The following is a 40,414-nucleotide window of genomic DNA, read 5'->3' on the forward strand; positions in this document are numbered from 1 at the left end:
TAGACTGCACCCAAAAGTTTAGACAAATTAATAATTAAGTTTTATAATAATGAGCTCGATATTGTATCGGGCTCATTCCTTTTAGATTAAGTTTAATCCTGTCATTATTATAATAATTTATATACTCGATAATCTCTTGTTTCAATTGATTAATGGAAGTGTATTTTTTTAGATAAAACAACTCTGATTTTAATATTCCAAAGAAGTTTTCAATTATCGCATTATCAAGACAATTGCCTTTTCTGGACATGCTTTGCATAATTCCTTTTTTCTTTAATAAATGCTGATATTGTATCATTTGATACTGCCATCCTTGGTCAGAATGCAGAGTCAGATTAGTATTATCGGGTATTTTTTTAAATGCTTTTTCAAGCATATTTAAAACTTGATTAAACACTGGTCTTTGCGATAATTCATAGCTAATTATCTCTCCATTAAACAGATCGATTATCGGCGATAAGTACAATTTATTGCCAGAAACATTAAATTCAGTCACATCGGTTGCCCATTTTTGATTAGGTATATCAGCCTTAAAATTGCGCTGCAGTAGATTAGGGGCTATTTTTCCCTGCTCTCCTTTATACGATCTGTACTTCTTGATTCTGATTAGACTTTTTAATCCTAAAAATTTCATTAATCGAAGCACTGTTTTGTGATTAATTAAAATCCCCTCTTTTTTGAGTAATAGAGTAATACGTCTATATCCTAACCTGCCCTTATGATAATTGTAAATCTGTTTAATTAAATCTTTTATCTCTTGATATTTATCGATTACCTGACCTTTCTTTTCATAGTAATAATACGTACTTCTAACCATGTTCATACAATTTAGCAAAAGATCTAAATCATACTTATGCCTTAATTCCATTATGGTTTGAGCTTTTTGTTTTGATTGGCTTGCTCGGCTTGAACTAAGGCGTTGAACTTTTTTAGAATTTCGTTCTCAGCGCGCAGGTACTCTAACTCCTTTAAGAGTTCCTCTTCCCTGGTTAAAGGTTTGTCTGTTTTTCGTTGCTTTCTCTTAAAATTCATAACTGCTGGTCTGCCACGTGATTTAAGTTCTAAGCCTGCCAAATCATCTTTTGCATATTTTCTTTGCCAGCTAATTATGGTTGACTGCGCTGGAATTTTGAAAATCAAGCAGGCTTCATCCAAAGATAAAGACTTATTTTCAATGGTTTGTATTACTTTTAATTTAAAGTCTGCAGTATAAACTTTATTTTTCTGCCTTGGTAAAAGACCTTCAATTCCAAATTCATTATAGCGGCTAATCCAGCATGTAAGGTTGCTTTCAGCTATCTTGTTTGCTCTAGCTGTGCCTTTAACCGAGTTATGCCTTTTCATAACTTCTTCTACACAACGAAGTTTAAATTCACAATTGTACTTGACTTTTCTTTCCATAAAAATGCCCCCAAATAGTGTCTAACTTTTTGGGGGCAGTTCAAAATGTCTCTTTTTTAGAGGCTTATATTTTAAACATACTCACTTTAGATTTAAAAATTAGAAATGAATTATTTATTTCAAATTATTGAAAAAATAAGAATCAGGCCTTATATGTATTTAGGTTCTGAAAAAATTAGCGACCTGTTAGTATTCATAAGCGGATACATATTGGCTTTAGATGATTTGAAAATTACAGAAAAAAAAATATTGCCTTTGTCTATTAATTTTTTTCATGATTATGTAGCAATGAAGTTTGATTATTATGAATCAACTTCAGGATGGAGAAAAATGATTCTGGATCAGGTTAAACAAAATGAAGAAGAAGCATTAAAGTTGTTTTATTCTCTTTTTGATGAATTCAAGCAAATAAAAATTAGCAGCTATTTTGTTTCGGAAATTGGAAACACACAAAAAGAATTTCATCTTTCAAATAAGTATACACCACGACGTATAGTTGATTTTGAAAACAATATTACCGAACCGCTGTATAAAAATCCAAAAAAGATTTTTTATTGTGAATTATTTGATAATAAGAATTTTAAGGGTTTTGTAGGAATTGTTCAGACTGACTTAGAATATATTTTTGAAAGAAGTATTTACAAAAATGAAGAAGACATTTTGCATTATTTTAAAAGCTGTTTTGGAGATATTAATTGGAAAAAAGAGAATGCAGACAATATATTCTTCAATTGAAAATAAATATTTAAAATAAAAAAGAGACATTGAAAAATGAACTGCCCCCAAATAGTGTCTAACTTTTTGGGGCAGTTCAAAATGTCTCTTTTTTTATATCTGCAAAAAGCTAAATTACTTAACTGTAATTGGCAATTCAACAGTTGTTTTATCCCATCCAATAACCAGGTTTGCTATGTTACCTTGAGTTGTAAAAGCAATAGATAAAGCTTCGATAGTTTCGTTTACCGGTTTAACAGGAACAGAAACTCTTACAACATCTTTACTTTCATCATAAGCATAACCACCCCATAAATCCAGTTCTTTGTTGATAATGATAGTCCATTTGTCTTTTTCTGGAATAGCAAATAAACTGTAGTATCCAGCAGGTATTTTTTTACCGCCAATTGTTACGTCTTTGTAGAATTTAATTTCTGTATTTTCGTTAGCACCAACTCTCCAGATTTCTCCAAATTTTACAACATCACCAAAAATAGTTCTTCCTTTTGCCGAAGGTCTTGCATAAATAACTTTGACAACCGGATTTGGATTATCTGTTTTTTTAAACTTAACCGCTTTGTTTGGGAAATAAGAAATATCAACAGGGCTATTGTCTAATGGAGCAAATTTCACCACGTCTTGTGCCTGAACTGTAAAGGCAGCAAACAAAGTAACTGCCATTAAATAAAATTTTTTCATAGGATTACAATTTTTTAGAATAACTACAAAGTAAGTTAATAATGAAGAAAAATCATATAATTTACAGTCGGTTTTTTGTTAATGAATTGGTAATACTCTTTATTCTTTCTTCTACATTCTTTCCTCTTCACTCATTACTCTTCACTAATTACTAATTACTAATTACTAATTACTAATTACTCTTTACTAATTACTCTTTACTAATTACTCTTTACTCTTCTTCAAGTACCAATCCTGCATAATATAAAAAGCTTTTTTCTTTTCACCGTCATTTGAAATTAAACCTTTACGGTTGTAACCGTCCTGAATTCCCGGAAGTAATCTTTTAGGAGATCTAAAATCAACCAGAATCCAAGGACTTGTGCCGCTTAGATGAGGGATTTTTTCAATCATTTTTAAATTCTGAATATATAGGTATTCCTGATATTCTTCTGTCCAGCGCTCGTTTTTTTCTCCATGAAAACCAGCTTTTGCATCACCGCCAAATTCAGAAACAACAATAGGTTTATTGTATTTCGATTTCCATGTTATTTTCTCAGCATCTTCTAAATTACCGCCGTACCAGCCTAAATATTGATTGAAAGCCACAACATCTAAAACTTCGCCAATTGGATCATCAATAGTTTCTTTTTTTGTTAATAAAGCAGCGCTGATTAATCTCGTATTGTCTAATGATCTCGTGTGCGATGCTAAATTTTTGATGAAAATATTTCTGGCTTCAGAAATTGGTGTTTCATTTGCCATTGACCAAATAATAATACTGGCTCTGTTTTTATCTCTTGTAATAGAAGCCGTTAATTGATCTTCGGCATTTTGATACGTGTTTTTATTTGTAAATTCTACAGTCCAGTATACAGGAATTTCTTCCCAAACCATTATTCCCATTTTATCAGCTTCGCGAATGATGTTTTCGTTATGCGGATAATGCGCCAGACGAACATAATTACAACCCATTTCTTTTGCCCAGTTTAATAAACGCAAAGCATCTTCAACAGAATTCGCGCGGCCGCCTTTAGCATTTTCTTCGTGAATTGAAATTCCTCTTAAGAAAACCGGTTTTCCATTAAGCAGAATTTTATCTTCGTTTGTTTCGATAGTTCTAAAACCAATTTGATCTTTTAATTTTTGTCCGTTAAAGTCAATAGTTACATCATATAATTTCGGACTTTCAGGCGACCAGTACGAGATTTTTTTCGCAGGAATTTCGAAATTTAAAATTCCCTGAGCATCTGCTTTTCCTTTAAAATTGATTTTTAATTCAGGAATAGAAATCGAAATGTTATTTTGTGAAGCATCAAAATTATTGATTTTGATAAACCCGGAAATAACCGATTTATTACCTTTTTTCAGCTGAATAGTATAATCTTCTACAAAAGAAGCTTCTTCTTCAATTAAAGTCACATCGCGCGTAATGCCGCCGTAATTCCACCAGTCCGTATTAACAGTCGGCACATCTTCTTTATGGCGTGTATTATCGACTTTTATAACCAGATAATTGCCTTTTGGCTGTACAATCGAAGTTACTTCATAATTAAATGGTGTAAAACCGCCTTCATGTGTGCCGAGTTTTTTTCCGTTTAAATACACATCAGCTTTATAATTAATGGCTCCTAAGTATAAAAACAGACGTTTTTTATCTTTTAAATTATAATCAAATGATTTTTTAAACCAAACATTTCCTTCGTAATATTTCAGCTCCGCAACCTGTGAATTCCAATCGCCTGGGATATTGATTGCCGGCGATTTATCAAAATTATATTCTACCAGTTCCTGTTTATTTTGGGCATGATAATTACTGAAAAATGCTCCTTTTGCCGGTTTTTCATTTTTATCGTATTGATCTAAGTGAAAGCTGTAAAACCCCGTTTGATACGGATCGATAATATAATTCCAAACTCCGTTTAAAGAAGTTGTGTTTCGGTTTGGTACGTTAGAAATTAAACCTTGCGATTGTCCAATTGCGAACGATGTCAGGAATAATATTGTTAGAATTTTTTTCATTTTGCAAAATTATTTTTGTTTTTAATCTGAAATATATTTTAACCGCAAAGGGCGCTAAGTTTTACGCAAAGTTCGCAAAGCTTTGCGTGCCTTGCGAACTTTGCTTTGCGCTCTTTGCGGTTAAGTTAATTAACTGGAATCTTCAAATATTCTCCTTTAAAGCTTTGGTTCAAAGCCGTCATTTCGATTGGATTATTAGAACCATCAGGAATCACTTCAATAGAAGCTTTTCCGTTTGCCATTTTTATAGATTCGCTTCCGGTTGGTGTTCCTTGATTTTTTAGTGTTTTTCCTCCCTTTAAACATTGAAAATAAACACTCGCTTCATAATCCAGACAACGCAAATTATTATTGTCAACTGCAATTGCGGTTACCAGATAATTGCCGTTTTTCAGCTTTTCTGATGATAATTGCAATGAAACCGCCGTATCATTTTTATTAAAACGATAATTAACTTTCAGCGTATCAGAAACCGTTTTTCCTTCTTTCGTTTTCCCAACAGCAATTAGAATATTTTCACCTTTTGTAAAATTGACATCCCAAGTTAAGCCATTTGCCGGATAGAGAGAAAGATTTCGCTGTTTTTCTCCTAATGATTTTCCGTTATGAGATAAGGTTACCTTATCGCAGTTACTGAAAACGCTGATCGTTCTCGGTGTATTTTCAGGTCCCTGACGCTCTGTCCAGGTATGCGATTCAATATAAGTGAAAGGTTCTTTTGCCCAGTAGCTTTTAAAAACATAATACGCATCTTTCGGAATTCCGTTTCGATCAGTAAGCCCTTTTTGATTCATGTACGGAATATCATCTTCCGGACGTAACGGCGTTGCAAAATCCTTAAATGCCCATTGTACATTACCCACAAACGCCGGGTCATTTTCGGATATATGCAAATGCCAGTCAAATAAATCGACTATATAATTTTCGCTCCAATCGCCAATTTGGGCAATGTTTGCAACTTTCGTCTGAACTATCGCTTCTTCCCAGCCTTCGGCTTTTATCACATTTTCACCCGTAACCGGATTTTCACTGTGACGGCCTACATGGCTGTCTCCGCCGTATTCAGCATGAATAAAATGCTTGTATTCTTTTTTATAAACGTTAATTGCTTTTTGATAACTTTTGTAACTTCCAGAATACCATCCTGACCAGATTGACGGCGAGAAAATATCAACAATATGAGAACCTTCATAATATTTTCTAATAGCCGTTTTTCTTGTGGGATCGAGTTTGTGAGCGATGTCATTTAATTCAGTTAAAAACACATTTGTTTTTTCGGGATTATCACCATCTGGAAAATCAGGAAGCCAGTTCATTTCGTTTCCTAAAGACCAGATAATAATACTTGGATGATTGTAATTTTGGTCGATAATCTCGGCCAGCATATTTTTAGTGTTGGTTTTCCAAACCTCATTACCAATGCCGCCGCGACACCAGGGAAGTTCATCCCAAACCAATAAACCTAACTCGTCGCAGGCTTTATAAACTTCAGGATCTTGCGGATAATGGGCTAAACGGACAAAATTTGCACCCATTTCTTTTATTGATTTCATATCTGCCCAATGCTGTTCGTTGCTCATGGCAGCGCCAACTCCGGCTTGTTCTTCATGACGGTGTGTACCGCGAATAAGCAGACGTTTTCCGTTAAGGTAAAATGGACCGTGATCTTTAAATTCAAACCATCTAAAACCTACTTTTTCCGCAACACTGTCTTTAATTTGATTTTTTTCGGATAAAACAGCGGTCAGTTTGTATAAATTCGGATTTTCTGTATCCCAAAGTTCCGGGTTTTTGATATTTTCAAAAGTGATAGTCGAAATTTTATCAGTGACAGGAATTGTTTTACTTGCTACTTTTTTTCCTTTCGGATTTTTTAAAGTAACCGTCAATGATAAGTCTTTTGAATTATCTGGATTTACAAAAGAAGAAACAATTTGCACCGAAGCTTTTTTAGCAGAAACTTCCGGAGTTGTAATCTTTATATTCTCGATATGATTTTTGTATTTTGAAACCAGCCAGACATCGCGCGTGATACCGCCGTAAATAAAGAAATCACTTTTTTGAGACGGGATAATTTCGATGTCATAACTATTGTCCACACGAACAAAAATCTCATTATTTCCTTCCTTAATCAAATTCGTAATATCGATTGAAAAACCAATATAACCGCCAATATGCGATCCGGCTTCTTTACCGTTTACATAAACTTTGGTTGTTACGTTTGATCCTTCAAAGTATAAAGAATAAACTTTGTTTTTGTCGATCTGTGTGATATTTAATTTTTTTTGATACCAGCTTGCATCGCGCCTGTAGCCCGGAATTAAATCGGTTGCATCTTCGGCATTCCAGGTATGCGGCAAGTTCAAAGAAACCCAGTTAGAAGCTTTTTGCGCTTCGGTCAGGTTTGGAGTATGATTTTCTAAATAAAGCCAGTTGTCGTTAATATTCATCTTTGTCTGAGCAAAACTGCTGCTCAGACAAATCTGAAAAAAAACAAAAAGCGCAAAAATTGAAAAAGTTTTATTCGTTTTATTCATAGTTACAAAGGTTCATAGTTACAAAGGTTCACAGGTTTTTCTGGCTCAAAGGTTCAAAGATTAAAAACCTTTGTTACTTTGAACCTTTGAGCCTTTGCACCTTTATTAATGCTTCCAAAAAATAGTAATCGGCGTAGATTATTGGTTCGTCAATTTCGTCATGTTTCGGCCAGTTTCCGGTACTGTGATCAAATAAAAACGGCGCTTTGATTTTAGTATCTAAAACATATTTGTCGGTTTGTACCGAAGCCATCAGCTTATCGGCGAAAGCCAAATAACTGTTATTTTTTGTATAACCATATAATTCATATAAAGCAGATGCCATAACCATTGCAGCCGAAACATCTCGTGCCGCATTTGGAATACCTGGATCTTTAAAATCCCAATACGGAATTCCGTCTTCCGGCAGGTTTTTATTGGTCATAAAAAACTTTGCTGTTCCTTCGGCTTGTTTCAAATAGGCCGGATCTTTGGTATATCGATATGACATTGTAAATCCGTAAACCGCCCAAGCCTGACCGCGTGCCCAAACCGAATCGTCGTTATAACCCTGAAGTGTGGTTTTCTTTCTGACTTCGCCAGTATTCGGATTATAATCGATAACGTGGTAACATGAATTGTCTTCTCTAAACTGATTTTTCAATGTTGTATTAGCGTGTTTAATAGCAACGTCACGGTATTTTGGATTTCCTGATATTTTAGATGCTTCAAAAAGCAATTCCAGATTCATCATATTGTCGATGATTACTGGATAATCCCAGATTTCCTTGTTGAAATCCCAAGAACGAATTGAACCCACTTTTGGATTAAACCTTGTGCATAAAGTTTCGGCGCCTTTAACAATTACGGCTTCATAGTCTTTCTTGTTTTCCACTTTCAGCGCTTCTCCAAAACTGCAAAACACTTTAAAACCTACGTCATGCGAATTACTATTAACACTTTCCTTTTTACTGAAAGGAGTCCATTTTTGAGCTTGTTCTTTGTATTTAGAATCGCCTGTAAGACGGTATAACTGCCAAAGATTTCCGGCAAAAAAACCGCTGGTCCAGTCTCTCGATGGTACTTTGCGAATCTCAAGGGTTTTAATATTCATACTTCTCGGCATCGACATAGAATCGACCGGGTAATCGAGGAGCATTTTGTAACGCGTTTCAAGTAAATTATTTGTCGCCGTTGTACTTTTTGTTTGAGGATTAACCCCAGATTTGCATGCTGTTGCAAGCGATGCAAACCCAAGGATTAAAATGAAACTAACTTTATTCATATTACTAATTAATCTTTATTTTTAGTTTCTATACTAAAATGTTATACGCGGATTGTACGGATTCTCTATCGTAGTCCTGATAGTTATCAGGAGCTGATTTTGCATGGATTTTTTTATTTCACGCAGATTTAAAAAGATTTTGGCAGATAAAGCGGATTAAAAAAAACAATTTTAATCAGCTTAAATCTTTTTAAATCTGCGTGAAACCTAATTATACACAACGTGATTAAAAAATCCGTTTCAATCGGCTCCCGATAGCTATCGGGATCGCGATAGCGAATCCGTTTCATCCGCGTTCAATACTAATTGTGTTAAATTAATAACCAGGATTATTTGGTTTTAAATTTGGGTTAATAGCCAATTCTGTTCCTGGTAACGGCCATAAATAATCTTTGTTTGGATCGAAATTAGCGTGCGGTTCTAAACCAGACGGACCAAAAACTTCTAAACCAATTTTAAGTCTTTTAATATCGTACCATCTTACATATTCAAATGCCAGTTCTAATCTTCTTTCGTCAATAACCATTTTTCTAAAATCGGCCTGAGAAAGTCCCGGAGTTACGTTTGCCGGAAAAGAAACCAGTTTTCCAGCTTTGTTTCTGGCTCTGGCACGAACACGGTTTACATAACCATCTGCTTCTGTAGTTCCCGGAGTGATTTCGTTTAATGCTTCGGCAGCTGTTAATAAAACTTCGGCAAAACGCATTGTAATGTAGTTGTGCTGAGAAGTTCTTCCGTTAGCACCTGCTTTTCCCGGAAAACGGAAATATTTTGCAATATGCGGACGCGGGGCTTTTTCGTTGTCGCTGGAAGGATAAACTTGTAAAGCACCACCCGGACCTGTTTTCTTTCTAATAATCGTATCAAAACTTACTGCTCTTCTGTAATCTCTTTGATCCCAGGTATTAAATACTTTTAAGGAAGGAACTGCAACCGAAAAACCTTGTCCGTAACTGTAACTGTCATCTTTTAAAGATCCTGTAAAAAACGCAGTATAATCCTGACCGTAGTTTCCTGATGTTAAGTTGTTAAAATCAACTGTAAAAAGTGGTTCTTTTAAAGATGCCGTTTTTGTAGCGTTAAATAAATCCTGAAAATCAGCATCTAAACCTAAACCAAATTTTGTTTCGTTTGTAATTACATATTTAGCTTCGTCGTATGCTTTCTGGAAATTTCCTAAAGTCAGGTAAACAGATGCTAAATATCCAGCCGCGCTGCCTTTACCCGGAACAGCTTTTACTTTTGGTTTATCTTCAAGCCATTGTTTTGCAAATTCTAAATCGGCAATGATTTTTGGATATACATCTGCTTCTTTGGTTTTGCTCATAGAATTAATCTGAGAAACATCGTTTACAACAAAATCAATGTAGGGAATGTCTCCAAAAAGACGTACTAAATGATAATACGTAAATGCTCTTGCAAAATAAGCCTGAGCTACAATTGCGTTAACTTTTGCAGGATCTCCCGGTGTTTTTTTAGCACCTTCAATTGCCTGATTAGCAGCTGTAATGATAACATACGATTGCGGCCAAAAGTTTGCTACAAGCGCGTTGGTATCGTTCATAGACATATCGTTTACATCGATACGCGCAGCCTGAGTTGTTCTGTCGCCAATATCGGCCATGTCATCGCGAAGCATTAAAGCAATTGTAAATTCTCTTCCCCAGTAATTATTATGGGCAATGTTTGCAAAAGCACCATTTACAGCAGCCTGCAAATCGTCTGTATTGTTAAAGAAGTTCGCCGGGCGAATAATTCCTACCGGTTTTTCTTCCAGATCAGAACAGCTGAAAAAAGCGAGTGTTCCGAAGCAAAGAAAAGCTATATATTTTTTCATGATAGTTGTGTTAGATTAAAATTTTAAATTGAATCCTGCTGTAAACGTTCTTACGTTTGGATATCCTCCATAATCCAATCCTAAATTGGTATTACTTCTTGAGTTGGTATCGTTCAGGTAATTCGTTTCAGGATCTGAACCCGGATAATTGGTAATTGTCCAAAGGTTTTGCGCACTGATGTAGAAACGAACTTTGCTTAATCCTAATTTCGAAACCACTTTTTCATCTAAACTATATCCTAAAGAAACATTTTTCAAGCGGATGTAACTTCCATCATAAACAAATCTTGAAGTGATTCTTTTCGTTCTTGCTGCGTTTGCCGGAACATTTGTATCCGTATTAGTAGGCGTCCAGGCGTCTAAAACCTCAGTTGTAGCATTATTATTTCCAGAAGCCAGTTCCATTAAAGTATAGTTCAGTATTTGATTTCCTTGTGAACCCTGAAAGAAAATATTCAGATCCAGATTTTTATAGGTAAAATCATTGTTGAAACCAAAAATGAAATCAGGATTTGGATTTCCAATAATTGTTTTATCCTGAGAATCCAGTTTTCCGTCGCCGTTTACATCTCTGAATTTTTCACCACCCGGAGCAGTTTCAAAGTTTCCTGGTAAAACCGTTTCTCCCTGCTGGATTACACCATCATAAATAAATCCGAAGAAAGATCCAACCGGCTGTCCAACTCTTAAAATCTGAGATTCAGTAGCTAAGAAATGACCCGGAGCAGAATTGATTAAAAGATCTTTGTCATCTGCTAATTTTAATACTTTGTTTTTGTTTGAAGAAATATTAAAGTTTGTCGACCATGTAAAATCAGGACCCGTAAAGTTTCTTGAAGTGATACCCAATTCCCATCCTTTATTTTCTAATTCACCCACGTTTTGAAGCTGAGAAGCAATTCCTGAAACTCCCGGAAGCGGTCTGTTAAACAATAAATCTTTAGTAATCGTTTTATAATAATCGGCAGTAATACTGATTCTGTTATCAAATAAACCTAAATCAATACCATAATCCTGCTGATACGATGTTTCCCATTTTAAGTTTGGATTATCAAGTGAAGTTAACTGCACTGCATTTGTAATCACGTCACCGCTTACATAATAAATTTCAGAAAATCTGGAAAGAGTAGAGTAGGCGCCAATTGAAGGATTTCCTGTTGCTCCGTAACTTGCTCTTAATTTAAGGTTTGAAACCGTTTTACTGTCTTTCAAGAAATTTTCTTTACCAATATTCCATCCAACAGCTCCAGAAGGGAAAGTTCCGTATTTGTAGTTTTGGCTAAAGCTCGAAGAACCATCTCGTCTTGCAGTAAACGTAAACAGATATTTATCGTCGTAATCAAAGTTTAACCTTCCAAAAGCAGAAATTAATTCTGTTTCAGATAAACCTGAATCCGGTTTTAAGAAAACAGTTCCGGCACCCAGATTTCTATACGAATTGGTATTGGTTAAAAATCCTCTGGAAGCGGCATACGAGTTTTCGTTTTTGTTTTTTTGGTATGAATATCCGGCCAAAACCGTTAACATACCTTTTGAGATCACTTCACGTTTAAAAGTCAGATAATTTTCTGTAAGGAAAGAAGAAAATCTGGTATTATTTACAGAAGCTTCTCCTTTGATATTTTTTCCGGCAATTAATGTAGACGGAATAAATCTTCCCGTCTGCGAATTATTATCAGTTAAACCTAAAGTTGTTTTAAAGTCAAGGTCTTTTGTAATTTGATACTGCGCAAAGAAATTATTTCGGTTTACAATAGAAACAGTTTCCAGAATATTTTCCATAGCTGTTGCATACGGATTGTCAATATCATCTCCAATTGGAGCGGTTGTGGTATAAGTACCGTCTTCGTTATAAATTCCTTTATCCGGCATAAAACGATACGCTGCTGCAATTACACCCGCAGCTCCTGTTCCTCCGGCACCAGTCTGGCTGATGATTCCTTCTTTGTTCTGTTTGCTGGTAAAAGTATTTAAACCAACTTTTAATTTAGGAGACAAATCGGCCTCAAGATTACTTACAATGGTATATCTGTCAATTCCAGAATTGATTACAACTCCGTTTTGATTGAAATATGTTCCAGATACATAATATCTCACATTTTCAGATCCGCCCGAAAAAGACAGCTGTGTATTCGAAATCATTCCGTCACGATAAATTACATCCTGCCAGTCTGTATTTGCCGGACCTTGTGTATGCGTTGTAAAACTTTTACGGTAAGCAGCAAACTGATCGGCATTTAATAAATGCAGTTTATTGTTTACAGATTGTACCGAAGTTGAATTGCTGAATTCAATTACTGGTTTTCCAACTTTTCCTTTTTTGGTAGTTACCATAATAACCCCGTTTGAACCTCTTGAACCGTAAATTGCAGTCGCCGAAGCATCTTTTAAAACTTCAATCGAAGCAATATCCTGCGGAGCCGGCATAGAAACACCTGCAAAACCATCAACCACAACAAGTGCATCACCGCTTGCATTGATAGAAGTTCCCCCGCGAACCCTTATTTTTACAGGAGCACCCGGTTCACCACCATTATTGGTCATTACAGAAACACCCGCCGCACGGCCTTGTAAAGCCTGTTCTGCATTTAAAACAGGAAAAGAGGTTAGTTCTTTTGCCGTTACAGAAGATACAGATCCTGTAATGTCGCTTTTTTTACGGGTTCCGTAACCTACTACGATAACTTCATCAAGTGCTTTTGTATCTGGTTTTAAACTTACATTGATAATACTTTTGGTTCCAACCGGAATTTCTACAGTTTGAAACCCGACAAAATTGAAAACTAAAACAGCATTTTTTTCTCCTACAATTACAGTGTAATTTCCATCCATATCGGCTGTTGCTCCAACAGACGAATTTTTAATATAGACATTAGCACCAGGAAGTCCAAGCAAATCTTCGCTCGAAGTGATTTTTCCAGTCACTTTTCGTTCCTGTGCGTGCATCACAATATTTACCAGTAAAAAAGATACCAGTAAACACCATTTAAACGATTTGATTTTTCGGTCTGTACACATTCATTTTTTGGTTTTAAAGGTTAATGTTAGATAAAGTAGAAAAGCAATAAACTCATTCCGATTATGATAATGACAAACAAAATTTGCAGTAATAAGAAGTTTGTTTTTTTGATTTTCATATCGCAAATGTATACGCCGAAAACGATATAGAAATACAAAAAAGGGTATCCAATAATACAGATACCCTTTTTTAACCCTTTAAAACAGTGGATTTTTTAAATTATGACCGAAGATTTATAAAATTTATCGGAGTATTGTGACGGAGTCTCTCCGTACTTTTTCTGAAAGCATTTGCTAAAGTATTTCGGATTATTGAAACCTACTTTATAACTGATTTCAGAAACGGTTAATTTGTTTTGTTCTAATAATTGAGCCGCACGTTTTAACCTTATTTCATGAATAAACTCATTTGGCGTGCAATTCGTCCAAGCTTTAATTTTTAGAAACAACATAGTTCTGCTTACTCCCAATTCGGAACAGAAAAACGGAATGTCAAATTGTTCGTTAGAAATGTTTTCTTCCACAATTTTAAATGCCTTTTTCAATAATTCTTCATCCAGAGAAGAAACCGTGATTTCTGACGGAATAAAACTATCCTCACTTGAAAATTTGATTTTTAAACGTTCAGTTGTGTTCAGAAGATTTTTAACGCGAAGTCTGAATTCCATTAAATTGAATGGTTTACTGATGTAATCATCGGCACCGCTTTCCAGCCCTTCAAATTTGTAAACCAATGAAGATCTGGAAGTCAGCAAAATTACCGGAATATGGCTGGTTTTAATATTCTCTTTGATTTTTGAACACAATTCAGTTCCCACCATTTCTGGCATAATAACGTCGCTGATAATTAAATTTGGAACAAACTTTAAAGCTTTTTCTAAAGCAATTTTGCCATTTTCTGCTTCAATAATGTTATAATCTTTTTTGAGAAGGTTTTTCATGAACTTTCTCAAAACCTTATGATCTTCAACAATTAAAATGGTCTGCTTTTCTTCGTTTACAATTAAATCTTCGATGTCTTCATGTTCAGTAATTTCCGAAGGTTCTAATTGAGCAGCGTATTGTTCAATATCATCACTAATTTTAAAATCAGGAATAATTTCGCTGTCAAGGAGATGCTCACGTCCAAGCGGTAACGTTACTTTAAAAATAACGCCTCCGGTGGTTTTGTTTGTAACGTCGATTTTTCCTTTATGAAGTTCCACAATGTTTTTTACGATTGAAAGCCCGATTCCGGTGCCTTTATTGTAATTTTTTTGAACCTGATTGTGCGTTGGAACTTCAAAAAACAAATCAAAAATTTTATCGATATGTTCTTCTGAGATTCCTACGCCCGAATCTTCGACAGCAATAAAGAGATTCTGCTGGTCGTGATTGATTTTAATTTTTATCGAACCGCCTTTTGGAGTATATCTAAAAGCATTTGAAATCAAATTGTAAAATACACGTTCGAGTTTGTACCGGTCAAAATAAACTAGAATTTCTTCGTTTTCGGTTTCAAAACTATAATCGTAACCGCCGTCTTTGGCATATTCAATAAAAGACAAAAAGATTTCTTTGGTAAATTTTACAATATTTCCGTTTGCAGATTCCAGTGTAACCTGATGATTTTCCAGTTTTCTAAAATCCATTAAACGGTTAATCAGACTCAAAAGATGATTCGCGCTTCCTTCAATAACCAGAAGTTTTTTATACATTTCATTGGTTCCGTTATAATCGGCCAGAATTTGCTGTAACGGACCTAAAATAAGGGTTAAAGGCGTTCTGAACTCATGCGAAATATTGGTAAAGAAATCCAGTTTTAATTTATTGTTTTCTTCAATTCGCTGCGTTTCCAGATATTCCAGTTCAAGTTTTTGTTTCAGTCTGGCTTTCGATTTCATAATCCAGATTAAACCGTATAAGCCCAAACCAATCACGATTCCGTATAATAAAAATGCCCAGATACTGCGCCATGGAGCCGGATTTACAATTACCGTTAAAGTGGTTGGAGCCTGATTCCATACGCCGTCATTATTTGCGCCGCGGACTTCAAATGTATAAGTTCCCGGATTTTGGATTGCAAAATTGGCTTCGCTGTTTTTAGTTGTCGTCCAGTTATTTTCTAAACCAGTTAAACGATAACTGTATTGGTTGTTTTTTGATCGAATGTAATTTGGAATCGCAAAACTAATCGAGAAATTCGCTTTGTCATAATCCAGAGTAATGGTGTTGGTAAAACCAATGCTTTGCTCTAAAATGCCGTCTTTATCATGCGCATTTACAGTTTCGTTTTTAATTTTTAAATTGGTAATTAAAACCTGAGGCGCATAATTGTTTAAGGAAATTTTGGTTGCATCAAAAAACGTTGCGCCCGAAGGACTCCCAAAATAAAATTGATTTGATCCTAATTTTAAAGCCGAATTATCATTAAATTCATTACTTGCCAAACCGTCTTTTTGGTCATAAATTACAACCGTCTTTTTAATTGTGCTGTATTTAATAATTCCCTGATTTGTACTGATCCAAAGGTTTTTATCGTCATCTTCTAAAATAGAGTGGATAGAAGTAATGAGGGTATTTCCGATTCTAAGATTGATTTGGCTGAATTTTTTCCCATCAAAATAATACAGGCCTTTTGCTTTTGTTCCAACCCAGATTTTATTTTGAGAATCCTCAAACAAAGTCAGAATATCATCGCCGGACAAAGAAGAATGATTGTAAAAGAAATGCTGTATCGTATATTTTTTTGGATTGAAATTTCGAAGTGAAATACGATTCAAACCATTTTGTGTTCCCAGCCAGATTGAATTTTGTTTATCGATTAAAATACTGCGAACCATATTATTGGTCAGGAAAACGGGTTTAGTGTTGTCATTGCCAATAATCTCAAATGTTTTGTTCTCGGTATCGTAACGAATTAAGCCTTTTCCAAAAGTTCCAATCCATAAAATTTTATTTTCTGCTTTAAGCGAATAAACACCGCTTTCCTTTAAAAATTCGGTTAAGTCTGGAGTAATTCTGTTGTCTTCGATTCGTTTCGAAACCGTATTGTAAGCCGATAATCCTTTTGAAAAAGTTCCAAACCATAAAATATGATCGTCAGAAAGGCACATTGCTTTGATATCATTTTTATTGGTTTGTCCGGTTTTGCTGTTAATGTAGCTTACGGCTTCGGTATTTTTATTGAAAATCGTAATTCCGCCGCCTTCAGTTCCAAAATAAATATTCTGGTTTTTATCTGAAATAATAGAACTCACAACATCAAAACTCATCGGAATCTTTTTCGAATTTTGATTGTAGTTAGAGAAATTCACGTTTGAAATATCCCAAAGGTTTACGCCTTTGTAATAACAGCCAATCCAGATCGACCCTTTTTTATCCATAAAAACCGACTTGACTTTGTCGATTCCGTTGTTGTTATTGGTATTGTTAATTTTCTGCAGACTTTTATCTTGTCCCAGAATATAAATTCCGTCGTAAGCTCCTATCCACAAAGAACCTTGGTTGTCAATTACTAATGAGCGGATATCTGTATTGATTTCGCGGTATTTTTCGGCTGATAAAAAAGAAACAAAAGCTTTTTGTTTTTGATCAAATTTTAAAAGTCCTTTGTTTTTTGTTCCAACCCATAAACTGCCGTTTTTTTCTTCGATTACCGATTGTACGTTTAATAAATCAAACGCATTTAACGGATAATTTTTAAAACTGAATTTCCCATTTTTTCGACTAGTTAACTGACATAATCCTTTTGTTGTTCCAATCCAGACAGCTCCATTTTTGGTTTTTATAATGCTCAGAATATTATTGCTTGGAAGGGTAGAAGCATCATCATCTGAATGAAAAACCGAAGTAAACAATCCCGATTTTTTGTTGTAAATCGTTAGTCCTTTTGAAGTTCCAAACCACATTTCGCCGCCAATTTCCTTAATACTCCAAACAGCATTATTGCTTATTGTATGATTGGTTTTGGTATGAAGATATCTTGTAAAACGATTTGAAACAGGATCGTAACAGTTTAGTCCATTGTAAGTTCCGACCCAGATTTTTCCCGAGTTATCTTCTTCAATTGCTAAAATATCATTGTTGCTGATTGAATATTTATTAGAAGCCTCGTTCCTGAAAATAGTAAATCGGCTGCCATCGTATTTATTTAGACCATCGCGGGTTCCAAACCACATCTGTCCAAATTTATCCTGATGAATGGCAATAACAGAACTCTGCGAAAGTCCGTCTGTAGTAGAAAAATTTTTAAGTCGGTATTTATTTTGGGAAAACAAATTCCCGAAAACAAATACAATTGCGAGAAAAGCTATTTTATATTTCATAGCGGTTAATTTTTTAGGTTCAAAGTTGCAAAGGGGCAGAGGTGCAAAGGCCTAGCAAAGAAAAACTTTGCACCTTTGTACCTTTGAGCCTTTGTACCTATTTCAATCGTTTCTGTAATTGATAATCATACAGCGAAGGAATCTTCTCAATTGGCATGTTTAAAAATTCAATGTAGGGATCAATGTCGTATTTGATTTCAAATTTTGCATTTCCGTGTACACCAATGATTCTGGCCAGAGCGCCGTCTTTCATTCCGTATAGTAAAACGGGTTTTGATGTATCTGGATTTTCGACCTGAACATTTAAATTCCAAAACGTACTGAAAGGTCCGTGAGAAGGTTTCCAGTAATCAGCACCGCCGCCGCCGAACAAAGCATAACTGTTGTTTTTATTGGCTTTTACATGAACCGTAATATTATCAAATAGATTTTGATGATTGGCTCCAGAATGCTGATCTAAAACCGGATCTGTAAATATTTCGCAGTTTTGATAGACGTTTTTAGTAGCAAAAGTGTTGAAACTTAATGGGTGAACGGCTGAATTGTAAATTTTCAAATTCTTAACCAAAATATTATGTACACCGCCTAATGTTACTGTATAATGCGCTAAGTGCGGCCCATCTGTCGTAATATCCTGAATGGTAACATTAGAAACTTCTTCAGCAAGAATGCCGCTGTCGGCATTGGTGATTTTGACATCTTTAACCCAGCTGTTAAAAAGACGCGTCAGGAAAATACCGTTATTTCCGGGTTCAACATGATGTGCGACTCTGGGAATATCAGGAAAGGTAAAACGAAGATGTTCGATTCCAACTTCATTTAAATGCTTCCATTCGACCAATTGCGCCTGATAACTTGGTTTTATTGAAATGGTTAAAGGTGTTTTTAAAGTGATTTTAGAACCAGAGATTTTAGTAATTTCAACCTGCTGTCTCACGATAGGAAGTTTTGGAAATTTCCAATGATGTGAACCCGGTTTTACTTTAGCTCCCTGATATAAATCGCTGATGATTTCGCCGTTTTCGCCGTCTTTATTAAAAAGCTGCAGTTCTACAACATCGCCAGCTTTTAATCCTTTTACATCCGAAACCGTAATAATATGCTCGCCCATTTTTCCTGAACTGACTTTCGCCAACGGACTGGATTCTGGTTCATATTTATCCAAATACGATTTTACACGTTCGCCCGGAACCTGTGTCCAGATAAAACCTCCTGACCATGCATATTGAGAGAATGGTAAATCAATATTGTTTTCTGGTTCGCGTTGTCTTTTATCAAAAGTGGTTAAGTATTCGCGAAGTTCAGCCAAAACTTCAGAATCTTTAAGATACATCATGGGTCTTGGGCAGTAAATTTCGGTTCCGTTTTCGTTAGAACCAGCGCCTCGAAGCACAAAATTGCTTCGTTCGATATACAGAATATCGCTTAGAATAATTCGTCCTGCCGGCAATTGAAGAATAACATTTCCTTCAACAGCATTTGCTGCTTTAAAGGCTTTTAAAAGTGCTTTTGAATCGTCTAATTCGTCATTGGCTTTTACTCCAAAATCTGCTGCGTTAATAATTTTTCCGGTAGTTTCAGGAATTGAACTTTCGCCGAAATGATAGCCTGCATAACTAAAATCCGGAAGATAATTAGTCTTAGGTGAAGTAATAATTTTGGGTATTTCCTGCGCCAGTAAAGTATTCATAAAAAGGCTGCAGGATATAAGAATGGTTTGGCGAATCATGGTTTTGTGGTTTTTGTGGTTAGTAAAGTTTGATTGCCTTTTTTATTTGCTGTTAATACATAAGTCGTGTTATTTTTTTCACGCAGATTTTAAAAGATTTAAGCAGATATGCGCAGATATTTATCATAATAAAATCTGCTATAATCTGCCAAATCTGCGTGAAAAATCTTTTTAATCCTTTTAATCTGTGGCTTAAAATAATCTTCGCGCCTTACTGCCTTGGTGTCAAAACCAATTATAAAGATCGTTTGATCCCTAATTCCAGTCCGCGTAGTTCTGCCAGTCCTCTTAAACGACCGATAGCAGAATAACCCGGATTTGTTTTTTTCTTTAAATCATCCAGCATTTGGTGTCCGTGATCCGGACGCATTGGTAATTTGCTGTTATTCCTTTTTTCAACTTCAAGAATTGCTTTTACAACTTCGTACATATCAACGTCGCCTTCCAAGTGATTGGCTTCGTAAAAACTTCCTTCTTCGTCGCGTTGTGTGCTTCTTAAATGAATGAAATTCATTTTATCGCCATGACGTCTTACAATTCCCGGTAAATCATTATCGGCACGAACACCGTAAGAACCTGTACACATTGTAAATCCGTTTGATTTAGAAGGAGCAGCGTTCATTAACTCGATCAAATCTTCTTCGGTGCTTACCACTCTTGGCAGGCCTAAAATTGGGTAAGGAGGATCGTCTGGATGAATTGCCATCAAAACGCCTTTGCTTTCTGCAACCGGAATAATTTCTTTTAAAAAATGAAAAAGATTATTCTTTAGAGCCTGTCTGTCAATATGATTGTAAGCACTTAAGGTTACTAAGAAATCTTCAACCGTATACGCTTCTTCTGCACCCGGAAGTCCGGCAAGTATGTTTTGCTGCAATTTAACTTTATCTTCGGCAGTCATCGCTTCAAAATAGCTTTTTGCTTTTTGTTTTTGTTCATCAGAATATTCATTTTCAGCTCCTGGTCTTTTTAAAATGAACAATTCAAAAGCAGCAAATGCATTGATATCAAAACGAAGTGCTTTTGATCCGTCTTCAACGGTATAGGATAAATCGGTTCTTGACCAGTCTAAAACGGGCATGAAATTATAACACACACATTTGATACCGCATAAAGCCAGATTACGAATGCTTTCTTTATAATTTTCAATATATTGAATGTAATTTCCAGTCTGTTTTTTAATGTCTTCATGAACCGGAATACTTTCTACAACCGACCACGTTAATCCTGAAGCACCTTTTTTAGGATCGCCGTCCTGGTGTTCGATTTCAACTTTTCTTTTTATAATTTCATCAATACTCCAAACTTCTCCGTTTGGAATATGGTGTAAAGCTGTTACAATTCCGGTTGCTCCGGTTTGTGCAATATCTTGTAAAGAAACAGGATCATTTGGTCCGAACCATCTTAATGTTTGTTCCATTTTGTATTATGTTGTTTTGTGAGTTAGTTTTTAGATACTTGTTGCAGCAAAACCGCCGTCAACTTTTAAGATAGTTCCTGTTACGAATTTTGACATATCGCTGCATAAAAACAAAAGCGCACCGTCAATATCTTCCGGAGTTCCAAATCTTCCCATTGGCGTGTGATCGATGATTTTTTCACCTCTTGGAGTTAATTTCCCTTCTGGAGTTAATAATAAAGCACGATTTTGTTCTCCAATGAAAAAACCTGGTGAAATAGCGTTTACACGAATTCCTTCACCATATTTTTGGGCTAATTCAACTGCCATCCATTGTGTAAAATTATCGATCGCCGCTTTTGAAGCCGAATAACCTACAACTCTCGTTAAAGGTCTTTGTGCCGAAGCAGATGAAATATTGATGATATTTCCTTGTTTTTGTTTCGCAAATAACTCTGCAAAAACCTGAGTAGGAAGCATGGTTCCAATGATATTTAAATCGATTACTTTTTGCAAATCGTCGCTTTTCATATCATAAACTGCCTGATCCGGCTGGATAGTCGCTCCCGGCATATTTCCGCCCGCTGCGTTAATCAAAATATCAAGACGTCCGTATTTTTCAACAATAAAATCTCTTACTTTTTCTACTTCTTCTTTATTTAAAACATTGGCCTGAACTGCAAAACCTTGTCCGCCGTTTGCTTCAAGAGTTTTTACAGTGCTTTCGGCTTTTTCAAGTGACTGCGAAACGATTCCCACAATAACACCTTGTTTTGCTAATACATTTGCAAAATTGCTTCCTAAAACTCCGGCACCTCCCGTAATCAGAGCAATTTTTCCTTTTAAATTGAATATTGAATCCATTTTTTAGTTTAAATTTTCAATACTTTAAAATCTCAAATTCCAATTTGAAAAATAAAGTATGGTTATGGTTTAGTTTACTATTTAAATTTTTACTTTAAAAACAAGTTTTTTCAGAAAACCTTCGCCAATCATGGCAGCGTGTACATCTTCTGGATATAAAATGGCAAATTGTTTTTCCTGAAGTTCAAAAAACATATCCGGTTTATCGTGAAAAAAACGAACGTCTTTTTCATCGCTGTAATCTCCATTTGGACTTATGCATTTTTCTCTTGGTTTCCATGCAAAAGTTTCCGGACCTTGTATTGAAATCTGAATGTCAATGTTTTTGTCATGGCATTCAAATCCTTTTATACTTTCTTCTCTCGAACTTCCGTCGCCGTGTATTACGATTAATTTTAAACCTTCGCTTATTTCAATAACGCCGGCTTCAAGACTGGCAATATCGGTTTGGTTTACATAGTCAAAAGCCTTTTGAAAATTTGGATGCAGGCTGTAATATTTTGCTGCATTATGTACTGAATCTATTATCATTTGGTTTAAGTTTATCTTGATTATTAAAGCGTATTTTAAATAAAGAATACAAAAAAATAAAATTATTTTTACAATTTGTGTAATTTTACGTGTACGCACACGGTATTTTACAAATGTATGTAAATTGTGATGTAAAACAACTTATTTTTGCTAAAAAAATATAATTTTACAAAGGAGCTTTTATTATTTTAACTTAAAAAGAATCAATATCATAACAATTAAAAAAATAGCCGAATTAGCAAATGTTTCTCCCGGAACTATTGACAGGATTATTCATAAACGCGGACAGGTGGCTCAGGAAACTGTAGACAAGGTAAATGCGATAATTGAAGAATTTGGTTATAAGCGAAATATCCTGGCTAGTAATCTGGCTTTAAACAAAAAATTTCATTTTGCGGTTTTTCTTCCCAAGTCTGAAACTTTGGAATACTGGCAGAGCCAGACGGACGGAATCGAAAAAGCGGCTTTGGAGTTTGGTAAATTTGGGATTGTATTGGATTATTTCTTTTACGATTATAATCTGGCTTCTTTTAAGGAATCTGTTAAAAAAGTGATGGAATTTGACTGCGACGGTTTGTTGTTTGCGCCTATTTTTTATGAAGATTCGGTTCGGTTTTTAAAAGATTACGAAAGCAAAAACATTCCGATTGTAATGATCGATTCGAATATTTCTGAAGAAAATGAACACGCTTATGTTGGTCAAAATGCTTTTCAGAGTGGTTATTTAGCTGGAAGGCTCATCAGCTTTGCCGTTAAAAATGAAAGACATGTTTTGATTTTTAAAATTACCCGCGAAATCGAAAGTACTTCAGTTTATCAGCAGAGAATTAAAGGATTTTATTCGTATTTTAAAGATCACGATGAATTGACGAATTTTAATTTTTCAGAATTCACCTTAAAAGATTCCGGAATCGACCAGCTGAATCTTGAAATTTTTTCTGGGGTAAACAGCATTTTTGTACCCAATTCGCGAGCGTATATTGTGGCCGAATTTTTAGAAAAGAACAATATAAAAGGTGTTCGAATTATTGGTTTTGATTTACTTAAAGAAAATATAGAATACTTAAATAAAGGCGTTATTGATTTCTTAATTAACCAAAGACCCGAAGATCAGGGGTATATGGGAATTAATTATTTGTATAAAAAACTGGTGCTGCAGGAAGATACAGAACGCACACATTATATTCCGCTGGAGATTATTTTAAAAGAAAATTATTTTCCTGCTAAGAAGTGATTTAATCTAGACCACAGATTTTACGGATTTAACAGGTTTATTTTAAATGAATCTGCGTCAATCCGTTTCATCCGTAAAATCCGCGGGCTAAATAATTATCATAGCCCGTGGTTTCAACCACGGGAACACAATATAGGTATAATTTACATTGCGCCCCAATGGTTGAAACCATTGGCTATGTTCAATTTAAGAAGGGAATCTTAGTTTGTTAGCAAATTAGTGGCAATGATTATTATTTCTTAATCTTCACAATCAATGGATTATTGATTTTTTCTGCAAAAGAACTTAGATATTTTTCCCATTCTTGTTTGGTTTGAAACGGACTTCCTTTTTTCCATCCAAAACCAACATAATAGACGGCTTTATTGTTTTTTACAGCAATGTTTCCATAAAGATTGCTTAAATCTTTTTCATCTGTTACATGATGGTCAAAACTCAGCAAAGTGTTTTTTGGAGTCACTAAACCAGTTCCTATTTCAGAATCATCAATAGGTTCCCAATAGCTTAACCAGCCTTCTTTTAAATTAGTTCCAATTGTTCCTTTTTTATCATGAAGTGTTAATCCGGCAGCAATTTCCTTAGTTCCTGTAATATTGATTTCAAAGCGCGAAAGCTGGCTTCCGTAATCTAAACTGATTAATTTTGATTCGGTTATTTTATTTCCTTTGGCGTCCCAGTCAGCATAAGTTAAAATAAAACTCGTTCTGATTGGACCAGTCGTAATTGTTTTCCAGCTGATGAAATTTTTCGAAAAATAATACTTTCCGTCGACTTTTACTGCAATTCCGCCCACACCACGGCTGTCTCCAACATGAAAATTATCCAGACCTTCACCAGTATCTTTATGATACGTTCCTGTTCCGTTAGCGGCTTTTTCATACCATTTGTTGATAATTGGATAATCGACTCTTTTCAGCCACGCATCAATGCCGCTTGTTAAAGTACCTCCGGGAATTTTATCTTCGACCATTTTTTGAGCCACAGGACCGTAAGTTCTAAAAGCGACTTTGTTGTTTTCCCAGGCATAATCATCTGTGCGTTCCGGAACAAAGCGTGAATAGCAGCTAATTTCTTTTGAAGCCGAAGGATTCGTACCAGCTAAAACTTCAAAATCTTGTTTAGAAGATGCTTTAATCTTTGGCTGAAACAACAAAACATCTGCCGTTCCATCTCCGTCATTGTCTACAGTCTGGGTTTCTAAAAATGAATTACTGCCAAGATCTTTAACGGCATAATTTTCAAGTTTTGAATCGGCTGTTAATCCAAGATTTTTTTTTGTTAGTTCTACAGTTTCAAATTCTCTGTCAGTTTTTAAATTATTGCTGATCGTAATAATTTTATTTTGAGACTGAACTGTAAAAGTTCCTGCCAGAATTGCGATTGATAAAAAATGTTTTTTCACAATATGAATATTTTAAATTTCTGTTTTTTTTTATTTCATAAAAATACGAATCTAAAAGATTGTTTAAATCCATAAATAGGGTAATAATGTACAAGTGTTTGATAATGAATTTTATATAAAATGTTTTTTAACAGATTATCATTCTTTTCTTTACATTTAATGAATCAATTTTAATACTCTAAAAAGATGAAAAAGAGATATTTATCAATGGTTGTTTTTCTTTTAGTTGTAATCAATTCCTGGGCACAGCTAAAAAGTTCAGATGAGTTAAAAGAAAAACTAAAAACAATAAACAGCCAGATTGCCGAATCTTTCTTGCGAAAAGATTTTAGTGTTATTACCAATTTGTATGATGATAACGAACCGGTTTGTATGCCTGAATATCATAAAGCTTTGTATACAAAAGAAGATATTAAATCCTATTATCAGCAATGGCTTTCAAAATTTACAATCAATAGTTATAAAAGAGATATTTACGAAATTCAACAAATAGGCAATTATGCCATCGAAATAGGAACTTTTAATATTCATTCAACAAATGAAAACGGTGCTGTTTTAGTTTATGATGGAAAATATCTGAATGTATGGAAGTTTGAGAAAAATGGAAAACTCACTCTGGAGTCAGAAATCTGGGGAGCCAATAAAGCGATTGACGGTTCTAATTTTGCCTCTATAAAAACGAAAGAAAGTGAAATACCAAAACCTAAAATAAATAAAACTCTAGAAACCGAAGTTGATAAACGAAATGAACGCATCGCCGAATTGGTCTCGAAAAGGGAAGGTGAAAAACACGCTGTTGAATTTTTTACAAAAGATGCCATATATCTTACTTATGATGCACCAATGTTTGTTGGAATGGAAAACATTAAACCTTATTTTGAAGAGCATGAAAAACCAAACGGAGTTTCGATTGATTCAATATCTATTAAGGCAGGCAAAATGATTCCTATTAAGAATTTTGTTATTGAATACGGTTATTATTATGTAGATGTTTCCTGGGACAATAAAAAGGGAAGAGCCATTGTAACGGGAAAAAGCACCAACGTTTGGAAAAGAGATGAAAATGGCGTTTTAATGTTGTTCCGCCAAATGGTAAATCATAACTAAATAGTTAAGATTGAAAAAGAATGACGATATTTATAAAGATTAAAAAACAAACAGCAATTGTATGAAACAGAGCGCCGGAATATTAGCATATAAATTTGTAGATAAAACCATTTTTTTCTTTTTGGTTCATCCGGGCGGTCCGTTTTGGAAAAATAAAGATTTAGAAAGCTGGTCAATTCCAAAAGGAGAATTTACTATTGAAGAAGATCCGTTAGAAGCTGCTAAACGAGAATTTGAGGAAGAAACGGGTTTTAAAGTCGATGGAGATTTTATTAAACTCGAATATGTAAAATTGAAATCGGGTAAAATGGTTCATGCATGGGCTGTCGAATTTGAACTCGATGAATCTTTGATTAAAAGTAATGATTTTGAAATGGAATGGCCTCCAAAATCCGGTAAACTTCAAAGTTTTCCTGAAGTAGACAAAGGCGAATGGTTTCAAACTGCCGAAGCCATAAAGAAAATAAATCCCGCACAGGCTGATTTTATTGTTCAGATGGTTTCTAAAATTTCATCTTCACTTTAAAGCACAATAACAGCTTTGCAAAATAATTTTTGTACTTTCCATTTTGGTTTACCGCTTATAGTATAAGGCGGTTCTAAAAAGTAAATTAAAAATTATGAATGTAAAATGTATTATTTTCGATTGTGACGGAGTTTTGGTTGATACTGAGAAAATTGGCAACGGAATATTGCTGGCAATGGCTCAGGAACACGGATTCGAAATGGAACTCGAAGATGCATACCGATATTTTAACGGCCGAAATTTAAAAGATTGTTTTCGTCATATTGAAGAAGCAATTGACCAGAAACTGCCTGATAATTTTGAAACAGAATATCGCGAGAAAAGTTTTGAAGCTTTTAAAACACAGGTAAAACCCATGAAAGGCATTGAAGATTTTATTGCAAAATTAAAAATTCCGTATTGTGTGGCATCAAGCGGACCTGTTGAAAAAATCCGTTTGAATCTTGAAGTGTCGGGATTGATTGACAAATTCGAAAATAAAATATTCAGTTCGTATCAAATTGGCAGCTGGAAACCTGAACCGGGAATTTTTCTGCATGCCGCTCAGCAAATGGGATTTGATGTAAATGACTGCATTGTGATAGAAGACAGTAAAGCAGGAGTAAAGGCAGGTGTGAGCGGAGGTTTTAAAGTGTACGGCTTTGTTAATGGTTTTAATAACGAAGATTTACAAGAAGAAGGAGCCATTTTATTTGACAGCTACGAAGAATTGAGTAAAATGCTGTCAATTTAATTTTAGAAAATAATCTATAAAAAAAGCTGTCCTTTTTGGGGACAGCTTTACATTAGTTGTGTTGTAGTTTAATAATTAATTTATTTTAACCAAATGAGCTTCTATTGCGGCTCTTTGTGGTTCGTATTGTGCCGGAAGTTTTAAGTTTTGGCCTAATTCTTCTAAGCTTTCGTCTACTGTAAATCCAGGATTATCGGTAGCGATTTCAAATAAAACACCTCCTGGTTCTCTAAAATATAAAGAGTGGAAATACTGTCTGTCAATTTGTGGTGTAATAGACAATCCGTATGCTTCGACTTTTTCACGGAAGTGCATTAATATTTCATCGTTTTTTACACGAAAAGCTACGTGGTGAACTGTTCCGTTGGCATTTAAACCGCGTTTTTCATCAGCTAATTCTACCAGGTCAACAATAGCAGCATTTTCTACAGCATCTGTTGCATAACGGTAACGGTTTACGTCCTGATCGATCAGTTTATAACCAAATATTTCAGTTAAAACCGCAGCTGTTGGTTTAATATCGTTTAAAGTCAAAGTAATGTTATGAAAACCTTTTGTTGCCACATCAGCTTTTACTTCGTCAGTTTCCCAGGCTTTTCTGTTGTCATCCGTTTTAGATTCGATTAACTCCAATTTCAATCCGTCCGGATCTAGAAAAGTCAGGTATTTTTCTCCAAATTTTTCAGCAGGTTTATTGTAAATTACATTATACTGCTCAAAACGTTTCTGCCAGAAATCAAGACTTCCTTTTGGAACAGAATAACCAATTTCTGTAGCCATTCCAGAACCTTTTCTGCCTTGCTGGATTCCTTCTCCCCAAGGAAAAAAAGTTAAAATAGTTCCTGCGCTTCCCACTTCGTCGCCAAAGTAAAAATGGTATGTTCCCGGATCGTCAAAATTCACTGTTTTTTTGATGAATCTTAATCCTAATATTTTTGAATAAAAGTTAAAGTTGCGTTTAGCGTCACCTGCAATTGCAGTAATATGGTGTAAGCCTAAAATTTTATTTTCCATGGTATTTTTTATATTAAATTGTTGTTTGATTTTTCTTTTACAAATTTACGTCTACTCTGTCTGTTAATCGATTAACCTAGATTAAGAAAGAACTGAGGACCATATTTTACTGCTGTTTTTTAGTTTTTTTCTGCAGCAGGAATAGTTTAAAACAGGGAATAGAATTGTATTCTGAAAACAGGAAATCTGCTGTCAGTGTTTTTTTGCTGTGACTAAAAACTAATCACAGCAGATTATAAGATGTTGATGAATTTATAATTTGATAAATATTGACTTCCTTAGTTTAGGCTCAATATTTTTTGTTTTGTGTCCTTTTCCTGTAGTGTCTTCTACTAATAAAATTGAACCGGTATTGAATGTTCTTTTTTCTCCTAATGAAGTTTCAATTTCTACACCGCCTTCCAGTAAAACAATATACTGGCGGTCTGGTGCATTATGAAAATCGTAATCATAAGAAGGGCTGACTTCTCTAAAAACGATAGATTTTACGGGTTCGTCATCAGATAAAAATCCGATATCGCCGTTGTTTTTTAACGGAACTTCAAAGTCTTCAAAATGACTTTCTCCATTTGCATCGCTGTAAACGCGAGTTATCGCAATCATTATTTTTTATTGAAAATTAATGCATTGGCACAATTTATTTCATCCTGACTAATGGTGTGTCCCATATTTGGGTAGATTTTTTTAGTAACATCTGCGCCCATTTTTGTCATAAGCGCTTCGGTATCATTTACTCTTTCTACGGGAACATGAAAATCAGGATCACTTGTTCCTATAAAAACTGGTGTGTTTTCGAAGTTTCCTGAATAATGATTTTCATAAACCTGATCACCAATTAATCCGCCTGTAAAAGCAACGATTCCGCCATATTTTGAGGCATTTCGTGCTGTAAATTCCAAAGCAAGACAAGCACCCTGCGAAAACCCTAAGAAATAGATGTTTTCTTTCTCGATTCCGTTTTGCTGCACCGCTACTACAACCTGATGAATTGCTTCTAATGATTTTGAAAAAGAAGGTTCATTTTCGTTTAAAGGAGCTAAAAACGAATACGGATACCAGGTTCTGTTTTCTGCCTGAGGCGCAACCAGAGCAAAATCGTCGACCTTAAGATGTCTGGCAATCGAAAGGATATCATGAGCACCAGCACCACGGCCGTGAATCATAATTAAAGCTTTTTTGGCTTCATTTAAAGGCACACCGTCTGTTAAAATTTCTGTATTCATAACTATTCTGTTTTTAAGATTGTTTCTGCCAGATATCTTCATATTCATCCGGATGTCTTTTAAATTGAGCGTGAACGTAAGGACAAAGCGGTAAAACTTTTAAATTATTGGCACGAACATAAGAAACCATTTCTTCTAAAAGTTTCTTAGCATAACCTTTTCCTTCACCTTCGGGTTCAACTCCTGTATGGTAAACTGTCAGCAGGCCGGGTTTAATGCTTACTGTCATTTCGCCTAATTTTTTATCATCAACATACAAATTAAAACTGCCGTGTTTTTTTTCGTTTAATTCTAATTTTATTATTTCCATAGTATTTTGAATGTGTGCTTGTTTGTAATTTTTTAAGAGAGAAAATTAAACTGCCTGTAATCATAATTCTTTACAGGCAGTCTAGTCTGTATTGATTTATTTTATAAAAGCCAGAATATCGTTGTTGATTGTTTCAGCATTTATAGTCGGCATACCGTGAGAGAATCCCGGATAAGAAATTAATTTTCCGTTTTTCAATAGTTTTGCCGCTCTTGGTGCCTGTGCATAAGGTACGATTTGATCGTCTTCTCCGTGTAACACAAGTACCGGAATGTCTAAACTTTTTAAATCTTCAGTAAAATCTGATTCAGAAAAAGCTTTAATTCCTTCATAATGTGCTAAAACAGAACCCATCATTCCCTGACGCCACCAGTTGTGTTTAATACCTTCCTGAACAGTTTGTCCTTCACGGTTCCAGCCGTAAAATGCGGTAGGGAAATCGTAAAAATACTGTGCTCTGTTAAAACCTGTTCCCTGTCTGATTTCATCAAAAACTGACAATGGCACACCTTCAGGATTAGATTCATTTTGAATCATTATTGGTGTTACTGCGCTTATGATTACTGCTTTTGCAATACGTCCTTTTCCGTATTTTGCTGCGTAACGAATTACTTCACCGCCTCCAGTTGAATGACCAACGTGAATAGCATCTTTTAAATTTAAAGCTTCAGTTAATTCAGCAATGTCAGATGCATAAGTTTCCATGTTGTTTCCTTCAGAACTTTGGCCAGAACGTCCGTGTCCGCGGCGATCGTGTGCAATAACTCTGTATCCTTTTTGAAGAAAAAACATCATTTGTGCATCCCAATCATCGCTTGATAAAGGCCATCCGTGATGAAAAACAATTGGCTGTCCAGTTCCCCAATCCTTGTAATAAATTTCTGTTCCGTCGTTTACTGCAAATGTGCTCATGATTTTAAGTTTTTAAGATTACTATTATTTGTTATTTTGATTTTAAATTCTAATTAAATTTTTCTTTTTAACATTTAACGTTCTCGATGTTTAATGTTGTTATGATTATGATGCAAATTTATTACAGCACTAAATGTTTATCGATTAACCTAGATTAAGAAGTAAAAAAAGCTTTAAAATTTTTGTTTTTGTAATGAGTAAGTTACTAGTTCGTTTGTTTTTAATTTATTGATTTTAAGATTTGTATAATAAATTTAAAGCTTTTTTATTTATAAATCTTTTTTAATTGTGTTACGATTGAATTACTTTTTATCTAAATAATTGTATTTAATACGTTTTTCAGCCTTAGTCCAATCGAAAAAATTTAAGGAAGGTTTGAGGTCTTAATTTATTGGTTTTTAGTATTCTTAATAACTAATGCAATTTGTTACATTAAAATAAATTTTTATATATTTGGATTTCGACATTCGTTTTTTTAATCTGTTAATAATGCTGAATTGTTAATTGAGATTAAGTAAAACTGAATTTTTTGCATAGAGAATGACTTTTCCCAAAGAGGCATTTTTTGAAGCTGTGATTCCCAAAAATCACAAACTAACCTACAGACAGAAACAAAATGACGAAATTTATAATTAGATTTTTAGTTTTATTAGTATCACTTATTTCTCCGGTTGTTATTTCTCAAATTAAAAAAATCGGTGTTCCGTTTATTACCAGCTATAGTCCCAAAACGTATAAAGCTGCTTCTGAAAACTGGGATGTTATTCAGGATTCAAAAGGCATGATGTTTTTTGCCAATCATTTTGGAATTATGCAGTTTGATGGTGTTCGATGGAGTATTATCACACAGCCGGAAAACCGCAGTATGGTTCGCTCTCTTGCTATTGATAAAGATGATAAAATGTACGCAGGCGCACAGGGCGATTTTGGTTATGTTATTCAATTATCAAACGGTCAATATAGATATACATCTTTAGTAAAACTGCTTCCTGCTTCGGCTGGAAACTTTGGAGATGTTGTTCACACTGTTATTCGAGATAATGAAGTCATTTTTTTTTCTCATGAAGCTATTTTTATCTACAAAAACAATAAAATCAAGGTTTTAAAGTCAAAATATAATTTTGATGATTTTTTTGAAACTGGTAATGAAATCTATGTTTCTGATAATGGCAAAGGATTACTGCAGCTAAAAAACGATATTTTAGTTCCGTTTCCAGACGGACAGAAGTTTGCCGGAATGAAGATTAGAAAGATTTTTAAAACCCCAAAAGGTCTTTTATTGTTTACCCAAAAAGAAGGACTTTTTTTATATGCCGATAAACAGATAAAACCTTTTATAACGGAAGCAGATTATTTGCTGAAACAGAATCAGATCTCAACCGGAATTCAATTTTCAGATGGTTATTTCGGAATCGGGACACGTCAGTCCGGTTTGATAGTTGTAGATAGTGAAGGACATTTAATTCAGCATATCAATAAACAAATTGGACTTCAAAATGATTATGTAACTAGTTTTAAAGTTGATAGAGAAGGAAACTTATGGGTAATGCTCAAAGAAGGAATTTCACTCATTCAGATTTCTTCGCCGTTGTCGAGAGTTTTAGATTCTTCAAATTCTGAAACCAAAATATACTGCAGCCAGATTTATCAAAATAAATTGTATATCGCTACAGATAATGGTTTGTTCTGGCTGGACTGGCAGGCGTATAAAAATGGTAAACGAGATAATATTCATTTTCAGCATATTCAAGGAATGTCTGAAAATGTTTGGAATATCGGGGTTTTTGGAAATTCGCTTTTGGCTTTTGAAAAAAACGGAATATTTGAAGTTTCAGGAAATTCAGCCAGAATCCTCGCAAAAATAGACGGCGCATGGCAGGGAATTCTTGTTCCCAATCATCCTGATTTACTGCTTGCGGGCGGTTATACCGGATTGTATCTTTTAAAAAATATAAACGGCAGCTGGGTGTATCAGCATAAATTAAAAGGATTTGAAGAAAGCAGCCGTGTAATAGAAACTGATGCAAATAATGCTATATGGATTGCTCACGGTTATAAAGGTATTTTTAAAATAAAACTTAATGAGGCATTTGATGCAGTTTCTGATGTTCAGTTTTATAATCAAAAAAATGGTTTTCCTTCCAGCTTGTTTCTTAATACTTTTAAAATAGATAATCAAATTCTTTTTGGAACAACTAAAGGAGTTTATAAGCAGAATCCTGTTTCAAAAAAAATGTTACCGGATCCGGTTTTCAAAAAATATCTTGGACTTGAGAATCATATCCGCCTTTTGAAACAAGACAGTCAAAAGAACATTTGGTACATTTCAGGAGAGAATACAGGAAAAATGACCAAAAAAGCAAATAATACGTTTGATGTTGAAGAACTGCCTTTTAGAAAGCTTCGTTATTTGTATGTTCCGGGTTTTGAGAATATTCAGACTACTGCCGGCGGAGACGTGTTTTTTGGAACACAGGATGGTTTAATTCATTACAATGCAGTTAAAAACAAAAAGTATCAAACCCAATATAAGGCGGTAATTTCTGAAGTAAAATGTATTATTCCAAAAGACAGTCTGCTGTTTTCAAGCCGATACGATGTGCTTCCTAACAAAAACAAATCTGTTGATGACAAATTATCAGCCGTTTTATCTTATGAGAATAATGCCCTGCATTTTTCTTTTGCATCACTTTTTTATGATGAAGCCGAAGCTACGAAATATGAATACTGGCTGGAAGGTTTTGAACCAAAATGGTCTGACTGCAGTCTTCAGACAGAAAAAGAATATACTAACCTTCCTGAAAATGAGTATGTTTTTCATGTAAGGGCAAAAAACATTTATGATGTGGTAAGTGAAGAAGCTGTTTTTCGTTTTGAAATCTTACCGCCTTGGTACAGAACAATCTGGGCTTATATTTTGTATTTTTTGCTTTACAGTGTAGTAATTTATCTCATTATTAAATACCAGAAAACACTTGCCGGAAGACAGCGCCAGCAGTTAATTCAGGATCAGGAAAAAGAACTGCTTAGAAGCCGTGCTGAACTAAACGAACAGAAACTGACATTAGAACAGCAGAATATGAGTATTATACGCGAAAATCTCGAAGCGACGATTAATCTCAAAAACGCCAAAGTAGCATCGAGTACTGTAAACCTTATTCATTTAAATGAAATCCTGCTTTCGATAAAAGAACTTATCAGCCAGATTGATAAGAAAAATGAACCGAATGTAAACTTTAGTCTGTTGACCAAAATAAACAAATTAATCGATCACGAACTGCAAGGGGATAAGCAGTGGAATGAGTTTGAAGAAATTTTCAACCAGCTTCATGATAATTTTATGCAGAGGCTGAAACAAAGTTATCCCGAACTAACACCTCGTGATATGCGTTTGTGTGCTTATCTGCGAATGAACTTTAATACAAAAGAAATTGCACCGCTTTTAGGAATTTCTGTTCGCGGTGTTGAAGATACCAGATACCGTATTCGTAAAAAATTACAGCTTCCATCTGATACCAACATAACAGAATTCATTCTAAATTTCTAGATTATTATTATTTAAACACATATAAACATAGTTTTACTTTGTCTACAGAAAAGGCGTTTCACTAGTTAAAATGTACATAGCTATGTGTGAAAGCGAGCTTTTTTATACTCTAAAATAAGAAGCAAGAAGAAAATCTATGTTTCTATGTGTTTAGAATTTTTCACGCCTTTAAAATCTCCTGTATCTTTTTTTGCAGCCTTTACGATTAAGAATAACTTCTAAAAAACGGGATTATATCTCGTAAGTAATATCCTAAGTAGTTTTACGCTTTTTTTTTTTTCAATTTTTTTAAATCACCGTAGTCAAACCGTACTCAAAAATGTAAGTCTAGCCTGATTTATTTGTTAATATTGTCGGATTATTATTAAGATAATAACCTGTTTACTGCAAAATGGGTTTTATTACGGTAATAAACTTTACTAACAAAAAACTAAAAAAAATGAATCAAAATGACTCTTTTTTCGGCCGACCACCGAAAGACAATTTCTCTTATTTCAAATTTTTGGCTGTGGCAGTATTTGTACTGCTTCCGTTTTTAAAAGTTCAGGCACAATGTAAAACTTTGGTCTGGTCTGATGAATTTAACGGCACTACAGTCGACTTAACCAAATGGCAGAGTATTTCAGGAAACGGCTGTCCTTCGCTCTGCGGATTTGGAAATGCTGAGGCTCAGCGTTACGATCCAAATCAGGCTACAATTGTAAAAGAAGGAACGAACAGCTACCTAAACATTGAGGCTAAATACCAGCCCAGCGGATCATTTCCGGATCAGCCTTATGCTTCTTCAAAATTAACCACAGAAGGAAAATATTCGCTTAAATACGGAAGGGTTGAAGCTCGTATGAAACTATCAAACGGACAAGGCGCCTGGCCGGCATTCTGGATGCTTCCTGTTAATGGAAACTGGCCGTATACGGGTGAAATTGATATCATGGAAGCCAAACACAGAAACCCACAGTCTGTAGATGGAACTATTCATTATGACGGAAACGGTTATCATTTTACTGGCAGAAGTTACAGTTCTCCAACAGATTTATCTACTGATTTTCATGTTTATGCTGTAGAATGGGGACCAAATTTTATTAAATGGTTTGTAGATGATGTCTTGTTTCATACCGCTACTCCAAATACGACTGTAAATGGCGGATGGCCTTTTAACGATAGTCAGTTTTATATTATTTTGAATTTGGCTGTGGGAAGTGCAGGAACGCCTTATACAAGCGTTAATGGAGCAGGAGTTCCTCCGGTTCCAGGCGATTTCCCTGCAAAACTTCAGGTAGATTACGTTCGTGTTTATGACGGAAGTTACAAATACGGCGTTGCCGGAGATGCAAAAGTATATCAAAACGAAACAAGTAAAACCTATTCAATAAGCGCTATTGCAGGAGCGGCATATAATTGGACAGTTCCTGCGGGAGCATCCATAACTTCTGGACAGGGAACTAATTCTATAACGGTAAATTGGGGAACAGCAGGCGGCGATGTTTCGGTAACTGCTACAACTTCAGGCTGTACTGCTAATACGTATAAACTGGCTGTAACAACAGAACCTGCCATTCCTGTAGAAAAAATACATGAAGATTTTCAAAGTAATCGAAACGTATTGTATCCTGTAAAAACCGGAGTTTTGACAGAGGCTGTTGCGAATCCTTCTGCAACAGGAATTAATACATCGGCTTTGGTAGGAAGATATGTTCGTAATTCTAGCGAATTGTATGATGTTTTGAATATTAGAAACGTAACGATCACAAACGCGAACGATTATGTTTATGGAAGAAAAAGACTTTCTTTTGATATTTATACTTCGGCGCCTGTTGGAACTAAAATTTCGATGCAGTTAGAAAACAGCAATGTAACAACAGCAACGAACTATCCATCAGGAAGACACAGTGGTTTTAAAGCGACAACAACGGTTCAGAATAAATGGGAAACCATAGAATTTGAATTCGAAAAAATCATTGATCCAAATACAAGTGCTTTGACAATTAATAATGTTGTACTGCTTTTTGAATCCAATTCAAACTCTGGGGCAACGTATTATTTCGATAATTTATTGACAAAAGCAGCACCAGAAAAACCAATTGTTGCCACAGATGTTTTGCAGAACTACGACGGCATCAATAAAATTATAAAAGGAACTACGACGGGAACTTATTCTGTTGTAGCAAATCCGGGTTCAAATTCAGTTAACTCGTCGGCAAATGTGGCGAAATATGTTCGAAATGTAACAGAGCAGTACGATGTACTTTTCTTTAATACGCAAACTTCTATTGAAGATGCCGGTTTATTCAAAAATCAAACCAATAAAATCTTAATTGATGTTTACACGACAGCTCCGGTTGGAACGGTTGTAAGCATGAATTTTGAGAACAGCGCAGCTTCGCTTCCTGCAAATTATCCAACAGGAAGAAATAGTAATTATGTAGCTATTACAACAAAACAGAATCAATGGGAAACCTTGACTTTTTATTACAATTCAAGTCCGGATGCAGGAACTTCAAATTTAGCAGTTAACCAAATGGTTTTATTGTTTAATTCAGGCTCTTATACAAACGATACGTATTATTTTGATAATATCAGAATTGTATCAACAAAACTGCCGGATACTTTTACGCCGGGTGTTGTTTATGAAGATTACCAAAACACGCACAATATTACTTTTAGAGATGCTATTGGAACGTACACTGCAAATGTGGCTAATCCAAGTGCAGGCGGTATCAACACGTCATCAAACGTTGGAAGATATGTTCGTAAGTCAACAGAATTGTATGATAACTTCTCATTCAATACGACTTTAAACAACATTGGAGATTTTAAAGCCGGAACTAAAAAGTTTGCTATGGATGTCTATACATCGGCTCCGGTTGGATCAATTATTTCATGGCAGGCAGAAAGCAGTGCTTCAATCCCGTCTAATTATCCTGTAGGGAGACATAGTATTTATCAGGGAGTTGTAAAACAAACTAACACCTGGCACACGATTACGTTTACGTATGTAAGCACGCCGGATGCTTCAACAGCAGATAATGATGTAAACCGTTTTGTTTTCTTGTTTGAGCCGGGAACCAATTCTGGAAACACGTATTATTTTGATAATTTAAGAGCTTTAAATTTAGTTTCTACAGAAACTCCGGCAGGATTGCCTTCTCCGTGGATCAGTACAGATTTAGGTGCGGTAACACCAGCCGGAGAAGCAGCGCATTCTAATGGAACTTTTACAATTAAAGGTTCAGGAACAGATATTTGGGAAACCAGCGATCAGTTTCAATATGTAAATCAGCCAATTACTGGTGATGCTGAAATTATTGCCAAAGTAAATTCGCTTACCAATACAAATACGTATGCAAAAGCGGGAGTAATGTTTCGTGAAACGCTTACACCAACTTCTAAACACGTAATGACCGATGCAAGCGCAGCTGCAGGAATTGAGTTTTTATCTCGTAACGCAACTTCGGGAGTAACTACAGCTGAGGTAGTAACCGGAGCAGCTCCAAAATGGGTTCGATTGGTAAGATCTGGCAATACATTTACGTCTTATTCATCTGATAACGGAACAACCTGGACACAGGTTGGCACGCCAAAAACAATTACAATGGCAAATACCATTTATGCAGGAATGGCGGTTACGTCTCATGCAAATGGAACTTTAGCAACTGGAGTTTTCAGTGATGTAATTGTTCGAAATATTACCTCAAATCCAAATGTAAATTTAGCTTTAGGAAAAACAGCAACGGCTTCTACAGAAGAAAATCCAACATTGTCTGCCGGTAAAGCAACAGACGGTGACGGAACAGTGTCAAGATGGGCAAGCTCTTTTGCCAATGCAACAGAATGGATTTACGTGGATTTAGGAAGTAATTACAACCTTAATCGTGTAGTATTAAAATGGGAAGCGGCTTATGCATCGCAATATAAAGTACAGCTTTCTACAGATAATGTTTTTACAGAAAATGAAACTATAAACACGCAGACAGCCAGCGATGGAGGAACAGATGATTTAACAGTAAGCGGAACAGGAAGATACCTTCGTATTTTATGTACAGCAAAAGCTCTGGCTCCTTACGGTTATTCATTATATGAAATCGAAGCATACGGATCGGCTTCAACGGCTAAAAAAGCAAATGTTGTCGAAGAAACTCAGGCAGAAAATTCCGCTTTTGCTGTGTATCCAAATCCTGCTGGTAATTACATTCAGGTTTCACTTCCTGAAAATTTAAACAATAAAATCATAACAATTTACGACAATTCAGGAACGCTGATGCTTCAAAATAAACCCGAAGCCAATGCCAGTGAAAGTGTAATTGATTTAAGCAGACTGACAAAAGGAATTTACATTTTGAATTTCAAATCAGATCAAAAAAGCTGGACCAAAAAACTGATCAAGCAATAATTTAAAAATCCGTTGGGTGTAATTCATTTTAAAGTAACCCCCAATTCAAAAAGCTGGAATAAAATTTAAAAGGATAGCACCACGAATTGCACCTGACGGATTGTTTAAAGTCATTTTTTAAAAGATGACTTAGGTTTAGAATCTATTTATGTAACCCCAAAATTATTTAGATATGAAGAAAAATAAACTTCAAGGATTATCCATTTTGACAGCACTGTTTCTGGTGTTTTCAAGCTTAATGTATGGTCAGGGACCAGTTCCCTTTACGATTGCCAATAATTCAACTTTTGCCGACAGCGATTTATATGTAGCCATTGTCGGGATCGATTATACAACTGGAAACCATGTTTGGGTAAATGCCAAAACAAGTCAGGTTTTGCCAATGAATGCTTCTTATAATACCGTTACCGGACCAACTTACGGCGGTAATACAGGACCGGGACAAAATTCAAAATACGCCGCTTGTTTTACCAAGTTGAGTGAAATTCCAAACAAAACCTTCACTTTACCTTTAATCGCAGGATGCCGCGTTTTTATTTCTAAAGGTTCACAGTTGTATTTCTACTTTTTTGGCGCAAGCGGAGCACCTTCGGGATATGCATCGCCAAATCCGCAGAATGCTACAGATCCAAATCAGGGAATTTTATATGAAATGATTGAATTAACAAACAATCAGCATGGATTCTTCGGAAATCCAACACGAGTTGATTCGTATAAATATCCAATGGGACTGGAATTATTTGGAGCAAATGGTTACCAGAAAAAAGTGGGAGATTTAAAGAAACATGCTGAAATTGTTGCGGCTTTTAAAGCTAATGTTCCTGCAGAATTTCAAGGCTGCGTTAACGATGCAACAGGAGAAATTACAGCACCGTCTAAAACTCCTGCTTATGCTGAAGGATCAGGACAATATGCAAATTATTTAAAATCGTATATCGACGCAATCTGGAATAAATACAAAAATGAAGATTTAATTTTTTATGCCGGAGATGCCGGAGTTTTTAAAGGAAGAGTGATTGGCGAACAGCTGGAAATGGTTGGACAGTCAGGTGCTTTTGTTGGAAGAACAGGACGTGTGCAAAACAGGCCGACTACTCAGGAAGCTCTTGAAGGAAAAGGTGTTCTGGACAGAAGACTGGTTGACGGAGATTTAGATCTTGTAATTCAATCACAGTTAACAGCTGCAATTAACCGTCACGTTGTAAACACGACAACTGCAAACCCGGGACAGCAAAACTGGTACGATGCATCGAAATATTATCAGGTAAACCCAACAAACCATTATTCTAAATTCTGGCATTTACCGGGAATCAATATTGACAATCTGGCTTATGGATTTGCTTATGATGATGTTGCAGATCAGTCACCGTCGCTTCATTCGCCACAGCCAACAAAGGTTATTGCAACATTTGGAGGTTATGCAGGATTAACACCTTCAGTTCCGGCTTCTACAGACGTCATTACGGTTTATAAAGACTGTAACTACACAGGATTCTCAGGCGGATTAACAATTGGAGATTACAATCTGGCTCGTTTAAATTCTTTGGGAGTTTTAAACGATGATATTTCTTCACTTAAAATCACTCAGGGTTATCAGGCGATTTTGTATATGGATGATAATTTTACAGGAACTTCAACCGTAATCAATTCTGATAATTCTTGTTTAAACACAACGTGGAATGATAAAGTAAGTTCGATTAGAGTTATTGCAAACG

General features: G+C 35.2%; 26 protein-coding genes. 8 read left to right on the forward strand and 18 right to left on the reverse strand.

Features of this window, described 5'->3' with window-relative positions; genetic code table 11:
• Nucleotides 1–34: 34 nt before the first annotated feature.
• A protein-coding gene (locus ACTJIW_RS22935; protein ID WP_440718436.1) for an IS3 family transposase occupies nt 35–1,401 on the reverse strand; the annotation gives its coding sequence in 2 pieces (ribosomal slippage) (nt 35–933 and nt 933–1,401; 1,368 coding nt in all).
• Nucleotides 1,402–1,506: 105 nt separating this feature from the next.
• On the opposite strand from ACTJIW_RS22935, the gene ACTJIW_RS22940 reads away from it, so the two are divergent.
• Nucleotides 1,507–2,136 carry a hypothetical protein gene (locus ACTJIW_RS22940; RefSeq protein ID WP_440715435.1) on the forward strand — a complete coding sequence of 210 codons (630 nt, stop codon included), beginning with the start codon at nt 1,507–1,509 and terminating at the stop codon, nt 2,134–2,136.
• A 114-nt stretch (nt 2,137–2,250) separates the two neighbouring features.
• On the opposite strand, the gene ACTJIW_RS22945 is transcribed toward ACTJIW_RS22940, so the two are convergent.
• The 11 genes from ACTJIW_RS22945 to ACTJIW_RS22995 form a co-directional block, all read right to left on the reverse strand.
• Nucleotides 2,251–2,814, reverse strand: coding sequence for a DUF2911 domain-containing protein (locus ACTJIW_RS22945; RefSeq protein WP_274250518.1), 564 nt, complete (start codon nt 2,812–2,814; stop codon nt 2,251–2,253).
• 204 nt (nt 2,815–3,018) lie between these two features.
• A complete protein-coding gene (locus tag ACTJIW_RS22950) occupies nt 3,019–4,815 on the reverse strand; it encodes a glycoside hydrolase family 2 protein (RefSeq protein WP_440715436.1) in 1,797 nt (598 codons plus the stop codon).
• A gap of 125 nt (nt 4,816–4,940) precedes the next feature.
• On the reverse strand, nt 4,941–7,265 hold the full coding sequence (locus ACTJIW_RS22955; RefSeq protein ID WP_440715437.1) for a glycoside hydrolase family 2 protein: 2,325 nt from the start codon (nt 7,263–7,265) through the stop codon (nt 4,941–4,943).
• Nucleotides 7,266–7,425: 160 nt separating this feature from the next.
• Nucleotides 7,426–8,616 carry a glycoside hydrolase family 88 protein gene (locus ACTJIW_RS22960; protein WP_440715438.1) on the reverse strand — a complete coding sequence of 397 codons (1,191 nt, stop codon included), beginning with the start codon at nt 8,614–8,616 and terminating at the stop codon, nt 7,426–7,428.
• A gap of 316 nt (nt 8,617–8,932) precedes the next feature.
• Nucleotides 8,933–10,453 (reverse strand): RagB/SusD family nutrient uptake outer membrane protein, encoded by a 1,521-nt coding sequence (locus ACTJIW_RS22965; protein WP_440715439.1) that lies wholly within the window; start codon nt 10,451–10,453, stop codon nt 8,933–8,935.
• A gap of 15 nt (nt 10,454–10,468) precedes the next feature.
• Nucleotides 10,469–13,471 carry a SusC/RagA family TonB-linked outer membrane protein gene (locus ACTJIW_RS22970; RefSeq protein WP_440715440.1) on the reverse strand — a complete coding sequence of 1,001 codons (3,003 nt, stop codon included), beginning with the start codon at nt 13,469–13,471 and terminating at the stop codon, nt 10,469–10,471.
• Nucleotides 13,472–13,686: 215 nt separating this feature from the next.
• The gene (locus tag ACTJIW_RS22975; RefSeq protein WP_440715441.1) at nt 13,687–17,778 is read right to left on the reverse strand and encodes a two-component regulator propeller domain-containing protein; all 4,092 of its coding nucleotides are present in this window, start codon (nt 17,776–17,778) and stop codon (nt 13,687–13,689) included.
• Nucleotides 17,779–17,875: 97 nt separating this feature from the next.
• Nucleotides 17,876–19,507 carry a hypothetical protein gene (locus tag ACTJIW_RS22980; RefSeq protein WP_440715442.1) on the reverse strand — a complete coding sequence of 544 codons (1,632 nt, stop codon included), beginning with the start codon at nt 19,505–19,507 and terminating at the stop codon, nt 17,876–17,878.
• Nucleotides 19,508–19,742: 235 nt separating this feature from the next.
• Nucleotides 19,743–20,927, reverse strand: coding sequence for a mannonate dehydratase (gene uxuA / locus ACTJIW_RS22985; protein WP_121360783.1), 1,185 nt, complete (start codon nt 20,925–20,927; stop codon nt 19,743–19,745).
• 30 nt (nt 20,928–20,957) lie between these two features.
• On the reverse strand, nt 20,958–21,770 hold the full coding sequence (locus ACTJIW_RS22990; RefSeq protein ID WP_012026164.1) for an SDR family oxidoreductase: 813 nt from the start codon (nt 21,768–21,770) through the stop codon (nt 20,958–20,960).
• Between the two features lie 81 nt (nt 21,771–21,851).
• Entirely contained in the window at nt 21,852–22,301 is a 450-nt protein-coding gene (locus tag ACTJIW_RS22995; RefSeq protein WP_440715443.1) for a YhcH/YjgK/YiaL family protein, read from the reverse strand.
• 226 nt (nt 22,302–22,527) lie between these two features.
• On the opposite strand from ACTJIW_RS22995, the gene ACTJIW_RS23000 reads away from it, so the two are divergent.
• Complete coding sequence (locus tag ACTJIW_RS23000) at nt 22,528–23,535, forward strand: LacI family DNA-binding transcriptional regulator (protein WP_440715683.1); 1,008 nt, start codon at nt 22,528–22,530, stop codon at nt 23,533–23,535.
• 232 nt (nt 23,536–23,767) lie between these two features.
• On the opposite strand, the gene ACTJIW_RS23005 is transcribed toward ACTJIW_RS23000, so the two are convergent.
• Nucleotides 23,768–24,937: a DUF4861 family protein gene (locus ACTJIW_RS23005; RefSeq protein WP_440715444.1), complete on the reverse strand. Its 1,170-nt coding sequence runs from the start codon at nt 24,935–24,937 to the stop codon at nt 23,768–23,770.
• A 186-nt stretch (nt 24,938–25,123) separates the two neighbouring features.
• On the opposite strand from ACTJIW_RS23005, the gene ACTJIW_RS23010 reads away from it, so the two are divergent.
• The 3 genes from ACTJIW_RS23010 to ACTJIW_RS23020 all read left to right on the forward strand — a co-directional run bounded on the left by ACTJIW_RS23010 (nt 25,124) and on the right by ACTJIW_RS23020 (nt 27,303).
• Nucleotides 25,124–26,044: a DUF4440 domain-containing protein gene (locus ACTJIW_RS23010; RefSeq protein WP_440715445.1), complete on the forward strand. Its 921-nt coding sequence runs from the start codon at nt 25,124–25,126 to the stop codon at nt 26,042–26,044.
• A gap of 61 nt (nt 26,045–26,105) precedes the next feature.
• Complete coding sequence (locus ACTJIW_RS23015) at nt 26,106–26,570, forward strand: NUDIX domain-containing protein (RefSeq protein WP_012026159.1); 465 nt, start codon at nt 26,106–26,108, stop codon at nt 26,568–26,570.
• A gap of 94 nt (nt 26,571–26,664) precedes the next feature.
• Nucleotides 26,665–27,303: an HAD family hydrolase gene (locus tag ACTJIW_RS23020; protein ID WP_440715446.1), complete on the forward strand. Its 639-nt coding sequence runs from the start codon at nt 26,665–26,667 to the stop codon at nt 27,301–27,303.
• A 75-nt stretch (nt 27,304–27,378) separates the two neighbouring features.
• Here ACTJIW_RS23020 and ACTJIW_RS23025 read toward each other — a convergent pair whose 3' ends face one another.
• The 5 genes from ACTJIW_RS23025 to ACTJIW_RS23045 all read right to left on the reverse strand — a co-directional run bounded on the left by ACTJIW_RS23025 (nt 27,379) and on the right by ACTJIW_RS23045 (nt 30,762).
• Nucleotides 27,379–28,317 (reverse strand): ring-cleaving dioxygenase, encoded by a 939-nt coding sequence (locus ACTJIW_RS23025; protein ID WP_274250505.1) that lies wholly within the window; start codon nt 28,315–28,317, stop codon nt 27,379–27,381.
• 252 nt (nt 28,318–28,569) lie between these two features.
• On the reverse strand, nt 28,570–28,920 hold the full coding sequence (locus tag ACTJIW_RS23030; protein ID WP_149206840.1) for a hypothetical protein: 351 nt from the start codon (nt 28,918–28,920) through the stop codon (nt 28,570–28,572).
• Complete coding sequence (locus ACTJIW_RS23035) at nt 28,920–29,540, reverse strand: alpha/beta hydrolase (protein ID WP_440715447.1); 621 nt, start codon at nt 29,538–29,540, stop codon at nt 28,920–28,922. Before ACTJIW_RS23035 ends, ACTJIW_RS23030 begins: the two co-directional genes overlap by 1 nt.
• 13 nt (nt 29,541–29,553) lie before the next feature.
• Nucleotides 29,554–29,850: a GNAT family N-acetyltransferase gene (locus tag ACTJIW_RS23040; RefSeq protein WP_440715448.1), complete on the reverse strand. Its 297-nt coding sequence runs from the start codon at nt 29,848–29,850 to the stop codon at nt 29,554–29,556.
• A 96-nt stretch (nt 29,851–29,946) separates the two neighbouring features.
• A complete protein-coding gene (locus ACTJIW_RS23045; protein WP_012026153.1) occupies nt 29,947–30,762 on the reverse strand; it encodes an alpha/beta fold hydrolase in 816 nt (271 codons plus the stop codon).
• A gap of 616 nt (nt 30,763–31,378) precedes the next feature.
• On the opposite strand from ACTJIW_RS23045, the gene ACTJIW_RS23050 reads away from it, so the two are divergent.
• From ACTJIW_RS23050 to ACTJIW_RS23060, 3 genes are all read left to right on the forward strand, one after another.
• Nucleotides 31,379–34,309 carry a triple tyrosine motif-containing protein gene (locus tag ACTJIW_RS23050; protein WP_440715449.1) on the forward strand — a complete coding sequence of 977 codons (2,931 nt, stop codon included), beginning with the start codon at nt 31,379–31,381 and terminating at the stop codon, nt 34,307–34,309.
• A gap of 439 nt (nt 34,310–34,748) precedes the next feature.
• On the forward strand, nt 34,749–38,699 hold the full coding sequence (locus ACTJIW_RS23055; RefSeq protein ID WP_440715450.1) for a family 16 glycosylhydrolase: 3,951 nt from the start codon (nt 34,749–34,751) through the stop codon (nt 38,697–38,699).
• A gap of 172 nt (nt 38,700–38,871) precedes the next feature.
• On the forward strand, nt 38,872–40,414 hold a 1,543-nt coding region (locus ACTJIW_RS23060), incomplete at its 3' end, for a beta-1,3-glucanase family protein (RefSeq protein WP_440718486.1).

The sequence above is a fragment of the Flavobacterium sp. 22659 genome, assembly GCF_052044235.1.
GTDB classification, from domain to species: Bacteria; Bacteroidota; Bacteroidia; order Flavobacteriales; family Flavobacteriaceae; genus Flavobacterium; species Flavobacterium johnsoniae.

Bases quoted from the DNA above. Each gene is read 5' to 3' on its own strand.
- ACTJIW_RS23050 (WP_440715449.1), top strand. From the start codon at position 31,379: ATGACGAAATTTATAATTAGATTTTTAGTTTTATTAGTATCACTTATT.
- ACTJIW_RS22980 (WP_440715442.1), bottom strand. From the start codon at position 19,507: ATGATTCGCCAAACCATTCTTATATCCTGCAGCCTTTTTATGAATACT.
- ACTJIW_RS23020 (WP_440715446.1), top strand. From the start codon at position 26,665: ATGAATGTAAAATGTATTATTTTCGATTGTGACGGAGTTTTGGTTGAT.
- ACTJIW_RS22965 (WP_440715439.1), bottom strand. From the start codon at position 10,453: ATGAAAAAATATATAGCTTTTCTTTGCTTCGGAACACTCGCTTTTTTC.
- ACTJIW_RS22960 (WP_440715438.1), bottom strand. From the start codon at position 8,616: ATGAATAAAGTTAGTTTCATTTTAATCCTTGGGTTTGCATCGCTTGCA.
- ACTJIW_RS22975 (WP_440715441.1), bottom strand. From the start codon at position 17,778: ATGAAATATAAAATAGCTTTTCTCGCAATTGTATTTGTTTTCGGGAAT.
- ACTJIW_RS22990 (WP_012026164.1), bottom strand. From the start codon at position 21,770: ATGGATTCAATATTCAATTTAAAAGGAAAAATTGCTCTGATTACGGGA.
- ACTJIW_RS22940 (WP_440715435.1), top strand. From the start codon at position 1,507: ATGAATTATTTATTTCAAATTATTGAAAAAATAAGAATCAGGCCTTAT.
- ACTJIW_RS23030 (WP_149206840.1), bottom strand. From the start codon at position 28,920: ATGATTGCGATAACTCGCGTTTACAGCGATGCAAATGGAGAAAGTCAT.
- ACTJIW_RS23010 (WP_440715445.1), top strand. From the start codon at position 25,124: ATGAAAAAGAGATATTTATCAATGGTTGTTTTTCTTTTAGTTGTAATC.
- ACTJIW_RS22995 (WP_440715443.1), bottom strand. From the start codon at position 22,301: ATGATAATAGATTCAGTACATAATGCAGCAAAATATTACAGCCTGCAT.
- ACTJIW_RS22945 (WP_274250518.1), bottom strand. From the start codon at position 2,814: ATGAAAAAATTTTATTTAATGGCAGTTACTTTGTTTGCTGCCTTTACA.
- ACTJIW_RS23015 (WP_012026159.1), top strand. From the start codon at position 26,106: ATGAAACAGAGCGCCGGAATATTAGCATATAAATTTGTAGATAAAACC.
- ACTJIW_RS23055 (WP_440715450.1), top strand. From the start codon at position 34,749: ATGAATCAAAATGACTCTTTTTTCGGCCGACCACCGAAAGACAATTTC.
- ACTJIW_RS22950 (WP_440715436.1), bottom strand. From the start codon at position 4,815: ATGAAAAAAATTCTAACAATATTATTCCTGACATCGTTCGCAATTGGA.
- ACTJIW_RS22955 (WP_440715437.1), bottom strand. From the start codon at position 7,265: ATGAATATTAACGACAACTGGCTTTATTTAGAAAATCATACTCCAAAC.
- ACTJIW_RS23040 (WP_440715448.1), bottom strand. From the start codon at position 29,850: ATGGAAATAATAAAATTAGAATTAAACGAAAAAAAACACGGCAGTTTT.
- ACTJIW_RS23025 (WP_274250505.1), bottom strand. From the start codon at position 28,317: ATGGAAAATAAAATTTTAGGCTTACACCATATTACTGCAATTGCAGGT.
- ACTJIW_RS23045 (WP_012026153.1), bottom strand. From the start codon at position 30,762: ATGAGCACATTTGCAGTAAACGACGGAACAGAAATTTATTACAAGGAT.
- ACTJIW_RS23035 (WP_440715447.1), bottom strand. From the start codon at position 29,540: ATGAATACAGAAATTTTAACAGACGGTGTGCCTTTAAATGAAGCCAAA.
- ACTJIW_RS22970 (WP_440715440.1), bottom strand. From the start codon at position 13,471: ATGTGTACAGACCGAAAAATCAAATCGTTTAAATGGTGTTTACTGGTA.
- uxuA (WP_121360783.1), bottom strand. From the start codon at position 20,927: ATGGAACAAACATTAAGATGGTTCGGACCAAATGATCCTGTTTCTTTA.